Annotated in this window: 57 protein-coding genes (2 of these 57 only partly in view); 30 read left to right on the top strand and 27 right to left on the bottom strand. The window is 42.4% G+C overall.

What is annotated here, in order from left to right; all coding sequences use genetic code 11:
* The 4 genes from FD716_RS11955 to moaC all read right to left on the bottom strand — a co-directional run.
* Nucleotides 1-624, bottom strand: partial view of an MFS transporter gene (locus tag FD716_RS11955; RefSeq protein WP_125298094.1) — the 5' portion only. 618 nt of this gene lie to the left of the window's left edge; 624 of the gene's 1,242 nt are visible here — the first part of the coding sequence; its start codon is at nt 622-624; its stop codon lies beyond the left edge, outside the window.
* A 294-nt stretch (nt 625-918) separates the two neighbouring features.
* Nucleotides 919-1,569, bottom strand: a complete 651-nt coding sequence (locus FD716_RS11950) for a response regulator (RefSeq protein ID WP_139852546.1) — start codon at nt 1,567-1,569, stop codon at nt 919-921.
* A 9-nt stretch (nt 1,570-1,578) separates the two neighbouring features.
* Complete coding sequence (locus tag FD716_RS11945) at nt 1,579-3,441, bottom strand: histidine kinase (protein WP_139852545.1); 1,863 nt, start codon at nt 3,439-3,441, stop codon at nt 1,579-1,581.
* A gap of 84 nt (nt 3,442-3,525) precedes the next feature.
* Complete coding sequence (gene moaC, locus FD716_RS11940) at nt 3,526-3,999, bottom strand: cyclic pyranopterin monophosphate synthase MoaC (protein ID WP_125298099.1); 474 nt, start codon at nt 3,997-3,999, stop codon at nt 3,526-3,528.
* Between the two features lie 130 nt (nt 4,000-4,129).
* Between moaC and FD716_RS11935 the strand changes: the two genes are divergently transcribed.
* The 8 genes from FD716_RS11935 (at nt 4,130) to FD716_RS11900 (ending at nt 9,512) form a co-directional block, all read left to right on the top strand.
* Nucleotides 4,130-4,381 carry a MoaD/ThiS family protein gene (locus FD716_RS11935; RefSeq protein ID WP_139852544.1) on the top strand — a complete coding sequence of 84 codons (252 nt, stop codon included), beginning with the start codon at nt 4,130-4,132 and terminating at the stop codon, nt 4,379-4,381.
* A 2-nt stretch (nt 4,382-4,383) separates the two neighbouring features.
* The gene (locus FD716_RS11930; protein WP_139852543.1) at nt 4,384-4,851 is read left to right on the top strand and encodes a molybdenum cofactor biosynthesis protein MoaE; all 468 of its coding nucleotides are present in this window, start codon (nt 4,384-4,386) and stop codon (nt 4,849-4,851) included.
* Complete coding sequence (locus tag FD716_RS11925; protein ID WP_171425412.1) at nt 4,848-5,450, top strand: molybdenum cofactor guanylyltransferase; 603 nt, start codon at nt 4,848-4,850, stop codon at nt 5,448-5,450. The genes FD716_RS11930 and FD716_RS11925 overlap by 4 nt, the downstream gene beginning before the upstream one ends.
* A complete protein-coding gene (locus tag FD716_RS11920) occupies nt 5,447-6,649 on the top strand; it encodes a molybdopterin molybdotransferase MoeA (RefSeq protein WP_139852542.1) in 1,203 nt (400 codons plus the stop codon). The genes FD716_RS11925 and FD716_RS11920 overlap by 4 nt, the downstream gene beginning before the upstream one ends.
* 9 nt (nt 6,650-6,658) lie before the next feature.
* Nucleotides 6,659-7,231, top strand: coding sequence for a molybdopterin adenylyltransferase (gene mog / locus FD716_RS11915; protein ID WP_125298107.1), 573 nt, complete (start codon nt 6,659-6,661; stop codon nt 7,229-7,231).
* Between the two features lie 68 nt (nt 7,232-7,299).
* Entirely contained in the window at nt 7,300-8,043 is a 744-nt protein-coding gene (modA, locus tag FD716_RS11910) for a molybdate ABC transporter substrate-binding protein (protein ID WP_139852541.1), read from the top strand.
* Between the two features lie 109 nt (nt 8,044-8,152).
* The gene (modB, locus tag FD716_RS11905; protein ID WP_125298111.1) at nt 8,153-8,824 is read left to right on the top strand and encodes a molybdate ABC transporter permease subunit; all 672 of its coding nucleotides are present in this window, start codon (nt 8,153-8,155) and stop codon (nt 8,822-8,824) included.
* Nucleotide 8,825: 1 nt separating this feature from the next.
* Nucleotides 8,826-9,512 carry a sulfate/molybdate ABC transporter ATP-binding protein gene (locus FD716_RS11900; protein ID WP_139852540.1) on the top strand — a complete coding sequence of 229 codons (687 nt, stop codon included), beginning with the start codon at nt 8,826-8,828 and terminating at the stop codon, nt 9,510-9,512.
* Nucleotides 9,513-9,565: 53 nt separating this feature from the next.
* Here the strand turns inward: FD716_RS11900 and moaA are convergent, their stop codons facing one another.
* From moaA to dapD, 7 genes are all read right to left on the bottom strand, one after another.
* Nucleotides 9,566-10,540 (bottom strand): GTP 3',8-cyclase MoaA, encoded by a 975-nt coding sequence (gene moaA / locus FD716_RS11895; protein ID WP_139852539.1) that lies wholly within the window; start codon nt 10,538-10,540, stop codon nt 9,566-9,568.
* A gap of 114 nt (nt 10,541-10,654) precedes the next feature.
* A complete protein-coding gene (locus FD716_RS11890) occupies nt 10,655-11,833 on the bottom strand; it encodes an MFS transporter (RefSeq protein WP_228714946.1) in 1,179 nt (392 codons plus the stop codon).
* 273 nt (nt 11,834-12,106) lie between these two features.
* Nucleotides 12,107-12,574 (bottom strand): peroxiredoxin, encoded by a 468-nt coding sequence (locus FD716_RS11885; protein WP_139852538.1) that lies wholly within the window; start codon nt 12,572-12,574, stop codon nt 12,107-12,109.
* Between the two features lie 109 nt (nt 12,575-12,683).
* On the bottom strand, nt 12,684-13,088 hold the full coding sequence (locus tag FD716_RS11880; RefSeq protein ID WP_139852537.1) for a hypothetical protein: 405 nt from the start codon (nt 13,086-13,088) through the stop codon (nt 12,684-12,686).
* A 13-nt stretch (nt 13,089-13,101) separates the two neighbouring features.
* On the bottom strand, nt 13,102-13,773 hold the full coding sequence (gene queC / locus FD716_RS11875; RefSeq protein ID WP_139852536.1) for a 7-cyano-7-deazaguanine synthase QueC: 672 nt from the start codon (nt 13,771-13,773) through the stop codon (nt 13,102-13,104).
* Nucleotides 13,774-13,878: 105 nt separating this feature from the next.
* Nucleotides 13,879-14,589, bottom strand: coding sequence for a 7-carboxy-7-deazaguanine synthase QueE (gene queE / locus FD716_RS11870; protein WP_139852535.1), 711 nt, complete (start codon nt 14,587-14,589; stop codon nt 13,879-13,881).
* Between the two features lie 149 nt (nt 14,590-14,738).
* Nucleotides 14,739-15,560: a 2,3,4,5-tetrahydropyridine-2,6-dicarboxylate N-succinyltransferase gene (gene dapD / locus FD716_RS11865; protein ID WP_139852534.1), complete on the bottom strand. Its 822-nt coding sequence runs from the start codon at nt 15,558-15,560 to the stop codon at nt 14,739-14,741.
* Nucleotides 15,561-15,863: 303 nt separating this feature from the next.
* On the opposite strand from dapD, the gene carO reads away from it, so the two are divergent.
* The gene (gene carO / locus FD716_RS11860) at nt 15,864-16,616 is read left to right on the top strand and encodes an ornithine uptake porin CarO (protein ID WP_139852533.1); all 753 of its coding nucleotides are present in this window, start codon (nt 15,864-15,866) and stop codon (nt 16,614-16,616) included.
* Nucleotides 16,617-16,727: 111 nt separating this feature from the next.
* Here the strand turns inward: carO and FD716_RS11855 are convergent, their stop codons facing one another.
* The 6 genes from FD716_RS11855 to FD716_RS11830 all read right to left on the bottom strand — a co-directional run bounded on the left by FD716_RS11855 (nt 16,728) and on the right by FD716_RS11830 (nt 22,270).
* Nucleotides 16,728-17,657, bottom strand: a complete 930-nt coding sequence (locus FD716_RS11855; protein ID WP_139852532.1) for a CysB family HTH-type transcriptional regulator — start codon at nt 17,655-17,657, stop codon at nt 16,728-16,730.
* Between the two features lie 52 nt (nt 17,658-17,709).
* The gene (locus tag FD716_RS11850; RefSeq protein ID WP_139852531.1) at nt 17,710-18,771 is read right to left on the bottom strand and encodes a sulfate/molybdate ABC transporter ATP-binding protein; all 1,062 of its coding nucleotides are present in this window, start codon (nt 18,769-18,771) and stop codon (nt 17,710-17,712) included.
* A 14-nt stretch (nt 18,772-18,785) separates the two neighbouring features.
* Complete coding sequence (gene cysW / locus FD716_RS11845) at nt 18,786-19,685, bottom strand: sulfate ABC transporter permease subunit CysW (RefSeq protein WP_139852530.1); 900 nt, start codon at nt 19,683-19,685, stop codon at nt 18,786-18,788.
* A complete protein-coding gene (cysT, locus tag FD716_RS11840; protein ID WP_139852529.1) occupies nt 19,682-20,515 on the bottom strand; it encodes a sulfate ABC transporter permease subunit CysT in 834 nt (277 codons plus the stop codon). The genes cysW and cysT overlap by 4 nt, the downstream gene beginning before the upstream one ends.
* A gap of 80 nt (nt 20,516-20,595) precedes the next feature.
* Nucleotides 20,596-21,201 (bottom strand): alpha/beta hydrolase, encoded by a 606-nt coding sequence (locus FD716_RS11835; RefSeq protein WP_139852528.1) that lies wholly within the window; start codon nt 21,199-21,201, stop codon nt 20,596-20,598.
* Nucleotides 21,202-21,262: 61 nt separating this feature from the next.
* Nucleotides 21,263-22,270 (bottom strand): sulfate ABC transporter substrate-binding protein, encoded by a 1,008-nt coding sequence (locus FD716_RS11830; protein WP_139852527.1) that lies wholly within the window; start codon nt 22,268-22,270, stop codon nt 21,263-21,265.
* Nucleotides 22,271-22,437: 167 nt separating this feature from the next.
* On the opposite strand from FD716_RS11830, the gene pabC reads away from it, so the two are divergent.
* From pabC to FD716_RS11800, 6 genes are all read left to right on the top strand, one after another.
* Nucleotides 22,438-23,262, top strand: a complete 825-nt coding sequence (gene pabC / locus FD716_RS11825; protein WP_139853677.1) for an aminodeoxychorismate lyase — start codon at nt 22,438-22,440, stop codon at nt 23,260-23,262.
* Nucleotides 23,263-23,267: 5 nt separating this feature from the next.
* On the top strand, nt 23,268-24,329 hold the full coding sequence (gene mltG, locus FD716_RS11820; protein ID WP_139852526.1) for an endolytic transglycosylase MltG: 1,062 nt from the start codon (nt 23,268-23,270) through the stop codon (nt 24,327-24,329).
* A 2-nt stretch (nt 24,330-24,331) separates the two neighbouring features.
* Nucleotides 24,332-24,928 (top strand): dTMP kinase, encoded by a 597-nt coding sequence (gene tmk / locus FD716_RS11815; RefSeq protein WP_139852525.1) that lies wholly within the window; start codon nt 24,332-24,334, stop codon nt 24,926-24,928.
* Between the two features lie 133 nt (nt 24,929-25,061).
* Nucleotides 25,062-25,487, top strand: a complete 426-nt coding sequence (locus tag FD716_RS11810; protein ID WP_139852524.1) for a PaaI family thioesterase — start codon at nt 25,062-25,064, stop codon at nt 25,485-25,487.
* Between the two features lie 128 nt (nt 25,488-25,615).
* Nucleotides 25,616-25,999, top strand: coding sequence for a hypothetical protein (locus FD716_RS11805; protein WP_139852523.1), 384 nt, complete (start codon nt 25,616-25,618; stop codon nt 25,997-25,999).
* An 18-nt stretch (nt 26,000-26,017) separates the two neighbouring features.
* Complete coding sequence (locus FD716_RS11800; RefSeq protein ID WP_139852522.1) at nt 26,018-26,896, top strand: AraC family transcriptional regulator; 879 nt, start codon at nt 26,018-26,020, stop codon at nt 26,894-26,896.
* A gap of 10 nt (nt 26,897-26,906) precedes the next feature.
* Here FD716_RS11800 and nadB read toward each other — a convergent pair whose 3' ends face one another.
* On the bottom strand, nt 26,907-28,562 hold the full coding sequence (gene nadB / locus FD716_RS11795; protein ID WP_139852521.1) for an L-aspartate oxidase: 1,656 nt from the start codon (nt 28,560-28,562) through the stop codon (nt 26,907-26,909).
* A gap of 241 nt (nt 28,563-28,803) precedes the next feature.
* Between nadB and FD716_RS11790 the strand changes: the two genes are divergently transcribed.
* Together FD716_RS11790 and FD716_RS11785 are read left to right on the top strand one after the other, a co-directional pair.
* Nucleotides 28,804-30,195: a Do family serine endopeptidase gene (locus FD716_RS11790; protein WP_139852520.1), complete on the top strand. Its 1,392-nt coding sequence runs from the start codon at nt 28,804-28,806 to the stop codon at nt 30,193-30,195.
* 255 nt (nt 30,196-30,450) lie between these two features.
* Nucleotides 30,451-31,458: a L,D-transpeptidase family protein gene (locus FD716_RS11785; RefSeq protein ID WP_139852519.1), complete on the top strand. Its 1,008-nt coding sequence runs from the start codon at nt 30,451-30,453 to the stop codon at nt 31,456-31,458.
* Nucleotides 31,459-31,561: 103 nt separating this feature from the next.
* Here the strand turns inward: FD716_RS11785 and argG are convergent, their stop codons facing one another.
* Nucleotides 31,562-32,920: an argininosuccinate synthase gene (gene argG, locus FD716_RS11780; RefSeq protein ID WP_171477037.1), complete on the bottom strand. Its 1,359-nt coding sequence runs from the start codon at nt 32,918-32,920 to the stop codon at nt 31,562-31,564.
* 329 nt (nt 32,921-33,249) lie between these two features.
* Between argG and FD716_RS11775 the strand changes: the two genes are divergently transcribed.
* Nucleotides 33,250-34,317 carry a 4-phosphoerythronate dehydrogenase gene (locus FD716_RS11775; protein ID WP_139852517.1) on the top strand — a complete coding sequence of 356 codons (1,068 nt, stop codon included), beginning with the start codon at nt 33,250-33,252 and terminating at the stop codon, nt 34,315-34,317.
* A complete protein-coding gene (epmA, locus tag FD716_RS11770) occupies nt 34,314-35,318 on the top strand; it encodes an EF-P lysine aminoacylase EpmA (RefSeq protein WP_139852516.1) in 1,005 nt (334 codons plus the stop codon). The genes FD716_RS11775 and epmA overlap by 4 nt, the downstream gene beginning before the upstream one ends.
* A gap of 82 nt (nt 35,319-35,400) precedes the next feature.
* Here the strand turns inward: epmA and FD716_RS11765 are convergent, their stop codons facing one another.
* The 6 genes from FD716_RS11765 to ahcY all read right to left on the bottom strand — a co-directional run bounded on the left by FD716_RS11765 (nt 35,401) and on the right by ahcY (nt 45,245).
* On the bottom strand, nt 35,401-36,636 hold the full coding sequence (locus FD716_RS11765) for a multifunctional CCA addition/repair protein (protein WP_139852515.1): 1,236 nt from the start codon (nt 36,634-36,636) through the stop codon (nt 35,401-35,403).
* An 88-nt stretch (nt 36,637-36,724) separates the two neighbouring features.
* Nucleotides 36,725-38,995 (bottom strand): NADP-dependent malic enzyme, encoded by a 2,271-nt coding sequence (locus tag FD716_RS11760; protein ID WP_139852514.1) that lies wholly within the window; start codon nt 38,993-38,995, stop codon nt 36,725-36,727.
* A gap of 128 nt (nt 38,996-39,123) precedes the next feature.
* On the bottom strand, nt 39,124-41,985 hold the full coding sequence (locus tag FD716_RS11755) for an EAL domain-containing protein (RefSeq protein ID WP_139852513.1): 2,862 nt from the start codon (nt 41,983-41,985) through the stop codon (nt 39,124-39,126).
* Between the two features lie 149 nt (nt 41,986-42,134).
* Nucleotides 42,135-42,851, bottom strand: a complete 717-nt coding sequence (locus tag FD716_RS11750; protein ID WP_139852512.1) for a 16S rRNA (uracil(1498)-N(3))-methyltransferase — start codon at nt 42,849-42,851, stop codon at nt 42,135-42,137.
* 28 nt (nt 42,852-42,879) lie between these two features.
* The gene (gene metF / locus FD716_RS11745; protein WP_139852511.1) at nt 42,880-43,716 is read right to left on the bottom strand and encodes a methylenetetrahydrofolate reductase [NAD(P)H]; all 837 of its coding nucleotides are present in this window, start codon (nt 43,714-43,716) and stop codon (nt 42,880-42,882) included.
* 146 nt (nt 43,717-43,862) lie between these two features.
* Nucleotides 43,863-45,245 carry an adenosylhomocysteinase gene (gene ahcY / locus FD716_RS11740; protein ID WP_139852510.1) on the bottom strand — a complete coding sequence of 461 codons (1,383 nt, stop codon included), beginning with the start codon at nt 45,243-45,245 and terminating at the stop codon, nt 43,863-43,865.
* A 266-nt stretch (nt 45,246-45,511) separates the two neighbouring features.
* Between ahcY and FD716_RS11735 the strand changes: the two genes are divergently transcribed.
* Nucleotides 45,512-45,964, top strand: a complete 453-nt coding sequence (locus tag FD716_RS11735; RefSeq protein WP_139852509.1) for an acyl-CoA thioesterase — start codon at nt 45,512-45,514, stop codon at nt 45,962-45,964.
* Here FD716_RS11735 and FD716_RS11730 read toward each other — a convergent pair.
* Nucleotides 45,924-46,574, bottom strand: a complete 651-nt coding sequence (locus FD716_RS11730; protein ID WP_139852508.1) for a class I SAM-dependent methyltransferase — start codon at nt 46,572-46,574, stop codon at nt 45,924-45,926. The two genes, FD716_RS11735 and FD716_RS11730, sit on opposite strands and share 41 nt — an antisense overlap.
* 152 nt (nt 46,575-46,726) lie before the next feature.
* Here FD716_RS11730 and FD716_RS11725 point away from each other — a divergent pair, with 152 nt between their 5' ends.
* From FD716_RS11725 to FD716_RS11685, 10 genes are all read left to right on the top strand, one after another.
* Nucleotides 46,727-47,485 carry a class I SAM-dependent methyltransferase gene (locus FD716_RS11725; protein ID WP_139852507.1) on the top strand — a complete coding sequence of 253 codons (759 nt, stop codon included), beginning with the start codon at nt 46,727-46,729 and terminating at the stop codon, nt 47,483-47,485.
* A gap of 366 nt (nt 47,486-47,851) precedes the next feature.
* Entirely contained in the window at nt 47,852-49,672 is a 1,821-nt protein-coding gene (lepA, locus tag FD716_RS11720; RefSeq protein ID WP_139852506.1) for a translation elongation factor 4, read from the top strand.
* Nucleotides 49,673-49,687: 15 nt separating this feature from the next.
* On the top strand, nt 49,688-50,542 hold the full coding sequence (lepB, locus tag FD716_RS11715; RefSeq protein ID WP_139852505.1) for a signal peptidase I: 855 nt from the start codon (nt 49,688-49,690) through the stop codon (nt 50,540-50,542).
* Nucleotides 50,543-51,050: 508 nt separating this feature from the next.
* Nucleotides 51,051-51,743 carry a ribonuclease III gene (gene rnc / locus FD716_RS11710; protein ID WP_139852504.1) on the top strand — a complete coding sequence of 231 codons (693 nt, stop codon included), beginning with the start codon at nt 51,051-51,053 and terminating at the stop codon, nt 51,741-51,743.
* Nucleotides 51,744-51,748: 5 nt separating this feature from the next.
* Nucleotides 51,749-52,774 (top strand): GTPase Era, encoded by a 1,026-nt coding sequence (era, locus tag FD716_RS11705; RefSeq protein ID WP_139852503.1) that lies wholly within the window; start codon nt 51,749-51,751, stop codon nt 52,772-52,774.
* 19 nt (nt 52,775-52,793) lie between these two features.
* Entirely contained in the window at nt 52,794-52,961 is a 168-nt protein-coding gene (locus FD716_RS18910; RefSeq protein WP_171477035.1) for an NF038104 family lipoprotein, read from the top strand.
* A gap of 29 nt (nt 52,962-52,990) precedes the next feature.
* Nucleotides 52,991-53,704, top strand: coding sequence for a DNA repair protein RecO (recO, locus tag FD716_RS11700; protein ID WP_139852502.1), 714 nt, complete (start codon nt 52,991-52,993; stop codon nt 53,702-53,704).
* Nucleotides 53,705-53,714: 10 nt separating this feature from the next.
* Entirely contained in the window at nt 53,715-54,443 is a 729-nt protein-coding gene (gene pdxJ, locus FD716_RS11695; protein ID WP_139852501.1) for a pyridoxine 5'-phosphate synthase, read from the top strand.
* Between the two features lie 10 nt (nt 54,444-54,453).
* Complete coding sequence (gene miaE / locus FD716_RS11690; RefSeq protein ID WP_139852500.1) at nt 54,454-55,089, top strand: tRNA-(ms[2]io[6]A)-hydroxylase; 636 nt, start codon at nt 54,454-54,456, stop codon at nt 55,087-55,089.
* A gap of 557 nt (nt 55,090-55,646) precedes the next feature.
* Nucleotides 55,647-57,020, top strand: coding sequence for an MFS transporter (locus FD716_RS11685; protein WP_139852499.1), 1,374 nt, complete (start codon nt 55,647-55,649; stop codon nt 57,018-57,020).
* Between the two features lie 56 nt (nt 57,021-57,076).
* Here the strand turns inward: FD716_RS11685 and FD716_RS11680 are convergent.
* The gene (locus FD716_RS11680) for an IS3 family transposase (protein ID WP_139852498.1) occupies nt 57,077-57,671 on the bottom strand (it continues 667 nt past the right edge of the window). Within the gene, nt 57,077-57,671 belong to an annotated coding region that runs on past the window's edge; the region does not span the whole gene.

The following is a 57,671-nucleotide window of genomic DNA, read 5'->3' as shown; positions in this document are numbered from 1 at the left end:
CGCAGGTTGCTTGATCAAGCGAAGTTGATCGGAAAGCTTGACCTTTTTCGCAGTCAAATGTTTGGGATCAGCATAGGTGGTGAACCAAAAGATCAGCGCAGTCACCAGTAAAACCGCTGAATAGACCGTTGGGACGAATGTCCAACCAAAGGCCACGATGAGGGTAGGTGCAATAAACTTATTGACGGCGGTGCCCGCATTTCCGGCACCAAAAATACCCATGGCCAGTCCTTGACGGTGCTGGTCAAACCATTTGGCAACATAGGGCGTGCCGACAGAAAAAGATCCACCAATCAAGCCCATCCATAAGCCTAGCGCTAAAAAATGCCAGTACTGTGTCGCGTACTGCAACAGGAAAACCGCAGGTATACAGGCAATCATCAGGATAAAAAATACAATACGACCACCATAACGGTCGGTCAAAATACCCAGTGGCACACGAATTAATGAGCCAGAGAGTACTGGCATTGCCGTTAAAACCCCAAATTGAGTTTGGCTTAAACCAAGCTGCGCTTTAATGGGGATTCCCAATACGGCAAACACCATCCAGATCATAAAGCAGACGGTGAAAGATAAAGTACTGGAGGCCAAGATACTGTTCGCTTTAAAGCGTTGAGATTTCATTTTTGCTCCACTGACGATTTGTCAGACCACATCTCATCAGCCTACGGGGATGTGGCCTGAAAAAAAATTAGGCATAGGAGCAACATGCATAAGGTGTTTGGCTAAGGAGGGACTACTTACTTTGACTGAGTACTTGGGGGAATATGCTAATCAATCATATTCTTAGCGTTGGATATCGAGATGAGATTGAAAGCCGTGCTTAAACTTGAATCATCTGATAAAACTTAAGTCATCTGGTAAAAACTTAAGTTACGAGGTAAAACTTAAATGAACATGTGAGGGGCGCAGCAGACCCTAATCTTTGTCTATCTCATGTTCAACTGCAAAAATCGCCGCTTGAACACGGCTGTGTAATTCGAGTTTTCTTAAAATATTTTGTACATGGACTTTGACGGTTGATTCAGCAATATTCATCGCCCGGGCGATGCCTTTATTGCTTGCGCCTTTTGCGAGGAACTGTAAGGTCTCTTTTTCACGTTGGGTCAGGGTTGACAGGCCAAGGTCGTCAGCGGGTTGCGTGGGACTGCGTAACTGTGAAATCAGTTTACTGGTCATTTCTGGTGAGAGGACGCTATCGCCATCAATGGCTTTGTAAATGCTAGAGACCAGAAAGTCAGCATCAATATTTTTTAATAAAAAGCCACGGGCACCGAGACGCATACATTCCATCAAGTCATCGGAGCTTTCGGACACCGTTAAAATTAAAATGGCAAGATTGGGCTGGCTGATTAAGAGCTGTGGCAAGGCCTCACGGCCACTCATGGTTGGCATATCAAGATCGAGCAGCACCACATCTGGGCGAAGTTGTTCGGCCAATTTAATGCCCATTAAGCCATCTGTCGCTTCGCCAATCACATTAAAATTTTCGATTTGACTGAGTAAAAAGCGCAGTCCTGTTCTAAATAAAGTGTGATCATCAATTAATAAAATATTGATCGTGGACATAATATTCCTTTAGCGTTGTTGCTGTTTGATGGTCGCCGAAATGGTTGTACCTTGCTGTAATGAAGAGCTAATCAAAAGCATCCCATTCACTTGAGTAATACGTTCCTGCATGATGGATAAACCAATATGATGCCCACTTTTTTCTCCAGTTTGCACTGGGTCAAAGCCAATCCCATTATCTTGAACAGATAAGGTAATATCCTGAATATTCTTAAAATCAATATCGACGACAGTTGCATTTGCATGCTTTCGAATATTAGAGAGTGCTTCTTGGGCAATAAAAATAAGCTGTAATTGCTGTTGTGGGCTTAAATCCGTACCTGTTGAAATAAAGTTAAGGTTGACTTGTGTATTGGTTTGCGCCTTAAAACGATCAATCACCGATTGTAAAAGGTCCTGAAAGGACTCTAAATTTAGTTTAAATCGAAAATTATTGAGTAATTCTCGGACATCATCGTAGCACTGCTGTACGCCTTGTTTTAGAAAATCCAAATGCTGATGAATATTTTCTTTTAGATCCTTATGGATGGATTGCTCCAGCATTTGCAATTGTAAATTTAGAAATGAAAGTGATTGGGCAATGCTGTCATGCAGACCTTGCGCCATAATATTTCGCTCTTCTAAAACCGCATATTGCTTATCTTTTAAAATGAGTCGGTTGTTTTTGAGTGCAATTGCAAGTTGGGTACATAATAAATGGATCAGGCGTAGCTCTGTGTTGATGGTGTTTTTATCTTCAAAATAGAGGGTTAATAATCCCAACGTTTGCTCACGCAGTTGAATCTTATAGACCGATAAGTGATCAATATTATATTTATGACAATGTAAATCTGGGGATATTTTTTCGAGTGGAAAAAATACAGCATTCGATTTATGTATACTCTGTCCGCAGAAGCATCCATTCACGTCCAAACAGCTTTTATTTTGCAAAAGCGCATCTGGTAAATTAATATTTGCTGAAATATCCATCTGTTGACCTTGCTGATTCAGTAATCGAATACTTGCACCACTGGCTTTGCTTAACTGTAAGATCGTTTCTAAAAATGTATGTACAGTGTCAGGGTTAATTGGCTCTTTATGCAAAAAAGAAGTGATTTCATATAAAGTCGAAAGCTCCTGATTATTGGTTTCTAAATCGATGGTTTTCTTTTTGACTAATTCTTCTAAGTTTTGATATAAATTTTCTAAATGTAATGCCATTTGATTAAAGCCTTCAGAGACCAAATGAAACTCATCATTGGTGTCTATATTTAATCGAGTGGTTAAATCTCCTTCAGTAATTTTTTGTAATCCAAGATTAATGGTCGAAAGTGGTTTAATAACTAATTTATTTAACAGCAGTAAAGAGAGTATTGCTGAAAGTAATGCCATCAACATGAGCATGATTTGCGCGATACGCATGATATGAATATTAAAGGTGTTTTCTAGTTCAATGCTTTTGACCAGCGCATCCAATTCTTTCACAAATAAATCGGTCGATGCTAAAAGTTGCGCATCGAAAGTATTATTTTTCTCGGCAGCATCAATATTTTTTTTAAATTGTACGAAGCTCTGATTCACTTGATTTAATGCCAATACATTATGATTATTGTGTTGCCAGTAGAGGGTTGCGGTTTTTAAGTTGCTTAAGCCTTGGAGTTTATTTTCAAAATGATTGAGCTCTGCTGTCAATTTTTCAGTTTGATCGGTTTGTAAGAGCAGCAGGATATAATAGGTTTGTTTGCGCAAACTACCAGCTGTATTAATTGCAACACCACGATCTTCTAGCCGCCAACTGATATTTAGGGTGAGGCCGACGAAAAATACAGCACCGATAAGCCAAATAACAATCGCAAAAATAAGTTTGCGTGGGAGATTATTTAATAAAGTCATAAGCTTTCTTTTTCAATATTTTTGCTGTTATGCGTTGAGTTGCGATTTTCACAATAGACCACTTTCATCATGGTTGTTCAGCGCTTAACGATTCCACTCACCGCTGCGTCCCCCTTGTTTATGAATGAGTTGAATATCGGAGATGGTCATCATTTTATCGACGGCTTTAAGCATATCGTAAATCGTCATGAGCCCGACATTTACGGCACAAAGTGCTTCCATTTCCACACCAGTTGGACCTGTGGTCTCGGTGGTGACCCGAATCAGTACCGCATATTGTTGTTCAAGCAGTTCAAAAGCCACCGCAACATGTGTCAGTGCCAATGGATGGCATAAAGGAATCAGGTTGGCGGTCTGTTTGCTGGCTTGAATCGCTGCAATTCGAGCGATCCCTAGTACATCTCCCTTGTGGGCTGTACCCATTTTTATACATTCAAATGCTTGAGATGAAAGGAAAATTTTACCTTGGGCGATGGCAATCCGTTGACTTGGATGTTTGTCTCCAACATTGACCATGTGTGCTTGACCATCTGCGTCAAAATGTGTGAGATTTTTCATTTTAGCTCCTCATTTTTCTAAATTTTACTACACCAAAGACTAAGCTTAATATAGGTCGGAGTAACTATTGCCATGCGATTATAGAATTTACTAAGATGATAATTCAGCTAATTTGTTAGAGTATGGCACAATGATTTATGTCAAATATTTTGGCGCAATGGCGGCAGAATTGGGAACTCGGATTGAAACGCTGCCATGGTCAGAAGGTGGCGATACGGTAACACTGGTGCGCTTATTAAGAAGTCGCAATGATCGTTGGAATAACGCATTAGCTGAAAATAAAATTTATAAAATTGTTGTTCAAAATGAAATTTGTCATCAAGTCACCATGATTCCAGATGGTGCAGAAGTGGCTATTTTACCGCCTGTTACAGGAGGCTAAGCATGACGGTCATTGTCAAAATTCAATCTGAAGCAATCGATATTGCAGCATGTATGCTTGAAGCAGATGGATTCACTGATGATTTTGGTGCACAACTCAGCTTTACGGGGTATGTCCGTCGTGATGATTATTGTGATCCTATTTCACATTTATTCATTGATCACTATCCTGTCGTGACTGAAAAGCAAATTACTAAAATTATTGATATTGCGTTGCAGCAGTGGTCGGTTAGCAATGTGATTGTGGTACATCGCGTGGAAAAAGTGAATGTCGGTGAAGCCATTGTCTGGGTGATGACCCAAGCAAAAAGCCGGGTGGATGCCTATGCTGCCAATGAATTTATTATGGATTATCTAAAGGTTTCTGCACCGTTTTGGAAAAAGGAATGCTTTGAAAATCTTGAAGAAAAATGGGTTGAAGCCAAAGTAAGCGATCAAGCAAAATTCCAAACATGGTGTGCAGCAAGGTGAATCGTTTCGGTGGATTAATCTTGGCTGGTGGCGAAGGTCGGCGCATGGGCTATCAAAATAAAGGCTTGCTGCAATTCGGTGAACAAAAGTTGATTGATCCGGCACTGCAATTGCTGCAGCACAACTGCCAATATGTAGCGATTAGCGCCAATCAAGATTTAGCTTGCTATCAAAAATTCGGGGTTGATGTCTTTACCGATATTGATCCATGGATTGGGTGTGGTCCACTGGCTGGGGTATGCAGTAGTGTTGTTAAATTTCCAGACACCATCGATTTTATTCAGGTTGTTCCTTGTGATTCTCCCTTTTTAAATCGAAGTGTGCTTGAAAAACTATATCAACAATTGATCGATTGCCAAGATGCGGCTGTTTATGCCGCTACTGCATCGCAGCAGCATCCGGTCATTTTTCAGTTTAGACGCTCTGCTTTGGCGCAGTTGCAGGATTTTTTAAAACAGAATCAAAAACACAGTATTCGGATGTGGCTCGCTCAGGTTGAAGCCAAAGCGGTATATTTTTCTGATGAGACATTATTTGCAAATATTAATGATGCGGCATCACTCCAACACTACACGCCATCTCCAGCGAGGCCAAAATGAGTTTAATGTCGTATGCGCTTGCTTTAAAAAATTTAATGGATGGTATTACTGCCATCAATACAACTGAAAATGTGGCCTTGCAGCAAGCACATGGCCGAATCTTATCGCAGGATCTTATTGCACAAGCAGATGCACCGCGCTTTGATAATAGTGCCATGGATGGCTATGCCATCTGTGGCTTAGCACGACAAACATGGCAATTAACCGATTATGTCGCAGCAGGCGAGGCGACTCAGCATATTCGATTACAGCCCGGGCAGGCGGTCAGAATTCTAACGGGTGCAGCCGTTCCACAGGGCACCGAAGCGGTGATCGCACAAGAAGACATCCAGCTTGAAGCCAATCAGATTTGCCATGCAGGGCCAGTGAAAGCCAGACAACATATCCGTTTTCAAGCAGAAGAATATGCCCAAGGCCATGTTTTGTATAAGGCCGATCAAGCCATCAATGCCGCTGTGGTTGGCGTTGCTGCAAGCCAAGGGATGACCCATTTAAGCTGTTATAAAAAAATTAAAATTACGGTTTTTTCCAGTGGAAATGAATTACAACCGATTGGTGCAGTATTAACTGAAAACCAAATCTATGACAGTAATTTGTATATGCTTTTAAGCTGCCTAGAGCAAAAATATTATACGGTGATTGATGGCGGGATTTTATTAGATCAAGTTGAATTTATTACTGAAAAACTCAAAGTAGCGGCAAGTGAAAGTGATGTGGTGATCATTTCCGGTGGCGCTTCTGTCGGCGATAAAGACTTGACCAAAGTTTGCTTAGCACAATTGGGTGAAATGCAACATTGGAAGCTTGCCATTAAACCCGGAAAACCATTTGCTTGGGGCAAAATTCAGCAAGCTAAAATCTTTTTATTGCCGGGCAATCCGGTGGCCAGTTGGGTGACTTTTCATATTTTGGTTGCACCTGCATTAAATAAATTGGCAGGGATCAACATCAATCAGGCCTTGCCTCAGCAGGTACAGGCACAAGCTCGATTTACACTCCATGCCAAACAAGGCCGCCAACAATTTTTACGCGGCACAATCAGCAGTGAAAATGGTCAATTGTATGCCGATATTCATGCTCATCAAGGCAGTGCGATGCTGGCAAACTGCGCTTTAAGCAATGCATTTATTATTGTTCCCGCCCAAGCAACAGTACAACAAGGGCAATCTATTCAAGCAATCTATTTACCTTTGGTGTAGGAGATAACGATGGAAAAGGTGAAAATTGGGCTGGTTTCAGTCAGTGATCGTGCCTATAACGGTGTTTATGTTGATCAAGGGTTGCCGGCATTAAAATTATGGCTGACCTCGGCATTAAAAAATCCATTCGAATGTATCGAAGTCTTGATTCCAGATGAACAAGATTTAATTGAGCAAAAACTCATTGAGCTTGTTGATCAGCAGGGCTGTGATTTGATTCTAACCACGGGCGGTACTGGGCCATATCCACGCGATGTCACCCCAGATGCGACATTAAATATTGCAGATCGTGTGATGCCCGGATTTGGCGAGCAAATGCGTCAGGTAAGCTTACACTTTGTGCCAACCGCGATTTTGTCGCGTCAATTGGGGGTGATTCGAAGAAATTGTTTGATTCTCAATTTACCGGGGCGTCCAAAGGCCATTGCAGAAACCTTAGCTGGGGTAAAAGACCATGCTGGGAACGTGGTGGTACATGGTATTTTTGCCGCCGTGCCGCTGTGTATTGATGCGATTGGTGGGCCATATATTGAAACCCATCATCAAATTTCAGAAACGTTTAGGCCTAAAAACTTTGCATAAATGAAAATATGAAGTTGTAGCCGCAAGGTAATTTAAAAACGTTATTCGCTATGAGAAAGAGTAATTGAATGAAAAGAAAAATAGTATTGGCGATGGCATTACTGGGCGTTCAATCTTTGGCCTGGTCTGCTGAAATTACCGTTGCGGCAGCATCGAGTCTGAGCGATGCGTTTAAAGTGATTGCAGCGCAATTTGAAAAACAACATCCAGCGGTTAAAGTCAATTTAACTTTTGGTTCTTCAGGCACGTTATTACAGCAATTGCGCTATGGTGCGCCAATTGATGTGTTTGCTTCTGCTGATCAGAAGACCATGAATGATGCTCAAAATTTCTTTCTAATTCAAAATGCGACACGGACAGATTTTACCTCCAATCGCTTAGTATTGATTACTTCAACACGTAACCCAATCATGATCAAAGATTTAAATGAACTAAAACATGCAAACATTAAGCATATTGCGATTGGTAATCCGGCTTATACCCCAGCGGGACGATATGCGCAGGATGTATTAGAACAAAAACAATTGTGGATCCCACTGCAACCCAAACTGATTAAAACTCAGAACGTGCGTCATGCATTGGCGTATGTGGTCAGTGGGGAAACAGAATTAGGTTTTGTGTTTGCTTCGGATGCACAAAGTCAGGCCAACAAAGTACGTGTCGTGATGAATCTTGTGAGCACCACCCCGATTCGTTATCCAATCGCAGCCGCAGCGAAAAGCAGTCAGCCTGCTGAAGCTAAAGCCTTTATACAGTATGTGAAAAGCAATGCAGCGCAACAGGTACTCAAACAGCATGGTTTTGCTTTATAAATGAATTGTGATTTGGCTTTTAAAATGACTTTTAAATGGTTTTTAAATGAGGTTAAAAGAAATGATTTATTTTAAGGGCTGATCAAATCAATAGGGTGGCTTGATTGATATGCAGGAAATTTGGATTGCTTTATGGCTTTCACTGAAAGTTGCAATATGTGCGACAGGTATTAACTTGGTGTTGTGTATTGTCGTTGCTGCGGTATTACATCGTTATAAAAATAAATTTACCGATCTGATTGATACGATTTTAACTTTACCGATGGTGCTGCCACCCACCGTACTTGGCTATTATCTTTTGGTGTGTTTTGGTCAAGAGAGTTCTTTGGGTCGATTATTAGAATCACTTGGGATTCAACTGATATTTACCATTAAAGGGGCGATTTTAGCCGCTGCATTTGTCACTTTTCCCTTGGTGCTTAAACCCATTCAAGCCGCTTTTGATCAGATTCCGCAAGTATTAAAGGATGCATCAAAAGTGATTGGATTAAAATCTTGGCAAACTCTTTTGGTGGTGATTATTCCATTATCTTGGGAATCCGTGCTGGCTGGATTACTCCTTGGATTTGCACGTGGCCTGGGTGAGTTTGGTGCAACTTTAATGATTGCAGGTAGTATTCCCGGAAAGACCCAAACCATTTCCATTAGTATTTGGGAAGCTGTGCAAGCGGGGAATGATCAATTGGCAAATGTGTTGGTTGGAATTATATCCGTGGTCTGTATCATTATTTTGTTTGCTGTCAAACGGATGAATAAGCAAACTTGGAAACAGCGGTGCTAAGATGAATGCATTTTATAACATCAATATTTTCAAACAAAGCCAAGCAAAAGAACCGAAAGTATTACTTGATTGCCGCTTTATATCGAATGCCGCTTCGGTGGTGATTATGGGCGAGTCTGGCGCTGGGAAATCACTGTTCTTAAATAGTATTGCAGGATTGGTGAGGCCTGATCGTGGTGAGATTAAGATTCAAGATCACACCCTTTTTGATCATGCACAGCAGATTAATATTGCGACACGTGATCGACAAATTGCATATTTATTTCAAGATCTGGCGTTATTTCCACATTTAACTGTTGCACAGAATATTGCTTTGGCCAGTTCCAAATCAATTCGAAGTTTAATCAAATCCAATGCACAACAACTGTCAAAACCTTGGTTGGAAGAGATCGGCTTAGCTGAATATGCGCAGGCCTATCCCAATCAACTTTCTGGGGGACAAAAACAACGTGTGGCACTGGCCCGTGCGCTCGCAACTCAACCGCAAATTTTATTATTAGATGAGCCATTTTCAGCGTTAAATCATACGTTATGTATTGAAATGCGGCACTTTGTAAAAGAGATGCTGCAGCACCAGAATATTCCCATGATTCTAGTGACCCATGATCATGCTGATGCCGATTTCTTTGCCGATGAATTATGGTATATGCAACAAGGACAGCTCAGTCAAGGCCATCTTTTTGATTGAAAAATCGTATTTTTTCTGAATAAACCAAGCCTTTTAAAGCCCAAAAATAACAGCTATCCACCTGTGCTCGACATGATTCGAATCAGTTTTAAGGGCTGTTCAACAAAGTCATGTTGCAGCGGTTTTAAATTAATCGCATTACGAATCGCTTGTTGCAACGTATGATCATCAACCTCTGCTTTTAATAATGGCGCTAAAGGGTATTTTTGCTCTTGGCCTAAGCACATATATAAGGTGCCATCTACGGTTAGGCGGACACGATTACAGCTTTGACAAAAATGCTGCGACATCGGGGTAATATACCCCATCGAAAAAGTACCTTCAGCATTTTCCCAGTATTGGGCAGGGCCCTTACCATATTGGCGTGCGGAAGGAATCAGGTCGAGTTCCTGACTGAGGCGTGTAATGATGGGTTGAAGATTAATATACTGATGATTTTGTGCAGTTGCTCCCATTGGCATCAGTTCAATTAGTCTTAAAATAAAATGGTTCTGCATGCAAAACTTAACCACTGCATCAATTTCATTTTCATTAATGCCTTGCATTGGCACCATATTAATTTTGATGTGTTTGAAACCAGCATCTTTCGCTGCCGCTAAACCGGCAAGAACTTTGTCTTTTGCATCAAAGCCAGTAATTTTAGCCACACCCTGACGCGTCAGTGAATCAAGACTGACATTAATTCGATCTAAGCCAGCTCGTTTTAAATCGTGCGCATAATGTTCTAATTGGGTGGCATTGGTGCTGAGTGAAAGTTCATGCACACCTTCGATTGATTTTAACCGCTCGACCAATTCAACAATATTTTTACGTAATAACGGTTCACCACCGGTTAAGCGAAAGTGATGTGTCCCCATGGCTGCAAATTGACGTACAACACGCTCGATTTCTGTAAAACTCAACCAATGCTTTGGCTTTTCAAATTCAGTAAACCCTTTAGGCATACAGTAGGTACAACGTAAATCACATCGATCCGTAACTGAAATGCGTAGGTAGTCGATAGTTCTGCTATAACGATCTATGAGCATGGCCGTGGCTTATTTGAATTGGTTAAACTTTAATTTACATCAAAGTGCAGCGTGGGTCTTTTAGTCAAAAGGACAGATGTACTAGTTCAAAAGTGGTAGATGCTCGCGCAGACGTCACTGAGCAGATGCTGCTTTAAAGAGATACTGAGTAACCACAATTCCAATCGCTGAAAGGCTTGCCATTAAGATACCGACCCAGAACCATGAGGCTGTCATTGAAACGATGCCAGCAACAGCAGGCGGCAAGAGAAACTGAGAAATAGCAGAAACTTGCAAGATCAGTCCAACAGTTGCACTAATCGCAATCGGTTTTACCGCGAAATGCAGTGATTGCGAGAGGATGGTCGCTGCGACTAATCCGCCAAACATGGAAAAGCTAAACACCAAGGCATATTGCAGCATAAAGGGCAGTTGATTCTGCATGGTATAGAAGGCAAATGCACAGACCAATAAGACTGAAAAGCCAAATTGAACCAAGGTCTTGGAACTGAATCCACGTTGTAATAATAAACCACATACGGAGGTGCCAATGGCATTACTCAACGCCACCATGGCAGTGAGTAGCCCAGCGACTTTCAACGAGATCATATTATGTTGATAAATGGTGGGTAAAAAGCCGATCAGGGTAAACCACTGTCCGGTATACATGGCAAAAATAAAGGCCAAACACCATGCTGGCGGATGTTTTAGGGTCGAGGTCACGAGTTCCGTAATTGCAATATTTTTTGCAACGGGACTGGCCTTAGGCACCCATTTCCATATAACGAGACAAAGCAATAAACTCAGCAAGGCCAGCAGCAACCACAGACTTTGCCAGCCAAGTGATTCAATCAAAAATGGTGCAAGCAGTAAACTAAGCCCGACCCCAGTTCCCATATAAGACGACCACAATCCAATTTTGGCATGTAACTGTTCAATCGGTACCAATTGGCGAATATAGGCTGGTGCACTTAAGGTCACCAGTAAGAAGCCAAAGCCTTCAACGATCCGAGAAATAAATAATGCCTGCATCGAATGTGAAAATGCACCAACTGCACTGGCAACGCTGAGTAATAGCAAGCCAATTAATACACAGCGTTTTAGCCCAATCTTCTCGACATAACTTCCAAGTGCTAAAGCACTGACCATTCCAGCGCCTTGGATTAATGACAGCAGTAATCCAGCTTGTACCAAGCTAATGCTCAATTCTATTTGTAAGGCAGAGACCGCAGGAGGGAGTTTACCAACATGCATTGCCGCAATAAATCCGGCGCCAATAATCCATAAATCCGCGCTTAACCATCCTTTGGTCACGTTACTATTCTCATAATATGATATATCCCCCTCACTGTAACAAGAGTTAGGCGTTGTTTTTATTCAAAGTTCAGTTTTTATAATTGTTTTTAACTATCAAATTATAAACTTAAGTGTAATTTTCATTTTTAATGGCTAAGTTTTGTGCAGCCGAATAAAAAATCCGACGGATTAATCGGTCGGATTTTGTTTTTTTAAGCGGGGGCTATTTAACGTATTTCACTGCAAACGCTTACGGACTTAAATTGATTTGAGTACGCTGCGTTGGGTGACTTATTCAGCACTTTGCAAGGCTTTTAAATCAAGCAACAGTTGTTCAGCATGACCCGCTGCTTTGACTTTACGGTATTCTTTGACTAACTGTGACTGATGGAAAATAAAGCTAGAGCGCTCAATGCCCATCACTGTTTTGCCATACATATTTTTTTCTTTGATCACATCAAAGAGCTGACACAGGACTTCTTCTTTATCACTGATTAAGTTAATCGTCAGTGCCTGTTTTTCTGTGAAGTTTTGATGTGCTTTGACTGAATCACGAGAGATCCCAATCACTGTGGTATTGAGCGCTTGGAACTGATCTTTGAGGCTTGAAAAATCAGTGGCTTGAGTGGTACAGCCCGGTGTTGAATCTTTCGGGTAAAAATATACAACCAGCCATTCAGTCGGCATTTGGCTGAGATTAACTTCACCGGTTGTTGCAGGGAAGTTTTGATTTGGCAGTTGAATTTGTTCGAATGACATTAGCACTACTCCATAAAAAACGAGCCATTCCGTAGATATGGCTCGTTTATTCTTAATTTATAGTCACAACAAACTTCGATCTTGGACTATGAACGTTAAGGTCAATCGATTACTTGGCTTGAGCTGCTTTCATTGCTGCTTCAGTTAAGCTTTTCAACTTTCCAGTCAGTTCTGGACCAAAACAAGCTTGTAACTCTTGGTTTTGTTTTTGCACAAAAGCGAGGGTTGCAGGACTTTTCTTTTGGTTAATCGCGCTTTGGATTTCCCATTTTTGGCCATTGGTCAATTTTGCATCAGACTCAATCGCACAGCCGCAATACTTCGCGACTTCAGCAGCGGTTAGTTTTCCACTTTTGGCTGTTTCAGTTTTACAAACGCCGATCAGTGCAGATTTAATATTGGTGCTTTTATACGCTTGCTGTAACTCTGCTTCAGCTGCAAAGCTTGTGCTTGCGAACAATGCAGAAGCAGAGAATAACGTTGAGAGTACAATGCGTGATTTAAGAATTTTCATAAATTTGACCTGATTATAACGGTGTATAGCGTGTTGGGTCTGCAATGCTTGCATCGATAAAACCTTGTTTGCGTAATCGACAGCTATCACATTTTCCACAAGCACGCCCTTGATCATCGGCTTGGTAGCATGACACAGTCTGACTGTAGTCGACACCATGTTCAATCCCCAAGCGGATAATATTCGCCTTGGACAAATGTAGCAAAGGCGTTTCAATTTTTAAAGGTTTTCCTTCAATACCGACTTTGGTTGCCAGTCGCGCCATATTGGCAAACGCATCAATAAACTCAGGACGGCAATCTGGATAGCCAGAATAATCGACTGCATTGATGCCAATTACAATCGCTTCGGCACCATAAACTTCTGCTGCTGCAAGCGCATATGAAAGAAAAATAGTATTGCGGGCAGGCACATAAGTAATTGGAATACCTGCTTGTTCTTCTTCGGGAATTTCAATGGAGGTATCTGTTAATGCTGAGCCACCTAAGCTGCCAAGATCAATGTTAATCACACGATGCTCAACACCTGCTTGCGTCGTAAGGGTACGCGCAGCATCAAGCTCTGTGGTTGAACGTTGACCATACATAAAGCTTAACGCAATACACTCATAACGCGCTTGCGCCCAGGCTAAACACGTCGTTGAGTCTAAACCACCAGATAACAACACTATGGCACGAGGGCGCATTTCATAATCTCCACGTTATACATACAAAACTTTTCAAAAAAATGGGTATTTATTTAAAACGACTGCATTTTAAAACAGTTACATTTTAAAGGATGGTTTTAAAAATTAACGACCCGTTTCATCATTCCAAAGCAGTTTATGTAATTGCAATTGGAAACGAACAGGGAGGTGATCTTCTAAAATCCACTGAGCTAAATCGCGTGCCAATGCAGGTAATGCCACTGCACCTTTTTCAACCGCAAATGCAGGAGAGAACCAAACGGTACTGACCAATTGATCAAGTGCATATTGGCTCACTTGTGCTTTCGACCATTCATAGTCTTCACGGTTGCAGATCACGAATTTAATTTGATCATGCTGAGTTAAGTAATCGAGGTTACTCATTAAATTACGCTTTTGTTCACCTGAACTTGGCGTTTTTAAGTCTAAAACTTTTGAAACACGTGGGTCAACCTTAGAAACATCTAAAGCACCGCTGGTCTCTAAAGAAATTTGACAACCCAAGTCCGCAAGACGGGTCATTAGGGGAAGGGCATTGGGCTGTGCCAATGGTTCACCACCCGTTACACAAATATAGGGGGTTTTATAATCTAATGCTGTTTGGACAATTTGCGCTAAGGATTGGCGTTCACCACCTTCAAAAGAATAGGTGGTATCACAATAATGGCAACGTAAAGGACAGCCTGTGAGTCGAATAAAGACAGTCGCTAAACCGGCCGCATTCGCCTCTCCTTGCAGAGAATAGAAAATCTCCGTGATGCGTAAACCCGCAGACGGATCAGAAACTGGAATAGCAGCGGAGCGCAAGGCAGACATAACAATAGGACCACTTAGATAGAGAAACTTAGAAAAACAGACTTTAAAACGAAAGCTTAGGATTGAAGCTTAAAACTGAAAACAGCACAGACTAAAATGCAAAAATCTCTACGACCAGATCTGATCGTAGAGACTTGAAACTAAAGAAATTAGTCTTCGCGCAATAAATCATTCAAACTGGTTTTAGCACGTGTTTGTGCATCAACTTTTTTCACAATAATCGCAGCATACAGGCTGTGTGTACCATCTTTAGACGGTAAGCTGCCTGAAACCACCACCGAGCCAGCAGGTACGCGACCGTAATGGATTTCGCCAGTTTCACGGTCATAAATACGGGTCGATTGACCAATATAAACACCCATTGAAATCACTGAACCTTCTTCTACGATTACGCCTTCAACAATTTCAGAACGTGCACCGATAAAGCAGTTGTCTTCGATAATGGTTGGGTTGGCTTGTAATGGCTCAAGTACGCCACCGATGCCTACGCCACCAGACAAATGCACATTTTTACCAATTTGTGCACATGAACCAACTGTTGCCCATGCGTCAACCATGGTGCCTTCATCGACATAAGCACCGATATTGACATAAGATGGCATCAACACAACATTCTTGGCTTGGAAGCTACCTTTGCGCGCAACGGCAGGCGGTACAACACGTACGCCAGCTTCTTTGAACTGTTGCTCAGTCCAATTTGCAAATTTAGTCTCTACTTTGTCGTAAAAACTTAAGTCACCAGAACCCATCGGTTTGTTGTCATTCAATTTAAATGACAGTAAAACCGCTTTTTTTAACCACTGATGTACAACCCACGCACCATCGATTTTTTCTGCGACGCGTAAGCTACCATTGTCTAAGCCAGCAATGGCTTGTTCAACGGCTTGACGGATTTCAGCTGGGCAATCCGTTGCTGAAAAATTTGCACGATCATCAAAAGCTTTTTCAATAATATTAGAAAGCTGAGTCATGTTCTTCCTTCCCAAAAAATTTTAAAGATTTTACACTATATTACGCAGATAAAGGCTAAATTTCAGCAAAGCCAAGACTTATCTTTTATAAACTGTATTTTAAATATGCGAATTTACATTTTGAGGTGTAGGTTAATTTGACCTATACCATGTAAAATATGATCTGTTTAGCGGTTTTATTTAAAATAATACAATCGATCATGATGAGCGCGCATTGGTTATTTTTGCCTGAATTTAAGGGCGCCAACGCAAAATTTAAAGATTAAAACATGAGCGATACCGCGTGCATGTGGGGAGAGTTTTTTGAAGGTATTTAAAACAGCTGTTGTGGCTGCTGTATTGTGGGTTCCTACAACGGTGATGGCCGATCTGCAAATTGTAGATGTCGAAAAAGTTTTTGATGCTACAAAATTAATTCCCACAGGTGTGCGTGCTGATATTGGCACAACAGGGTATGGCGGCAGTTTACTTTGGGGTGTCAATCCGCATGTCAGTCTAGCCTTGGGCTATCATGGGGGGGATTTGTCTTGGCGTGGGCATCGTCATCTCAGTATTCATGGTAATAAGTACTCGACCGACAGCCATAACAATAATCTTTATTTGAACCTTGAGCTGCATCCTTGGGGAACCAATAGCAATCGCTATATCAAAGGACTGTATTTGGCAACGGGTGTGGCCTATCTTGATCAGGCCAATGACCTTAAGCGCCACATAGATTCAGGCCAAGGTTTTCAGGTCAATCATCAAGCCTTTACTGCGGGTGAAAATGGGGCTGAGATTCGTGGGAAGATGCAATATCAAGATGATTTTGCACCCTATATTGGTCTAGGTATCGCACCGATGGTTAATCGAGAGTGGGGCATGTTTGCTGAAGTTGGCGCGTATTATACTGGTCAGCCAAGGTTGAGCTTAAGCCGCGTTGCAGGGGGGACGACATCTTCTGGAGAAGATCAAGCACTGGATCAGGCAATTCAACACGAAGCGAGCGCATTGGCCAATCATCAACGTTATCAGTGGTTGGCTGTGGCAAAAGTCGGTTTCAACTATTATTGGTAAAAATGGCTAAAGACGATTACTAAAGAAAATGAATAAACAAGAAAAGTAAATAAATTAAATTGCCCATCTGCAGATGACCTCAATTGCTGAAGTCATCTGCATCAAACTGATTTAGTCTTCTGGGTACGCGACTTTTTTTAAGGCTTTTACATCGGCGGCTGGAGAGCAGAGGGAAATAAATTCGTAGCCATAGCCACGTAATAAATGCCCTTTACGCACGGCAATCCAAGTGGTGTTAATGCCAAAGATATCGATATCAATTTGTTTTAAACGATGATCGCGCTCATGGTCATAGGCCACATTGTTGACAATCCCGATGCCCATGCCAAGTTCAACATAGGTTTTAATCACGTCAGCATCCAGCGCAGACATAACAATATTGGGGGTAAGATTCGCCTGATCAAAGGCTTGGTCTATTTTTGAACGCCCAGTAAAACCACCGTGATAAGTGATCAGTGGGTATTCAGCCAATTTCTCTAAGCTTAATTCTGCTGTAGAAAGCTGACTCAATGGATGCCCTTGCGGGACTAAAATACAATGCTTCCAGTCATAAAATGAGATGCTGACCAAGTTGTCTTCATTGGTGAGCGATTCAGTTGCAATCCCAATATCGGCCAAACCAAGTGAGAGTAATTCTGCAATTTCGACAGGACTGGCCTGTTGTAAAATTAAATGAACTTTGGGAAATAGTTTTTTAAAAGCATTGACGATCGGTGGTAACACATAACGCGCTTGAGTATGTGTGGTCGCAATGGTTAGGGTGCCTTCATCAACTTTGTTGAAGTCATCTGCCAGACGTTTAATATTGTCTGAATCAATCAGCATTCTTTCAACAATGCTGAGCAGCGCTTGGCCAGGTTCGGTTAGGCCGAGCAGGCGTTTGCCTTTACGGATAAACAACTGTACCCCAAGTTCATCTTCTAAGTCTTTAATATGCTTACTTACCCCAGATTGAGAGGTATAAAGCGCTGCAGATGCTTCAGTTAAATTAAAATTTTGCCTAACCGTTTCTCTGATTATTCTAAGCTGTTGAAAATTCATGTACTGCTTACCTTAAATATTGATAAATCAATTAAGATCGATCTAAAAGTGTTTATGCCGCATCATCTGCAAATAAATGTAGGGTAGATGGGCGAATCCATACTGTTTGATTGGGTCTAAATTGATGCATTCGGGCTTGCTCTGGACTGAGTTCTATTTCAATGAGTTGTCCATTACGGCCTGCAAGCTCTGTCATGACTTTTCCTGCGATCCAGAGTTCACGCAAGAAGGTCGCTTGAATGGCGTTTTCGGTCGGCTGTGCATAAATCTTTAATTCATCTGGACGTGCAAAAGCAATAACTTTACCTAACGGTCCATGTTGCAGTTCTGTTAACGCTATACGATCTTCACCAATATGAATGACACCTTGATGGTTTTCTGCTTCAAAACGATTGGCTTGACCGAGGAAATCAAATACAAATGGCGTTGCTGGTGTTTCATAAACTTCACGCGGCGAACCGATTTGCTCGATATTGCCTTTGTTCATAACCACGATTTGATCGGCAACCTCGAGTGCTTCCTCTTGGTCATGGGTTACAAAAATAGAAGTAATATGCAGCTCATCATGCAAGGTGCGCAACCAACGACGCAGTTCTTTACGCACTTTTGCGTCTAAAGCACCAAAGGGCTCATCAAGTAGCAGCACACGTGGTTCAACGGCCAAAGCGCGCGCCAAGGCAACCCGCTGACGTTGACCGCCAGAAAGCTGAGCAGGGTAACGATCGGCAAGAAAGCCCAGTTGGACGAGGTCGAGTAAACGCATAACCTTCTTTTTGATCTCATTTTCGGATGGGCGAGTTGCGCGCGGACGCACACGTAGACCAAAGGCAATATTTTCAAAAACACTCATATGGCGGAACAAGGCATAGTGTTGGAACACAAAACCTACTTCGCGTTCCCGCACATGGGTATTGGTGGCATCTTCGCCTTCTAATAAGATTTGGCCACCATCTGCCGATTCTAAGCCTGCAATAATACGCAACAGTGTGGTTTTACCGCAGCCTGATGGGCCAAGCAGTGCCACCAATTGACCTTCAGGAAAGTCGAGCGAGATGTTTTTGAGTGCATGAAAGGCACCAAAATTCTTTTCGATATTTTTAACTTGAATACTCATGAATTCATTCCTGATCAAACACTTGAATCTTGTTGGGCACGGTCTTGTTTTTCCTGACGGTACTCCACCCAAGTTTTTAAAATTAAAGTAAATATGGCCAATAAAGCCAGCATTGAAGACACAGCAAATGCAGCGGTATACGAGTATTCATTAATATCGTTATACAAAATTTCGACATGCAGCGGTAAGGTATTGGTTTCGCCTCGAATATGTCCTGAGACTACAGAAACGGCACCAAACTCACCCATGGCACGTGCATTACATAGAATCACGCCGTAGATCAGGCCCCATTTAATATTGGGTAAGGTCACTTTCCAAAACGTCTGCCAACCAGAAGCACCCAAGACAATGGCAGCCTCTTCTTCTTCAATGCCTTGTGCTTCCATGAGCGGAATCAGTTCACGGGCTACAAAAGGTACAGTGATGAACACCGTTGCAATCACAATCGCTGGGGTTGCATAGAGGATTTTAATATCATGTTCAATCAGCCATTGCCCGATCCAACCTTGTGATCCAAAGATCAACACCAACATCAGACCTGCGATGACGGGCGAAACGGAAAAAGGCATATCGATGATGGTGGTTAAAATGGTTTTGCCCCGAAACTCAAATTTGGCGACACACCAAGCGGCGGTTACCCCAAAAATCACGTTCAATGGCACTGCAATTGCGGCAGTGAACAGGGTTAATCTAAGTGCTGACATGGTGTCTGGGCTAATCAGCGCCTCTTTATAAACTTCAAAACCTTGTCGAAAAGCTTCAGCAAAAACCAAAATCAAAGGCAGAACCAAGCAGCTGACAAAGAACAGCAGTGCAATCGTGATCAGGAGATAGCGGACCCAAGTCGGTTCGCGCGTTGCATCGCGGGATTGGAGTTTTTTAGATAAGGCATTGCTTGAAATATTTAAGCTCATCGTGCTGCTCTCCCTGTACGGCGACTGACCCATGCTTGAATTAAGTTAATAAAAAAGAGAATCAGGAAGGAAATCACCAACATCACCACTGCAATGGTGGTTGCCGCGGCATAATCATTTTCTTCTAACCGATAAATAATCATCAACGGTGCAATTTCGGTGTGAAAGGCTTTATTCCCTGCAATAAAAATGACTGAACCATATTCACCCACACCACGTGCAAAGGCGAGAGCAAAGCCGGTGAGCAATGCGGGGAATAGAATCGGCAGTAAAATTTTAGTGATAACTTGGAAACGATTGGCACCTAAGGCCGATGCGGCTTCTTCTAGCTCCGTTTCTAAGTCACTGAGTACTGGTTGCACTGTCCGCACCACAAACGGAATGCCAATAAAAATAAGCGCCAAAGTAATTCCGAGTGGGGTATAGGCGACCTGAATGCCTAAAGGTTCTAAATACTGTCCAATCCAACCGGTCGGGGCATAGAGTGCGGTTAAGGCAATCCCTGCAACTGCAGTCGGTAAAGCAAAGGGGAGGTCAATTAAAGCATCAACAATACGCTTGCCCGGAAAGCTATAACGCACTAAGCACCAAGCCAACAGTAAACCAAAGACCACATTGATTAATGCTGCAATTAAAGCCGTGCTAAAGCTGAGTTGTAAGGATTTTAAGATACGCTCAGAACGGATGATATCTAAAAAGCCATCCCATCCGATTCCAAGCGACTTGATAAACACAGCCGATAACGGAATAAGGACAATTAACGATAAATACGCAAGGGTAAAGCCTAGAGAAAGACCAAACCCTGGCAGTACTCGGGATCGCTGCGACATGTTGACTCCCCAAAATGAGAAAGCGCTTATTGAAAGCAATAAGCGAATAAAAAAAGTGAACCTAGAATAAAGAGCAGGATTTAGATTGCAAATTTGAAAAATAACTTCCCGTCATCAGTATTACTGATAAAGCGAGGTTTTTTCTCAGCAATCAAGTGTGGAAAAATTTCAGGGAATGGGCCAAAACCAGAAGCCACATTAATATGTCCGACTTGACCTAAATTACGGGTGGGCACTTGCCAAGCATGTGCTAACTGCTTGGCATCGTCAAATGCCAGCCAAGGATCATTCTCACTGATGATCATTTCACTCTGCACTTGAGGGCGCAATTGTTGAAAATAAGCGGCATAACTCTCTGGGCTTTCATGCGCAAATCCATTTTCCCCAAAACGTGATGGATTTGCTGGCGCCACCAAAAGCAATTTTTTAACTTTCGATGCAAGTGTGGGATATTGTGCCAAAGCAGCAAGACTGGTGAGACAACCAAAACTATGTGCGACAATTTGCACTTGATCCGGTGCAGTATTCAGCGCAGCAACCCAATTGGCTATCCAATTTTTTAAGATAGGGCGATTCCAGTCGGCTTGCGAAACACGTGAGCAAGACATGAGCTGACGTTGTAACCAAGATTGCCAGTGATCGGAACCACTTCCCCCTACGCCTGGGACAATTATGGTATGAATCATGTCGTTACTCCTGCTTGTATAACAATGCTGCCTGTTTATTAAATTGCTTTATTTGATCAAGCTATTTTGCTGAATTGCTTTGTACGATTTGATCGAAAATGCCGTTGTTGTCAAAATGCAGTTTTTGCACTTTAGCCCAGCCACCAAAGGCTTGATCAATTGTCACCAGTTTCAAGGGTTTAAAAATTTGGCTGTATTGCTTCAAGGTTTTTTCATTGCGTGGACGATAGTAGTGTTTGGCTGCAATATCTTGACCCGCTGGCGAGTACATATAATTGAGATAACCGCGTGCCAGATGAGTATTGCCATGTTTCTCCGCATTTTTATCAACAATAGCAACGGGTGGTTCAGCCAAAATTGACAAAGAAGGCGTGACGATTTCAAACTTTTCAGGTTGTTCACGTGCCGCTAAATAGGCTTCATTTTCCCAAGCCAGCAACACATCACCAATACCGCGCTCAACAAAGGTTGTGGTTGAACCACGTGCGCCAGAATCGAGTACTTTGGTGTGCTTATAGATTTGGGCGACAAAATCTTGCGCCTTGGCATCGCTACCATATTTATTTTTGGCCCATGCCCATGCTGCTAGATAATTCCAGCGCGCGCCCCCTGAGGTTTTTGGGTTGGGCGTAACGATCTCAACGCCTGGCTGGATTAAATCACCCCAATCTTTAATTTGTTTGGGATTATTTTTGCGCACCAAGAATACGATGGTCGAGGTGTAAGGGGTTGAATTATGCGGGAACTTTTTCTGCCAGTCTTTGGGCAGCAAATTGGTTTTATCTGCAATGGCATCAATATCGGCAGCCAAGGCCAGTGTCACCACGTCAGCACTTAAACCATCGATTACAGCACGTGCTTGTTTGCCAGATCCACCATGTGATTGTTTAAAGTTAATCTCTTGCCCAGTCCCTTTTTTCCAATAAGCACTGAAATGCTTGTTAAAGTCATCGTAAAGCTCACGCGTTGGATCATAAGACACGTTTAAAAAGTCTTTGGCGGCATAAGAAAAAGATGAAACAGAAACTAAAGCGGCAAGGAGTCCGAGTTTTATTTTTGAAATACGCATATAATATTCCCTGTTATTTTAAGTCGTTGACTGTGATGGGTGGAGAATATCCCTAGACGCTATCCATAAAAAATAATTAAAAACGAATTTTATATGACAAAAAACGATATAGCAGGTTTTTGGCTTTAACTTTAATTTTTGGGCAATCAATTGGATCGGCACTTATGTTGCAATGTTTTAAAAATGCTCAAGTTGTTGAGTCATGTTCAATCACAGATCGGGCCTTACATTATGGCGATGGCTGTTTTAGCACTGCGCGGTTGTATCAGGGGAAATTGCTGCTCAAAGATCGGCACTGGACACGGCTGAAACGGGCAGCGACGCAATTAAGTCTGCACTTTGATTTTGATTTAATTGAGAGCAGCTTAGCGCGGTTGGCACAACATGCGGCATTACACGATCAAGCACCTTTAAACGGGACTTTAAAAATATTAGTCAGCCGTGGTGAAAGTGGTCGTGGTTATAGCCTGCCACAGCAAGCGGCAGACGTGTATGTCTATTATTATCCGCATCAGCAAGCATTGCCCAGTATCGAACAATTCGACAGTGGTGTGCTTGATTTACAGATGGGACTATCTATGCCGAGCCTGGTTGGGGTTAAAAGCTTAAATCGTTTAGAACAGGTGATGCTCAAACAACAGGCAGATCAATGTGGATGGCCAGAGGCTTTGGTCTGTGATGTACAAGGCCATGTGGTCGAAGGCGTGAGCAGTAATTGCTTTTTTCAAATAAACGGGCAGTGGATTACGCCAGAACTTCGCTATAATGGCGTGCATGGCGTGATGCGTGCTGAAATTTTAGCGCGTATGCAGCAACAACAGTTAGAATGCACACAACGTTTGGTGATGGTCGATGAAATCGAACAGATTCAAAGTTTATTTTTCTGTAATGCCTTGGCACCGATGAAAGTTGTGCATCATTTAAATTTAAGAACTTTGGCGACTCAACCTTGTGTTGATTTATTTAAAACCTTGCAACTCGATATATTTTAAGACTTATGTCCAAACCCAATCCAAGTAAAAAACGCAAAGCAGCAAACTCATCGAGCAAAAACAAATTACGTTTTGTGTTGATGTTTTTTGCACTGCTGCTTTTGATCTGTGCAGTCGGACTTAAGCTCAGTTTGTTTAAAACCTATCCGATGCAAGGCAAGGAACAAAAGCTATCGATCAATTATGGCGAAACTTACAGCAGTTATATTGATCAGTTGGCGGTCGATAAAAAAGTTCCGTTCCCTATTATTCTGAAGTTATATCAACGCTTTTTTATTCATGACAGCATGAAAGCCGGGATTTACTCAGTGAAACAAGGTATGAGTATTCGTCAAGTTCTCGACATGATTGCCAATGCTGAAAACGCACAGATGAATCGTGTCTTGGTAATTGAAGGCACCACAGCCAAACAACTCATTGCGGCGTTGAAAAAAGATCCGTTGGTGAGCAAGGTGGTGACGCAACAGAGCCATGCGCAACTCTTAAAACAACTGAATATTCCATATGATCATGTTGAAGGGTTATTTGCACCAGATACTTATTTCTTTGATAAGGGCACCAGCGATCAACAGATCTTGAGTGATCTTTATCAGCGTCAAATGAAAATCCTTGATGCTGCTTGGGAAAAGCGCGATGCCAACTTACCCTATGAAAATAAGTATCAAGCGTTAATCATGGCCTCCATTATTGAAAAAGAAACCAGTGTTGATCGCGAACTGCGTCAAGTGTCTGGGGTTTTTGTGCGCCGCTTAAAACTGGGAATGCGCTTACAAACCGATCCAACTGTAATTTATGGGATGGGTGAGCAATACAAAGGCAAAATTACCCGCGAAGACCTGCGCACCACAACAGCCTATAATACTTATCGAATTAATGGCTTACCGCCAACGCCAATTGCATTGCCAAGTAAAAAAGCGATTGAAGCTGCCATGCATCCAGATCAATCTGATGCGATTTATTTTGTTGCCACCGGCAATGGTGGGCATAAATTTACCAGTAATTTGCAAGACCATAACCGTGCAGTGCAAGACTATCTGGCGGTCATACGCGCTAAAAAGAAGGAATGAAAATGTTTATTAGTTTTGAAGGTACCGAAGGTGTGGGCAAGACCACACTGATCAATAAACTCTACGAACATTTCTTACAGCAGAATAAGCAAGTGGTGTTAACCCGTGAGCCTGGTGGAACCCCATTGGCAGAACAGATTCGCCAGTTTTTACTGTCAACGACGCATACCGAAAAGATGAGCAATGACACCGAGTTACTGCTGATGTATGCGGCACGTGCCCAGCATATCCAAAATGTGATTAAACCTGCTTTAGAAGCAGGGCAAGTGGTGCTTTGTGATCGCTTTTGTGATGCCAGTTATGCCTATCAATGCGCTGGACGAGGTTTGAGCCCAGAGAAATTACAGCTGCTCAATCAACACTTTGTTAGTCGCATGCCCGATATTACCTTTTGGTTGGATGCGCCAATTGAACTCGGCATGGCCCGTGCCCGCGCACGTGGTGAATTGGACCGCTTTGAACAAGAGAAAATGGAATTCTTTGCCAAAGTTCGCTCAGGCTATGCTGAAATTTATCAGCAGCAACCCGAGCGTATGAAACGTCTTGATGCCAGTCTTGGCCCTGATCTGGTTTTTGCTCAAGCTTTGGATTATCTCTAAGCGTTTTGTGCTGCGTGATGGTTTTGTGAGGGGACGTTGAAATAACTGAGCGCTTGGGTTTTCATTTAAGCCTTTATCTTATTTGCATTTTTCAATATGGTTGAGGCAATAGGATCAATCAACAAGGAATGTAATGAAAACGACTCAGGCAGAAATCCAACAGTTTTTACAACGTGAATTCCCGCAAAGCTTAGAACATTGTGTCATTGAAGACGTGGTCAGTATGGGGGCGACGCTTAGACATAAAATTTCACTTGATCAGCTTAGACCCGGTGGCACCGTGTCTGGCCCCACCATGATGACATTGGCAGATTTTGCTTTATATGTCGCAATCTTGGGTGAAATTGGTTTGGTTGCACTGGCAGTGACCACCAATATGAATATTAACTTTTTGCGTAAACCAGCAGGTGGCCAAGATATTCGAGGTGTTTGCAAGTTAATGAAAGTTGGCAAAACTTTGATTGTCGGTGAGGTTTGGATTTACTCCGTAGATTCTCCAGACCCAGTTGCGCATGTCACTGCAAGTTATTCGATTCCGCCACGCCGTGAACTGCGTTAGTACGAATAGGCGAACGGGGGCCATGCAAAGTAAAATGGCTGAATAGCACTATTTTTTGGCTGATTGAGCAGATGCGGCAAAAGACCACACGGGTAAAATAAGAATCATTCTTAAATAGGAGAGTGATCATGTATATCAAAGAAACTCAAAACTTCCCTGTGGTCAAAATCAGTTATCAGCTTGAAGATGCGCTAAGCTTTGAAGCCAATATTGCAGCGTATGAAGCCTTACTGGCTCATGAAAAAACGTTTGTGTTTATCAGTGAAGGGCCATTTCCGCAGCAGCAGGCCAGTCACGATGAACGCAAAAAAGTGGCAGCTTGGGTAAAACAAAAACGTCAGACCTTGACCACCTTTGTTAAAGCCTTAATACATGTTGAGCCTGATGAACAGATTCGCTTAAGTGCTCAGAAATTTGCCAATAATTTCATTAAGTTTTCAGGCTATCCCATGTTTGTCGTGGCCAATCAAGCACAAGCACAACAGCTGATTCAGGCGGTACTTAAAATTTGAGAGAGCAGTTTACTGGATATGGATACACCGCTAAATAATCGTTTTGCCGATACGCTCAACCGTCCTGTGGTCATCATTAAAATGCAAGAACAGGTTCCTGATTGGGAGCTTGAGTTACATCAACATCCTAAAAATCAGTTTGTGGTTACTTTGAATGGCCTAATGACCTTAGAGACAGAGCAGGGGATTTGGATTGTACCGCCCAATAGCGCGCTTTGGATTCCCGCCTTCACGCCACATGTTGGAAAAAGTTACGGTTATTCTTCAGGTTATGTTGTATTTATTGATCGTGAGTTGGGAATTGATATTCCCAACGACTTTCAAATGTATCAGATCAGCGATTTTCTCAAAGCCTTATTACTACGCGCAGAACAGATTCCCTTTGAATATGAAACGGCACAAGATCAGCGCCTAATGCAATGTTTAATTGATGAAATTATTAGCGCCCCTCAACAATTTTTCTATTTACCGATGCCGCAAGATTTACGCCTGAAAAAGATTTCTCAAACGGTATTACAACATCCAGAGCAAAATTTAAGTTTAGCGGCATGGGCGGAACGCTGTTGTATGAGCGAACGCAGTATGACGCGGGCATTCCAAGCCGCAACGGGTATGAGCATCAACCAATGGCGGAAGAAGCTGCATATTTTACTGGCATTACAATGGTTAAGTGAGGGCAGTGCGGTACAACGTATTGCTGATCGCCTTGGTTATGACAGCGATACCTCATTTATTTTAATGTTTAAGAAAATTATGCAAGTTTCACCGAAACGTTATTTTAAAACGCATCTGCAACACGCGCGTAGCGCTGATACAGATGCGGAAATCGCTGCTGAGATTGCTGAATGCCCAATGCTTTTGCATGATTCGATAGGCAGCCATAGCAGCCAATGTTGAGCCGCCCGACCTAGCAAAGATCGGGGCTGTCTACATTGACCAAGGGCTGTTCAACTTGAAAATTGGGTGGATTCAATACCGTTTTGCGTAGTTCCGTGGCAAGTTCAGGATAATCGAGCGTGTAGTGCAAGCCACGGGACTCTTTACGTTGCATGGCGCAGCGTACAATCATTTCGGAGACTAAAACCAAATTACGCAGTTCAATCAAATTCTTACTGACATAGTAATCTTGATAATATTCGGTAATTTCTTTTTTGAGCATCTCGATACGGTGTAGCGCGCGTTGTAGCCGCTTGGTGGTGCGCACAATGCCGACATAGTTCCACATGGTGGCACGCAGTTCATCCCAATTTTGTAGAATCACCACATCTTCATCGGCATCGGTGACTTGAGAGGTATCCCACGCTGGAATGCTTGGATAATCAAAGCTTGGGTCAAAGTGCTGTTCAATATGCTGTGCAGCACTCATGCCATAGACAAAACACTCCAGCAGCGAGTTGCTGGCCATCCGGTTGGAACCATGCAAACCAGTATATGCCGTTTCACCAATGGCATATAAGCCGGGCAAGTCGGTTTGGCTATGTTCATCGACCATTACGCCACCACAGGTGTAATGTGCGGCTGGCACCACGGGGATCATCTCAGTGGTGATATCAATGCCGAGTTCAAGCAAGCGTGCATAGAGGGTTGGAAAATGTTCTTTTACAAAATCTGCAGGCTGATGGGTAATGTCTAACCAGACATGACGTATGCCTAAGCGTTTGATTTCAAAATCGATGGCACGTGCGACAATATCACGTGGTGCCAATTCAGCACGCTCATCAAAGCGCAGCATAAAGCGCTCACCGCTCGGTAAGCGTAAATAGGCACCTTCACCGCGCATCGCTTCAGTAATCAGAAAGGAGCGTGCTTGAGGGTGGTAAAGACAAGTCGGATGGAATTGGTTGAACTCCATATTGGCGACGCGACAACCAGCACGATAGGCCATGGCAATCCCATCACCTGTGGCAATATCTGGATTTGAAGTGTACAAGTACGCTTTCATGGCACCACCACAAGCGAGGGCGGTAAAGGGTGCTAAAAAGGTATGTACGGTTTGATGTTGTTCATCAAGTGCATAGAGCCCCAGTGCACGGTTTGGCTGGGTATCACAGCCAAGTTTGGCGTGACTGATCACATCAATTGCAATAAAGTTTTCGAAAATCTGAATGTTGGCTTTTTCTTGCGCGCGCTGCACCAAGGTGGTGGAGATCGCTTTGCCCGTGGCATCTGCAGCATGGATAATACGACGCTGAGAATGGCCTCCTTCACGGGTTAAATGCAGTTGCTGATCTTGATCAAGAGTAAAAGCAACGCCTTGTTGCAGCAAGAAATCGACAGAAGGCTTACCACCATTCACGGTTTGCTGAACGGCATCTAATTCACACAGATCCACACCGGCAATCATGGTGTCATCTATATGTTGCTGAATAGAGTCGGATTGATCCAAGACTGCAGCAACACCGCCTTGCGCATAATAGGTACTGGCATCGGTTAAATGAGATTTTGCAAGAATGGCAATTTTAAAATGTTCAGGCAGAGATAACGCTAAACTTAACCCTGCACCGCCACTTCCTACAATGATCACATCAAAATGATGTGTGCTGTTCAAATTAGACATGTCCATCAGCTAACTGGAAAATAGTCCGTTTATCACACTCTTTTTTTATCTATAATTCAAGCCTTATCCACTAAAGAATAGGGCGAATGAGATAAAAAAATACGGAAAAAGTAGAAGATAGCTGATTTTGAGTGTTTTTGACTAAGATATTGTTTTATAAAAATATAGAAACATATTTTTACGTAAAGGCAGAATTTAATATGCTACAACCTTTTGTTGTAAAAATATCATTTGTGAGTTGTGGTTCATGAAGCGTCAATATTTAAAAAATGGAATGTTTGCTGCTGTATTTACTTTTGCAGCCCAAGCCCAAGCAGCGGCCCCTGTTGATTTTTCCAACCTCGTTGAGCAAGTGAGCCCTGGCGTGGTGAGTGTCAATGTGGTCAAGAAAATGTCTGAGGATGAGTTGCTACAGCAACAAGTACCAGAAATTTTAAAACGCTTTTTTGGTAATCGCATCATTATTCCAGAACAACGCGCACCACAAGAAAAAACCGCTTATGGCAGTGCATTTTTTATTAGCCAAGATGGTTATTTATTGACGAATCATCATGTGGTTGCAGATGCTTCTAAAGTCACAATTTTATTAAATGATCGCCGTGAAATTGATGCCACTGTGGTGGGAAGTGATGCCCGTACGGATGTGGCTTTACTGAAAGTTGATGGCAAAAATTTTCCAGCACTGGGTGTCGGCAATGTTGATCAGCTCAAAGTGGGACAGCCTGTATTAGCGATTGGTTCACCGTTTGGATTTGATTATTCAGCTTCAGCGGGGATTGTCAGTGCCAAGTCTAGAAATATGAATGCAGAAACCGCAGTGCCATTTATTCAAACCGATGCAGCCTTAAATCCGGGCAACTCTGGCGGGCCTTTGTTTAACCAACAAGGTCAAGTGATTGGGGTGAACTCGCGGATCTTTAGTGGGACGGGCGGTTATATGGGACTGTCTTTCTCGATTCCGATTGACGTTGCAATGGACATTGCGGATCAGTTGAAAAAGAACGGTAAAGTAACCCGTGCGTATTTGGGCGTTGCCTTACAAGATATTGATCGTAATTTAGCCGAAGCTTATAAATTACCAAAACCAGAAGGCTCACTGGTCACCAGCGTTGCACCGAATTCACCAGCCGAAAAAGCGGGTTTGAAAGCGGGTGATGTGATTATGAAATACAACAATTCATCTATTTCTAGAACTTCTGATTTAATGAATTTCCTAAATCGTACCACGCCAAACCAAAGCATTCAGCTTGAAATATTACGTGATGATAAACCACGCGTGATTACCGCAGTTTTGGCAACCTCTCCAGATGATACGCCGGCCAAAGGTGGTGACGGTACTGGGAATGTCACTGTTAAAAAAGGTCCAGTGCTTGGCGTTGCAATTCGGGCTTTAAGTGAAACAGAAAAAGCAGGTTTAGGACTTGCAGGCGGGGTGCTGATTAAAGATGTAACACGTGGTGGCTTGGCAGCACAATCAAAAATTATGGCTGGCGATGTGATTACTGAAATCAACGGTAAAAAAATCTTAAGCCCAGAAGATTTTATTGGGGTTGTCGAAGACTTACGGAAGAAAACGGTGGCACGCGTGGCAATCGTACGTGGAGGTCAACCGGGGATGATTGGATTGCGTATCGAATAAGAATACTATTTGATCAATCACTCAAATAACTCACGGTTTGAATTAAGCAAAGCCCCGAAATCGGGGCTTTTTTTATGCAATATCTCGATCATGCGCTTTCGATTTGAACAGTTAATATTATAAATAGACTATTGTTTATCATAAATAAATTATAACAAGTAGAATACTACACTTTAATGCATTGAAAGCTTTGTAAGTCACAATCATGGATGTGCTGCTTTCAAAAAATACCGTTTTAATTTCTTGAGATTTTTTATGAGTTGGGATCAACGAAGAATAATTTTTTTATTGAGCTTTATGCTGTGCAATGTACCTGCTTATGCAAAGCCACAGCCGAATGCCGTTGCTCAAGTAAATACGACAGAGTGGAGCTTAGAGCAAATTAATAGTGCCAGTTGGTATGAAAACATTGGTCGTGGGCAGTTTCCAGTGTATGCCAAAGCACAGGTGATGTTGAACAATGCGCATGCTTCGCCAGGTGCCATTGATGCCACCAGTGGTAAAAACTTTTTAAAAGCCATTTCAGCCTATCAGCAAATGCACGGGTTTGCGGCAACGGGTGAGTTGACTCAGCAGACCTGGAATCATTTACTTTCCAAACAAAGCAAACCTGCATTTGGCTATTATCAAATTACGGCTGAAGATCTGAAGGGGCCTTATGCCAATAGCATTCCACGGAACTATGCAGAACAAGCCAAAATGAAAGGCCTGTATTACACCCGTGTCAGTGAAATGTTGGGAGAAAAGTTTCATATTGATGAAGCATTTTTACGTCAGCTCAATCCAAAAGCCAAGTTTAATCAGGTAGGAGAGCGTTTATTGGTACCCAATGTGCGCAATGATTTACCCAACGATGTCACACTGATTGTGGCGCATAAAAGCGCCAGACAGCTTTACTTGTTTAACTCAAACAATCAATTGATCGGTTCTTTTCCTGCAACCATTGGGGGATCTGATACGCCTTCGCCTAGTGGCACGCATAGTGTGGTGAAAGTGGCACATAATCCAGTCTATGGCTATTCACCCAAGAACTTTGTACAGGGCAATAATAAAAAGCCGTTGAGCTTGCCACCCGGTCCGAATGGTCCTGTAGGAAATATCTGGATTGCCTTGAGTAAGCCTACTTTTGGCATTCATGGCACACCAAATCCGTCGTTGATTTCGAAAACAGCTTCACATGGCTGTATTCGCTTAACCAATTGGGATGCCAATGACTTAGGCCGTAAAGTACAGTCAGGCGTCGTGGTTAAGTTTTTAGAATAACGCTTTAGAGTTAAAGCTTTGCGCTATTTTAGAAGCGAGAAGCTGCATCAAACAAAAAACCGCCATCAGGCGGTTTTTTGTTTGATTAGCAGGTGCTAGATCATTATTTTTTCTTGCTGTCTAACTGTGGAATTGCAGAACCTTGACCTACTGAAAGTAAGCCAGTGTTGGTGTAGATTGCAAGTTTGGCACGGGTATCAGTAATGTCCAAGTTACGCATGGTTAACTGGCCGATACGATCCATCGGTGTAAAGTCAGAATCACCTTTCTCCATGGTCAAACGCTCTGCTTCATAAGTGAGGTTCGGAGATTCAGTGTTCATGATGGTGTAGTCATTACCACGACGCAATTCAAGTGTAACCACACCAGTAATCGCTTTGGCAACCCAACGTTGTGCAGTTTCACGCAACATCAGCGCTTGTGAATCAAACCAACGACCTTGATACAGTAGGCGACCCAAACGTAGACCATTGATACGATATTGCTCAATGGTGTCTTCGTTATGAATACCAGTGACTAAGCGCTCATAAGCAATGTGCAATAACGCCATGCCTGGTGCTTCGTAGATGCCGCGAGATTTCGCTTCAATGATACGGTTTTCAATTTGATCTGACATACCAAGACCATGACGACCACCAATGCGGTTGGCTTCAAGGATCAATTCGACAGGGTTTTCAAATGTCTGACCATTTAAAGCAACCGGTACGCCTTCTTCAAAACGAATCGTAACTTCTTCGGCAGCAATTTTTACGTCATCTTTCCAGAACGCTACGCCCATGATTGGATCAACAATTTTGATGCCTGCATCGAGGTATTCAAGATCTTTGGCTTCATGGGTTGCACCCAACATATTTGAATCTGTTGAGTAAGCTTTTTCTTTTGACATTTTGTAGTCAAAGCCATTGTCGATCAGGAACTGTGACATTTCTGCACGGCCGCCCAATTCATCGATAAAGGTTTGATCTAACCAAGGTTTATAAATTTTTAGCGCAGGATTGGTGAGCAAACCATAGCGATAGAAACGTTCAATATCATTGCCTTTATAGGTCGAGCCATCGCCCCAGATATTGACATCATCTTCTTTCATTGCGGTAACAAGCATGGTGCCTGTAACAGCACGACCCAACGGTGTGGTATTGAAATACGGCACGCCACCGGTATGAATATGAAATGCACCACATTGAATCGCAGCAATACCTTCAAGCGCCAATTGTAAACGGCAGTCAATCAGACGTGCTTTTACTGCGCCATATTCAGTCGCTTTTTTAGGAATCGCGTCGTAGTCGTCTTCATCCGGTTGGCCTAAGTTTGCGGTATAGGCATAAGGCTCAGCCCCTTTTTGTTTCATCCACAATAAAGCAGCTGAAGTATCTAGACCACCAGAGAAGGCAATCCCGACTTTTTTGCCCACTGGTACATGCTGCAAGATGGTTGCATTATCAGTCATTACAGTTCCTAACATGATGATTTAGGCATCAACCATGCGATGCCTTGGAAATTTTTTATGGGGCAGATTGTAGCACTTTTCATAAAGGTTGTTTTCGATAAACCTAAAATCCCTGAAAAAATGCATAAAAGTGCTAAACCAAGATTAATTTTATGCGTCAAAGTAGGTAATAACAAATTAAAAAATGACTTAAGCAAGCATGTCGCATACTCCAAGTATCATGTATTCCCTTTTGCAAGATTTATTACTTTTACATTGATAAACAAGGTTCAAAGATCTGACATCACATAGTCATCTGCGAGACAACAGGTTATGATATTGCGATCCAAATTTAGAGATGGTTTATGAATATTGTCGCTGATGAAAACCTGGCATTGACGGAATACTTCTTTGCAGATTTTGGCCCGATTCATCATATGGCAGGTCGCCATCTCGGTCATGCAGATATTCAGGATGCCGAAGTGCTGCTGGTGCGTTCTGTCACCCAAGTCAATGCTGCATTATTAGAGAACAGTCAACTTAAGTTTGTGGGCAGTGCCACCATCGGTACTGATCACCTTGATCAAACTGCTTTGGCACAACAGCAGATTGCGTGGTCAAATGCTCCCGGTTGTAATGCACAAGCGGTTGCTGAATATGTCATCACTGCAATTTTATCTGTACATCCCACGGCTTTAGCACAAAAAGATTTTTGCTTGGGTATTGTTGGCTTAGGCAATGTGGGGACGCGTCTAGCCAAGCTTGCTCAGCGTTTGGGTTGGAAGGTATTGGCCTATGATCCACACGTACAGTTGGCTGATGTTGAACAGGTAGAACTCAATCAATTACTGAGCACGGCAGATGCGGTGTCTTTACATGTGCCGTTGATTAAAGTGGGGGATTATCCGACGCAGCATTTAATCAATACAGCTGCATTGGCATTACTGAAGCCACAGGCAATTTTGATTAATTCTTCACGTGGTCCAGTGGTTGAAGAGGCTGCACTGATTGCAGATATTCAGCAGACAGGTCGTGCCGTGGTACTCGATGTGTTTGAACATGAGCCACAGATTTCAGCGCAATTGCTCAATTTACTACGTTTGGCAACCCCACATATTGCAGGCTACAGCTTAGAAGGCAAAGCACGTGGCACACAAATGATTTATGAAGCATTTTGCCAAAGCATTGCCGTCCCTGCGAATAAAAAAATTGAAGATCAATTGCCTGCTGCAACACCATATTTCACAGCAGAACAAAGCTTAGAACAGGTATTGAAACAGCACTTGGTCGAGATCTATGATATTGCGCGAGACGATGCGCAATTACGTGCCTGCTTAAAAGATGGTGTTGTCGATCAGGCGGCCTTTGACCGTTTGCGTAAAGACTATCCCTTACGCCGCGAATGGTCAGCACATGGCGGAGCAAATGTATGAGTCTAGATCAACAGTATGCAAATAGTACAGAACATGGCTTTCAACCGACCTGTGATCTGGCGGCGTTAAAAGCCCGCGCAAAGCTCTATACCCAAATTCGTCAGTTCTTTGCTGCACGTGAGGTACTTGAAGTAGAAACACCTGTTGTTTCACAAGCAGCAGTCACCGATGTGCATTTGGCTTCAATTACAGTCAAACGGCATCTGGGCGGACAGGCATATACGCATTATTTACAGACCTCCCCCGAATTCCCAATGAAGCGTTTATTGGCCAGTGGCAGTGGGCCAATCTATCAGATTTGTAAGGTATTTCGAGATGATGAGCACGGCCGTAAACACAATAGTGAATTTACCATGTTGGAATGGTATCGCCCCGGTCTGAGCTTACAAGGCTTGATGCATGAAGTGGCTGATTTACTCAACCTGGTCTTGGCTGAGCGACTTGGTGAAGTCCGCCCGATGATTTTGAGCTATAAAGAAGCCTTTATTCAACGACTAGATATCAATCCCTTACAGGCGAGTCTGGCTGAGCTCAAGCAGAGTGCGTGCCGTGTTGGTCTCGATCTGGACTTGGGGGATGATCGTTTGGGCTATATCGATTTACTGTTTTCACATATGGTTGAGCCAAGTTTAGGTTTTGATACCCCAGTTTTCCTCACCGATTTTCCACCAGAGATGGCATCTTTGGCCAAGGTTAAATTGGATGAAGATGGTGAACAGGTCGCTGCACGTTTTGAGTTGTATATTGAAGGCTTAGAATTGGCAAATGCCTATGATGAACTCATCGATGCTGATGTTTTAGCAGGTCGCTTTGCCGCAGACAATGCTGAACGCGCTGCACGTGGCTTAACGGAAATGCCAGTTGATCATTATCTGTTGGCAGCCTTGCCACATATGAGCGAATGCAGCGGAATCGCATTGGGTATTGATCGTTTATTGATGGTGATCCAAAAGCAAATGCAACTGGCAAAAGTAATTAGCTTTCCCGCAGATATCGCTTAGTAGTCGTTGCATCGCGAAGCAGTGGAACGAAATTAGTGATTACCCTCTCTTTTTAGGAGAGGGCTCGGGAGAGGTAACGTCGTTAAGGCGATGGATACTCAGCTTGCTTGCGCAATGCTGCAATCGCTTCAATACGTTTACTAATCAAGAGTTCACCAATATCTGGCCCTTTGACATGCACGGCTAAGCTACTGGCTTTAATTTCTCGAACAGTATGCATGGCTGCACGCAAGAAATCGGCTTGTGGATATTCTCGATTTTCCAAGCCAAGTCTGCCTTTGGCATCACATTCGCAGGCTTGAATAAAGGCCTCAACTCGCTCAGGACGACGCAATACATCGAGGCGTTGTAATAAGCGCCAAATTGTTCCTGCTTTGAGATGAAAAATTTGATGTGTTTTCAAATGCTCTTTGCATACCGCAATCGCCAATTGCTTGGTATTGGTCGGTACTTTTAAGCGCTCACTCAGCAGTGTAACTGGTGCGACACCACGTTCTTCATGCATGATGTGCCGTGGTAATTCAGCTTTGGGGGTGAGGGCTTTGCCAAGATCATGCAACAGTACCGCAAAACGCACATCTAGACTGTAGTTGGCGCGGCAGGCTTGTTGTAATGACATGAGGGTGTGGATACCACAGTCAACTTCAGGATGATATTCAGGGCGTTGTGGAATGCCAAACAGTGCATCAATTTCAGGGAACAGCACCTTTAAGGCACCGCATTGACGCAAGGTTTCAAAATAAATCTCAGCATGTGGTTCCATCAAGGCACGTGAAGTCTCTTTCCACACACGTTCAGAGGTGAGAGCATTCAATTCACCCGATGCCGCGAGTTGTTGCATCAGCAGAATGGTTTCATCAGCGACTTTAAAACCATAGCTGTGATAACGTGCAGCAAAGCGCGCGATGCGCAGTACACGCAATGGATCTTCAACAAAAGCATGTGAAACATGCCTTAATATTTTATTGTCTAAATCGGCTTGCCCATGATAGGGGTCATAAATTTTCCCCTGTTCATCCATCGCAATGGCATTAATGGTGAGATCACGACGGATCAGGTCTTGTTCTAGACTCACATCAATATCGGTGAAAAACTCAAAGCCATGGTAGCCTTGGCCCGATTTACGCTCTGTACGTGCAAGCGCATATTCTTCTTTACTGATCGGGTGTAAAAACACAGGGAAATCTTTCCCAACGGGTTGGTAGCCAAGTGCAATAAGTTGCGCTGGCGTCGCACCAACCACGACATAATCTTTTTCGTGATAGGGGTGTCCGAGCAAATGATCGCGGACGGCACCACCGACTAAATAAACTTGCATGAAAAAACCTCTATTCTTCGAGCCATAATGCAACAGAATAGAGGTTTTCTCAAGTTTGAAACTTCAGCGTGAAGCTAGACCAAGGGGTTTAGGCTTCTGATTGCTGAATTTCTGCAACGGTTAACGCTGTCATATTGACCAAACGGCGTGTTGTTGCGGTTGGTGTCAAGATGTGTACTGGTTTGGCAGCACCCAATAAAATTGGGCCAATGGTCACGTTATTGCCTGAGGTTGCTTTCAGCAAGTTAAACGAAATATTCGCTGCATCAAGGTTTGGCATAATCAAGAGATTTGCTGAACCTTTGTAACGTGAATTCGGGAAAGCAAATTGACGGATACTTTCGTCCAGTGCTGCATCCCCATGCATTTCACCTTCGACTTCAAGTTCAGGTGCAATGTTGCTTAAGATTTCATAAACCTTACGCATTTTTTGTGCACTTTGATCTGTTGAATCTGAACCAAAACTTGAGTGTGAAAGTAAGGCAATACGTGGGGTCATCCCAAAGCGACGCACTTCTTCAGCAGCCAAAATAGTCATTTCAGCCAATTGTTCAGCCGTTGGATTGACGTTGACGTAGGTATCGGCAATAAACAGATTACGATCTTCAAGCATCAAGGCATTTAAGGTAAAGAAGTTGGTCATACCTTCTTTTAAGCCAATGATGTTACGAACAAAGTCTAAATGAATATTGTAGCTTGAGTAGGTACCACACAGCATACCGTCAGCTTGACCAAACTTCACCAGCATCGCAGCAATTAGGGTAGAGCGACGACGTGACTCACGTTGTGCGTATTCAACCGTAACGCCTTTGCGTTGCATGATTTGGTAATAGTCTTCCCAGAATTTTTCGTATTGTGGATTTTTCTCTTGATCCACAATCTCAATATTCACCCCATTTTCCAAGCGCAAACCAAGTTTTTTGATGTTGGCTTCAATGACTGCAGTACGACCGACCAAGACTGGCATAGCCAAGCCTTCATCAGCTGCAATTTGCGCAGCACGAAGTACACGCTGATCTTCACCTTCAGCATAAGCAATACGTTTCGGTGCTGTTTTTGCTTGAGCAAAGATTGGTTTCATCATAAATGCTGAGTTATAGACAAACTCAGACAAACGTTGATGATAGATTGCAAAGTCTTGGATTGGACGTGTTGCAACGCCAGATTCCATTGCTGCTTTAGCAATTGCAGGCGCAATTTCTAAGATTAAGCGTTGATCCAATGGGCGCGGAATAATGTAGTCACGACCAAAAGATGCTGATTTCTCACCATAAGTTGCTGCATCTGCTTCAATGTGTGCCATACGTGCAATGGCATGTACGCATGCAATTTTCATTTCTTCGTTAATGGTTGTTGCACCAACATCAAGTGCACCACGGAAGATATATGGGAAACATAAAGCATTGTTGACTTGGTTTGGATAATCAGAGCGGCCAGTTGCCATGATCACGTCTGGACGTACTTCATGTGCATGTTCAGGGAGAATCTCTGGATCTGGGTTCGCAAGCGCAAAGATGATTGGATCAGCTGCCATTACTTTAACCATTTCTTTGGTTAAAATGCCTGCCGCAGAAAGTCCTAAGAACATATCTGCACCCGCCATCACTTCATGCAATTGGGTTGCGCTAATATCTTGAACATAACGTTTTTTCGACTCATCCAAGCCTTCACGCTGGGTGGTGATTAAGCCACGTGAGTCAGCAACGATAATATTTTCTTTTTGTACGCCTAAAGCGCAAAGTAAGTTAAGACAAGACAGGGCGGCTGCACCTGCACCTGAAGCAACAACTTTAATATCTTCGATTTTTTTACCATTGAGTTGCAAAGCATTGAGTAATGCAGAACCCACGATAATTGATGTTCCATGTTGGTCATCATGGAACACCGGAATGTTCATACGTTCACGTAATTTACTTTCAATGTAGAAACATTCAGGCGCTTTAATATCTTCGAGGTTAATACCACCAAAGGTTGGTTCGAGTGCAGCAATGATATCGACAATTTTGTCTGGATCATTTTCAGCAATCTCAATGTCAAAAACATCAACACCGGCAAACTTTTTAAAGAGTACGCCTTTACCTTCCATAACGGGTTTAGACGCGAGCGGTCCGATATTTCCCAATCCTAAAACGGCTGTACCATTGGTGATAACCGCTACCAAGTTTCCTCGTGCAGTGTAGAGCGCTGCTTTAGAAGGATCTTTTTCAATTTCTAAGCAAGGTGCTGCAACACCAGGTGAATAAGCAAGTGCTAAGTCATGTTGGTTGACCAGTTGCTTGCTTGGGGTGACGCTAATTTTACCTGGCGTAGGAAATTCGTGGTAGTACAAAGCTTGCTGTTTTAATGATTGATCGTCCATTTAAATCTCGATTGTTACATGGGCCAGCGAGGCTGGTCGGTTTGGCTGAATTTGATCAAATATAGCACTTGTTAGGCAATACTGACAGTGCAATATCCGCTTTTCAATATGCTTCAACATATTCAAAATTAGGAAGAAGCCGAGAGCGAAGAACTATACTGATTTAAGTAAGCTGTACTTTCAAGTGCTGAAAGCGGTTTAGAGAAATAATATCCTTGCAGTAAGTTACATTCTTGGGATTTTAAATAATCCACCTGCTCTTGTGTTTCGACACCTTCTGCAATAAGCACCATGCCCATGGCCTTACCCATCGCAATAATGGCATCGACAATCGCGGCATCTCGAGCTGTTCCAATTCGAGAGATAAAGGCGCGATCTATTTTTAAGGTATTGATTGGATATTGACTTAAATAGGCAAGGGAGGAGTAGCCTGTACCAAAATCATCAAGTGAAATGAGAATGTTACGCTGCTTAATCTGATCCATTAAGGCAAGTACATCTTCTGTGCGATCTAATAGCGATGATTCAGTCAGTTCGAGCTCGAGCTGTTCACCCTTAATTTTATACATTGACATCGCTGTATCTAAATCAATTAAGAGTTGTCCACGTTGGATTTGCTGTGCCACAACATTGACAGAAACCCTAATATTATCAAAACCTTGCTCACGCCAGATTTGCAGTTGTTTGCAACTTTCAAAAATCACAAATTGACCAATTTCTGAAATTAAACTGGTGGCTTCAGCAAGTGGGATAAACAGTTCTGGAGAAATCAATCCACGTTGTGGGTGCTGCCAGCGAACCAAGGCTTCAAAGCCGAGTATCTTACTGGTTTTTGCACAAACTTGCGGTTGATAGTGAACTGTCAGTTGTTGCTTTTTAATCGCATGCTGTAAATCATGTTTTAGCATGATACTGTCATCAAGCAGAGCTGTTGTTTCTTTATTATAAAAACAAATAGTGTTACCACCTAAGCGTTTGGCATCGGCCAAAGCCAGCTCTGCATGACTCATAACGTTATCGAGTTGCCGATCATGTTCAAGATAAGTTGCGACCCCAATAGAGATTGAAACATTTTGTTCTTGTCCTAAAATCTGAAAAGGCTGCTGAAACTCTTGCAAGATTGTTTGTGCCAATTGATGAATAGAGATCGTTTGATTGGGCATATTATAAATAATCGCAAAATCATCGTTATTGAGATAAGCAATAAGTTGTGCACTTGAACAGCAGCTTTCTAGACGACGCGCGACCATTTTAAGTAAGACATCACCTGCATTATTGTTGAGTATTTCATTAAACAATCTAAAACGATCGATATTGACTCGAATAATCGAGAAATTTTTTAAAGAAATATTACTATGCGCGAAATGATGCAGTTTTAAATTAAAATAAAAACGATTAGGCAGTGCGGTTAATAAGTCATAATTTTCTAAGTATAAGACACGCTGCTCTTGTTTTTTACGATAGGTTAAGTCAGTTGAAATTCCGATATAGTTAATGATTTTATTTTGATCGTCCATGATGGCATTGATTTTTACCAAAAGGCTTAATTTTTTCCCATTCACCAAATCGAGCTGAACTTCAGATTCGTAATAACCTGTTAAAAGAATCTGTTGCTGAATAGTATTGTGCAGTCTGATTATCTCAGCACGATGAGAAATGGTCAGGTCAAATAAATATCTGCCAAATAACTCTTGATGAGTAGAGCCAACCAGTTCTTCAAAAAAAGGATTCACATTGACATAGCAAAATCTTTGGTCGAGGACAAAAATACCTTCAACCACATGGTCGAATACTTTTGCTGCAAGTCGAAGTTGTTCTTGTGCTTTTTTCTCATGATGAATATCACGGAAAATGCCAACCATTTTTAAGGGGTGATTTGTGAGTGCATCACGGGAGACAATTTTGCCAATGTCCTGAATCCAAAACCATTCCTGATTACGCTTGATACGGTAGTTGGCTTCAAAGCGTTCGCTTTTTCCACGGAGATGCTGGCGTAAACGGTATTTATAAACATCTAAATCGTCAGGATGAACAATGAGTTCTATATCCGCTTTCTGATTATTAAAAAAATCAAATTCTGATTCAAGCATTGCGGTTGAAACTTCGATTTCTCTTTTTTTGATGTCCCAGCTCCAAGAGCTGATCCCTGCCGTTTCATGCGCAAGGCTTAGATTAATTTGTTGACTGCCCAAGCGCTCATTAATACGTTTAATTTCATAACTTCGTTGTTTGGCCTTTTCCTCTAAGAGCTCATTATTATATTGAAGCTTTTTACGAATCTCATTGGATTGTTCTATTTGCGCTCTTAGTTTTATTTGCAACTCATCCGTGTATTGAGAGAGGATTTGACTTTGATGCGCCAGTCTGAGGTTGTTATTATCTAATAAGCTTAAACGCTGATAAAGTTTAGAAGATAAAATCGCAGCAATAAAAATAATCAGCAGCCAAGCATTAATAATAATATTAATGAAGAGTGGATACCTGTCAGGGTAGAAAACATTTGCCAATATAAAAGGCAAGGTCGATGGAATAAAAATGAGCAGGAAGTAGCGTAAGCGTTGGCTCAAATAGCTCAGTGCAATAATATAAATAATGCTAACGGGCACAATAGATAGCATGATTAAACGGAAGGGGCCAACTGCACTATTTTCAATGGGTAAAAAAGCATAAACGAAATAGGTGTTTATGCCTAAACCAATCCCTAAAGCCAAGCAAAGTGATTGGCACCAGACATTGAGGGTACGATGACTGATAACTGCCGGGTTGGATAGACGCCTGCTTATAACAAATCCAACCACGAGGATCGCAATAATAAAGAGATTGGAAATGCTGAGATAGTAGGAGAATTTTTTAAAAAGAGCGTAATAAATAACAATATTATAGGCGCAGAAAAACAAGATCCAAATAAGGAGGGTTCGCATATTTCTAGAAACACGTTTAACTTGTGTTGCATCTACATGCGGAGAGAGCGATTCAGTTTGTTGGTCCATAACTTGTTATTGCACCTATTCCGTTGCCACGAGTGGAATAAATTTTCGAGACTACAATGTAGCATAGAAGAAAAAAAACTTGCGATAACTTCAAAATACGTATGTTCATTAAAAAAATCAATACGTGATTTGTATCACACTATTATCGATTATATTGATGAGTTATACATGATTATGGAGAGCGCAACAACAGGAGCAGTTTCAGTTCTAAGGACGCGCTCACCAATACACCAGTTTTTAAAACCAGAGGCATTGGCTGCTTGTATCTCGATATCACTTAGTCCACCTTCAGGGCCAACTAAAATTGCAATGTCATCACCGATATTTTCTAGCACATTATTTTGTTCAACATTGGGAGCTAAAACCAGCTTGTTTGCGGGAAGTTTGCTTAAAAACCATTCGTTTAAACTTAACGGTGGCAAGACGACAGGAACAATATTCATACCGCATTGCTCACATGCGGCAACGGCAATGGCTTGCCAATGATCAATTTTCTTTTGATCACGATCATATTTTAAGCGCATTTCACAGCGTTCTGAGGTAAGTAATTGGATTTTAGAAACACCCAGCTCGGTGGCTTTCTGAATGGCATAATCCATTCGATCACCTTTGCTCATGACCTGACCGAGTAAACATTGAAAACTGGGAGTACGGTTATCTGGATGATGTGCATCAATTGCGATACGGGCTGTTTTTTTATTCACTTCGATTAAGCGGGCTTGATATTCACCACCTTGCCCATTGAACAAGGTGGCAATATCACCGACTTGCGCTCGTAGTACTTTGACCCAATGATGAAAAACCTGATCTGTCAGTTCAAGTTGTGCATTTAATGCCAAATCAGCTTCAATAAAAAAACGGGCCATAACAATACTCAGACGCAAGGTGGAACAATTAGATTAAACCCAAATCAGATACCAATTGGCGCGTTGGATCGGTCTGGTTCATGGTATAGAAGTGTAAACTTGGTGCGCCACCAGCCAAGAGACGTTCACATAGTTTGTAAACAACCTCATGGCCAAAGGCTTTAATGCTCTGCGCATCATCACCATAGGCTTGTAATTGTTTACGAATCCAACGCGGAACTTCGGCACCCGTACCATCAGCAAAACGAATTAAATTGTTGGCATTGGTGATTGGCATGATGCCTGGTGCCACAGGAATTTCAATCCCCAATTTTTGTATTCGCTCGATAAAATAAAAATAAGCATCTGGATTAAAAAAGAATTGGGTGATTGCCGCATTGGCACCAGCTTGAACTTTTTCTGCAAAATGGCGAATGTCCGCATCAAAATATTCAGCTTGAGGGTGCATTTCAGGATAAGCAGCCACTTCAATTCTGAAATGATCACCTGAATGTTCACGAATAAAGCGAACCAGATCTTGGGCATAAGGCAGCTCGCCTAAGCCAACTTGACCAGAAGGCAAGTCACCACGTAAGGCAACAATACGATCAATCCCTTGTGCTTTATAAATATCTAAAAGTTCGGCAATACGCGTTTTATCATCGCCAATGCATGAAAGGTGTGGTGCAACGGGGGTGCCTTGACCATTAAAATCACGAATAGCAGCCAAAGTGCGTTCGCGCGTCGAACCGCCAGCACCATACGTAATTGAGAAAAACTCAGGGCCTAAAGGCTGTAGCTCTTGATGTACTTGACGTAACTTTTCAGCACCGACATCTGTTTTTGTTGGAAAAAACTCAAATGAAAACGGAATATTTTTTTTCATATTGAAATCCTGTAATGTTCAATTTTGAACAAAGTACCAAGCGAAGGGCAGTGGTTTTCATGTTATGCATTTCGCATGAATAAAATCCACTGCATCCCGCTTGCGTATGGATAACTTAAGTCTAAATCACTGAAGTTATTTGGTACTTAGTATTTATATGTGTCTGCTTTAAATGGACCTTCAACAGCGACACCGAGATAATCGGCTTGGGTTGTGGTCAACTGCGTGAGCACACCACCAAAACCAGAAACCATTGCAGCAGCAACTTCTTCATCCAGTTTTTTCGGTAAAAGTTCAACACGAATCTGAGCTGTTTTTTCTGCTTCTGGAAGATCGGCAAATTTCTCAGCGAACAAATGCATTTGACCTAAAACTTGGTTGGCAAATGAACCATCCATGATGCGAGAAGGGTGACCTGTTGCATTACCTAGGTTCACTAAACGACCTTCTGAAAGTAGAATCAAATAGTCATTTTCATTTTCACTGCGATACACCTGATGTACTTGTGGCTTAACTTCAACCCACTTATAACCACGTAAATAGTTGGTATCAATTTCAGTATCGAAGTGACCGATGTTACATACCACTGCGCCAGCTTTAAGCGTGTCTAGCATTGCAGCATCGCACACGTGGTAGTTGCCCGTTGTCGTGACGATCAAGTCTGTGTTTTCAAGTAAAGCAAGATTAATGTCTTCTTTTTTACCTGTTTGCACGCCATTGTTGTATGGAGAAACGACTTCATAGCCATCCATACACGCTTGCATTGCACAAATTGGATCGATTTCAGTAACGCGTACAATCATGCCTTCTTGGCGTAATGATTGAGCAGAACCTTTACCCACATCGCCATAACCGATGACTAGCGCACGACGGCCAGAAAGTAACATGTCTGTACCACGTTTAATCGCATCATTGAGCGAGTGACGGCAGCCATACTTGTTGTCATTTTTAGATTTAGTGACGGAGTCATTCACGTTAATCGCTGGAACTTTTAGTGAACCATCTTTCCACATTTCAAGAAGACGTTGTACACCAGTGGTGGTTTCTTCTGTGATGCCGTGAATTTCGTTGAGCAATGCAGGATATTTATTGTGAACGAGAGCGGTTAAGTCACCGCCATCATCCAAAATCATGTTGGCATCCCACGGTTTGCCATTGACATTAATTTGTTGCTCTAAGCACCATTCATATTCTGCCTCAGTTTCGCCTTTCCACGCAAAAACTGGAACACCGCTCGCTGCAATTGCCGCAGCTGCATGGTCTTGAGTTGAGAAAATATTACATGAGGTCCAACGTACTTCAGCGCCAAGCTCAACCAAGGTTTCGATCAGTACAGCAGTTTGGATGGTCATGTGGATACAGCCAAGAATTTTTGCACCCGCAAGTGGTTTCTCAGCCGCATAACGATGACGTAAGCCCATCAAGGCTGGCATTTCTGCTTCAGCAAGTTTGATTTCTTTACGGCCGTAATCAGCAAGGTTGATATCGGCAACTTTATAATCTGTAAATGCAGTGTTTACCGCGTTCATCAGGATCTCCTAGAGAAGTAATAGTGTTGATCATTCTGTTCGCGGATGCCGTTGTTGACCAATTGGAACAATTGATCGATCGTCGAGCCTGGCAGTTTCATTTTGCTTAAGCCTTTATATATCGGCTTTAAGCAGATTGAAGCGTCGCAGCACCCCTCGACTAGTGCGCTATTGTACTTGGAAATTGACGCTGTTGAAATGCTATTTCGCGCTTTAAAGCGTGATATGCTCAGGCGCAGTACGGAAATAGCATAGAAGGTCAGTGAGTGAGTGACATTTTTGATTTGCCACTTCAAGTTGAAGCGGCGCATATCGATCAATTGGGACATGTGAATAATGTGGTTTATGTGCAGTGGATGCAGGATGTGGCAAGTGCGCATGTTGCCGCATTGGGACTGGGTATCGAACAGTATTTAGCACTGAAACATGCCATGGTTGCGGTCGAGCATACGGTGCAATATCGAAAAGCCGCAATGTTAGATGATGCGCTGATTCTGCGGACATGGTTGTACGATATCAATGCTTTATATTCTTTCCGCCAATATGCGTTCTATCGTCCAAGTGATCAAAGTGTGTTGTTCACAGGGCAAACCAAGTGGGCATGTATCGAAATTGACACAGGTCGCCCAAAACGGATGTCACCAACGTTTAGTCAAGCTTATCAGCCTGTGGGGGATGCTAGTCAGCCCTTTGATTTTTCAATGTATGCGGTGAGTTGATCCAAATACTATTTAAAAAGCGCTGCGATGTTCCCCAAGGCGTTATATGCAGTTCATGATCATGTTCGAGCAAACTAAAGGTGTTGCCTAATCGCATTTTAAGCTTGTCTATATTGTATTGCTCAACGTCTAGTCCACTGCATTGGGTGGGCCCATCTTCTGCAAAGGTCGACAATATTAAAATGCCTCCCTTCTTTAATGCCTTTTGCATAGTGTGAATATATTGCTGTTGCTGATTATCTGTAATCAAAAAATGAAATACTGCCCGATCATGCCATAGATCAAAATACTGCTGTGGCAAATTGACCGTACAGACATCATCGACTAACCAAGTCGTTTTTGTGCTATCTAAACCTTTTTTAGCAAGACGAGCTTGGGTTTTATTGAGGGCAGTTTGCGATAAATCTAGAACATGCAGGTTTTTATATTCTGCTTCGAGCAGTTGGTTAATTAAGATGGATGCTCCACTGCCAACATCGATAATATTTTGATCTTGTTTTAAGTCTAGGGCTTCAATCTGCTTTAAAGTCTTTTGATCTTTGACTTGGTACCAACTGACTTGATCTTCTTCTTTCGTTTGATAGACATTTTCCCAGTAATCTTTGCTCATGTTGTTTAGCTCCACTTTTCAATGCATTATAGACAAATGAGTCGCCTATTCGAAGGCTAAACAAGATTGTATACGCTGAAGAAAAGCAGCGCACTTCATGCTTAATTGGTTATTGTATTTAAGGCTTAGATTAAGTCGTCAGAAGGAAATATATGCAGAGTTATCATTCATTATCCGCTGAGGTTTACCAATTGGATAAACCTATTGGTTCGAGTTTTGGTGATGTTGAATATTATGCCGCGCGTTTGCAGGGGGTTCAGGGACGTATTTTGGAACCTGCTGTAGGCACGGGACGTATTTTAATTCCGTTATTGCAGCAAGGGTTTGCGGTACAGGGTTTTGATCCATCTGCGGCTATGCTGGATATTTGTCAGCAAAATTTAAAGACATCTGGCTTTGAGTCATCCGTCGTCTTTAACGGGCAGTTAGAAAATTTTCATGCACAGCAACCTTATCAGGCGATTATTATTCCGACAGGTTCTTTTCTGTTACTTGATCAGGATGATAAGGCTGTGTTGGCTTTGCAAAACTGCTATCAAGCTTTGGAAGTCGGTGGGCGTTTGATTTTTGATGTGTTCTTTCAGCATCAATTTAAGCAAGGTGAATCAAAGGTTAAAACTTATAAGACACCGCAAAATGAATTGATTTCATTGACGATGACCTCATCGGAGATTGATTATGTTGAGCAGGTGACAACAACGCATCATCGTTATGATAAATGGAATATCGCAGGTGAGTGCATTGAAAGTGAGCTTGAAGTTTTTAAACTTAAATGGTTTGGCCTTGCTGAGTTAAAACGTTTGTTGCAACAAGTTGGTTTTTCAGAGATTAGTATGTCTTCAGATTATCAATATTTAGCCGCACCGCATAATCATAGTGAAATTATAAGTATTGAGGCATGTAAGCGCTAATATGCGCCTATTACTTTGCTCAGCGCAAGACGATTGAAAATGTTGCGCCTCATGCCAACATAAAATTTAAGTGAAGCAGAGGGAGAGGACAAGTTCTAAACCGTCATCGCCAACTTAACCCAACATATTAAGATCCTGTTGCAGAAACAGCAGCAACTTTGATCTGCTTGGGGAATATGTCAACGAATCGCATCAGTTCTACTGGCTAAAGCCGGTGGAACTGATGCGAACTATATGTGGTCAGTTACTATATTTTTAACGGTTATCTGCTTATACTGTGCGACAAATTGGATATTTATTTTTTTACACGTCATGAGTACTTTTGATCTTGAGTACATGATTGTGTACATATTTTTAGAGTAATTTATGGCAGTGGCTAAAAAATCTGTAGATATCAGGAACATACGTAACTTTTCTATTATTGCGCATATTGACCACGGTAAGTCGACTTTGGCTGACCGCTTTATTCAAATGTGTGGTGGTCTGCAAGCACGTGAAATGCAAGCACAAGTCCTTGACTCAATGGAGCTTGAACGCGAACGTGGTATTACCATTAAAGCCACATCAGTCACCTTGTACTATACCCATCCCAATGGCGAAGAATATCAACTGAACTTCATTGATACGCCAGGGCACGTTGACTTTTCTTATGAAGTATCACGTTCACTTGCAGCTTGTGAAGGCGCATTGTTGGTGGTTGATGCTGCACAAGGTGTTGAAGCACAGTCTGTTGCGAACTGCTATACCGCGATTGAGCAAGGTCTTGAAGTACTTCCGATCCTCAATAAAATTGATTTACCGCAAGCAGAACCTGAGCGCGTGATTCATGAAATTGAAGAAATTATTGGCATTGAAGCGACGGATGCACCGACATGTTCGGCGAAAACAGGCTTAGGTGTTGAGGGTGTTCTTGAAACCCTGGTCAATGTGATTCCAGCACCTGAAGGTGATCGTGACGCACCATTACAAGCGTTGATTGTTGACTCTTGGTTTGATAACTATTTAGGCGTGGTTTCTTTGGTTCGGATCAAACAAGGTCGTGTCCGTAAGGGCGACAAAATGTTGATCAAGTCGACTGGCCAAACCCATATTATTACTTCAGTTGGTATTTTTAATCCAAAACACACTGAAACCGGCATGCTTGAAGCGGGTGAAGTTGGTTTTGTGATTGCAGGGATTAAAGATATTTTTGGTGCGCCAGTGGGCGATACCATTACGTTATCTTCTACGCCTGATGTGGAGATTTTACCTGGTTTTAAAAAGGTGAAACCGCAGGTTTATGCAGGTTTATTCCCAATTGATGCCAGTGACTTTGAGCCATTCCGCGAAGCCTTGCACAAACTCCAAATTAATGACTCAGCACTCTTCTTTGAGCCTGAAAGTTCAGATGCGCTTGGCTTTGGTTTCCGTTGTGGCTTCTTGGGCATGTTACACATGGAAATCGTACAAGAGCGTCTTGAGCGCGAGTACGATTTAGACATCATCACTTCAGCACCAACGGTGATTTATGAAGCCGTGATGAAGTCAGGTGTGACCAAGTACATCGACAGTCCGTCAAAAATGCCTGAAGGTTCAACGGTTGAAGATTTGCGTGAACCAATTGCAGAATGTCATATTCTGGTACCACAAGAGTATTTGGGTAATGTCATGACCTTGTGTATTGAGCGTCGTGGTACACAAAAAGAGATGAAATTCTTGGGTAACCAAGTATCACTCAGCTTTGAAATTCCAATGGCTGAAGTGGTGATGGATTTCTTTGACCGTCTTAAGTCATGTTCACGCGGTTTTGCATCACTCGATTATAACTTTGTGCGTTTTGAAAGCTCATCTTTAGTGAAAGTGGATGTGTTAATTAACAGTGAAAAAGTGGATGCTTTGGCGATGATCTGTCACCAGAATGATGCACGTCATCGTGGTATTGCGCTGGTTGAGAAAATGAAAGAATTGATTCCACGTCAAATGTTTGATGTGGCAATTCAAGCCGCGATTGGTGCACAAATCATTGCACGTTCAACCGTAAAAGCAATGCGTAAAAACGTCCTTGCCAAGTGTTATGGTGGTGACGTGTCACGTAAGAAGAAATTACTTTCTAAACAAAAAGAAGGTAAAAAACGCATGAAGCAAGTGGGCAGTGTAGAAATTCCACAAGAGGCGTTTTTAGCCGTTTTACAAGTTGATAAAAAATAAGAGAGCATATGACTTATGGATTTTGATTTTAATTTAATTCTCGTTCCACTGACTTTAGTCTTTTTCTTAATTTGGTTGCTGGATAAGTTGGTCTTTAAGCAACGCAGGACCAAAGGCAAGGGACAAGAAAATGTCATAATCACATGGGCATATGATTTCTGGCCAGTGCTGGCGGTGGTATTGGTGTTGCGTTCATTTTTATTTGAACCCTTCAATATTCCGTCAGATTCGATGGTACCGACCTTAGAAACTGGCGATTATATTTTAGTGAACAAATATCAGTATGGTGTGCGCCTGCCAATTATCAATAAGAAAATTATTGATGTAGGTGAACCACAACGTGGTGAAGTGGCTGTGTTCCGCTATCCAAACAATCCAAAGATTAGTTATATCAAACGGGTGATTGGTGTGCCGGGTGATCATGTGGTTTATGATCAAGGTCAGCTCAGCATTAATGGTGAAAAAGTTAAGCAAGTAGCGGTCACAGATTTCAGTCGTGAAAAAGATATTTTAGATACACCGAAATCGATTTATCACAATGAAACCATCGGCACGCATACGCATTTAACCCGTACCCTTGAAAGTGTCAACCCATTAATTGGGGCTTATCAAAATGCGCGTACCCGAGAAGAATTGCCAGCGGTTGCTAAACTGAATGATCGCTTTGAGCGTTCCCAAGGACAATCGTGGGAAGTGACTGTTCCTGCCGGGCATTACTTTGCCATGGGGGATAACCGTGATCAAAGTTCAGACAGCCGTTTTTGGGGATTTGTACCTGAGCAAAACTTGATTGGTCATGCTGTTTATATTTGGATGCACAAAGAACCAGGCTTCCATTTACCAAGTTTTAGTCGTAATGGGCCGCTCTAGTTTAACTTCACACCAGTAAGTTGTTCGTCCGATTGAGTATGTGGAAAATGCTTTCCCATACTCAATCTTTGTTTGCGCGATACAAAGAGTTTGATTTGGGGCAAGAGCTGTGAGAATGCGGTTTGGGTTTGCAGGATAATGCAGCTTTCGCAACGAAAATCAGTGGGCGTATTGCCAAGTGATTGAAATGAGCATCTCAATTTCCTCCAAATTGAAGTACAATAGGAACCGTTGTAAATAGATCAGGTTTTTTACGTCAGTATCTTGATGCTGAAGCGGTTTATCCTGATTTAAATTGAACAAGTACGCTGTTAAATAGCAATGACTTCAGTGATGAGGGCGCAGATATTTTTAGGCGTGCTGTGCAATTAAATGGTTTTAAAGCACAATCATCTGGTGCACCTTTGCTTGGTTAGAAGTTGCACCAGATGGTTGAAATTTTAATGGTATTTTCTAGCGTAACGATGCTTAGAAGGTGCCGATTTCGTATTTATATTCGAGAAGAGTTTTGATCAAAGGCCAGTTCAAAGTAAGTGACCCACGCCTTGTCAGTCGTATTGGTTATCAGTTTAAACAACCGGAATTACTGCAACTCGCGTTGACCCACCGATCCGTCAGCCATAAATATAATTATGAGCGTCTTGAGTTTTTAGGTGATGCATTGCTGGGGATGATTATTGCTAATTATCTTTACGATGCTTATCCGCATGAAAATGAAGGGCGTTTGACCCGTATGCGTGCAACTTTGGTGCGACAAGAAGCCCTTGGTAAAATCGCAAATGATTTGAAACTGAGTCAGAGTTTGATCCTAAGTTCAGGTGAGCTTAAATCGGGTGGACATCATCGTGAATCGATTCTTGCCGATACCGTTGAGTCTATTATCGGTGCTATTTATGTCGATTGTCATGATCTAACGGTGTTAGAGCCGATCGTATTAAAATGGTACATCCCGTATTTAGAGCATATTGAACCAACAGATCAACTCAAAGACCCGAAATCCAGATTACAAGAGTATCTGCAAGCACGTAAACAACCTCTCCCTGTTTATGATGTGGTCGATATTCAAGGTGACGCACCAAACCAGCATTTTAAAGTGGAATGCGCGGTGCGTGGCTTACCGTTATTAAAGGGTGAGGGATCAAGTCGTCGTTTTGCAGAACAAGCTGTTGCGGCGGAAATTTTAAAGTTATTGGAGCAATGACCCTCATGTCGACCGAAAATGATCAAAAAAACAATGATCAAGATGTAGCTGCTGAGCAGAATCTCGTTGATCAATTTTTTAGTTCACAAGAAATGACGATTCCTGCTGATTATAAAAGTGGTTTTGTTGCCATCGTTGGCCGTCCAAACGTTGGTAAATCAACTTTGATGAATCACATCTTGGGCCAGAAGCTTTCGATCACCTCGCGTAAACCACAAACCACACGACATAAAATCGTGGGCATTGATAGCCGAGAAAAATCTCAGGCCGTCTTTGTGGATACCCCAGGAATGCACAAGAAAGAAGTCAAAGCCATCAATAAAATGATGAACCGTGCAGCTCATTCGGCTTTGCGTGACGTCAACTTGGTGTTATTCGTTATTGATGCGCACAAATGGACGCAGAATGATGATTTAGTTTTAGAAAAACTCAAAAATGCACAAATGCCAGTGGTTTTGGTGATCAACAAGATTGATACTTTTGAAGATAAAAAAAGCTTATTGCCGCTTCTTCAAGAGCGCGTCAAGTTGATGAATTTTGCTGAGGTTATTCCAGTTTCAGCATTACGTGGTTCAAACTTAGACCATCTACGTGACGCGATTGAAAAATATTTACCTTTCCAGCCACCGTTATACGCTTTGGATCAGTTGACTGACCGTTCTGAGCGCTTCTTGGCCAGTGAAATCATTCGTGAAAAAATCATGCGTCAACTTGGTGAAGAGCTTCCATATGATTTAACGGTTCAGATTGAGTCCTTTAAAACAGAACCTGCGACAGTGAATGAAAAAACAGGTCGTCCTAAGCCAGCATGTACCTATATTGATGCCACGATTTTTGTTGAGCGTGATGGTCAAAAAGCCATTGTGATTGGTGACAAAGGCAGCAAGCTGAAAAGTATTGGTATGGATGCCCGAGTCGATATGGAAAAAATGTTTGAGCAAAAGATCATGCTAACGCTTTGGGTTAAAGTCAAAGGTGGTTGGTCTGATGATGAACGTGCATTGAAAAGCTTAGGTTATAGCGATATCTAAACACAGGAAACGACCCACCATGTTTAAAGTATGGCTGTTGCTTGGCAGTATGTTGATGCTGCAAGGCTGTATTCATAAAGTTGTAACCGTTCCAGTCAAGGTGGCCTATAAAACCACCAAAGGCGTGGTGAAGGGCACGGCGATGGTGGTGGGTGCTGTGATTCCTGATGGTGATACCGAGGATTAAGGGGGCAGCATTGATCGAGTGTCGCAAGTATGCGTAATGAAGTGTTGCATGGTTATTTAATCCATCACCGTAAATATCGTGAACGCAGTCATATCGTCCATCTTTTTACTCAAGAGTATGGACGTGTTGATGGCATTTTAAGACAAGCACCCCCTCCGCAATATCAGCCCATTACCTTACAGGCCACGGGCAAATCTGATTTAAAAAACTTCACAAAACTAGAAATTATTAATCAACCGGTATTCTTTTTTGGCGATGCCTTTTTTGCCGGTTTTTATCTGAATGAAGTTCTGTTACGCCTTTGCCCACTTGAAGAGGCGATGCCAGCAAGTTTTCAGCAATATCATGAAACGTTGGGGCAATTACAACATCTTGCAAATCATGCTCAGCCCAATGTATTTTTAAAACAAATTCTGCGTCAATTTGAATATGTGCTACTAGAAGAACTCGGCTATGCTATCGAATATGACACAGACGCGCGTCAACAGCCGATTCAAGCGCAACAGTTTTATCAATTTCATTTGAATGAAGGGTTTCTGCCTGTTGCAGCGGGGGCTTCGGGGCAGTTGAGTGGTGCGCAGATTTTAGCAATGTATGATTATGAAAAGAGTGGGGATTTTACCCCAGAACAGCTACAATTATTAACCCGACTCTACCGTCAGATGATTAGTTCTTTATTGGGCGATCGTCCTTTAAAAAGTCGTCAATTGTGGATTCAAAATTTTCAAAAAAAAACTGAATGAGGAAAATGTAATGGCCGCATTACTTGGTGTGAACATTGATCATGTTGCGACGTTACGTCAAGCACGTGGTACAACTTATCCAGATCCAGTCAAAGCAGCATTAGTTTGCGAACAAGCCGGTGCCGAAGGGATTACCTTGCATCTGCGTGAAGATCGTCGCCATATCCAAGATGATGATGTGCGTCGTATGCGTCCTGTACTTGGCACACGTATGAATTTAGAGATTGCAGTTACCGATGAAATGGTGGCGTTTGCACAGGAAATTCGACCACAACATGTTTGTTTTGTACCAGAAAAACGTGAAGAGTTGACCACAGAAGGTGGCTTGGATGTTGTCACGCATTTTGAACATGTCAAGGCGGCAACCCAAGCACTGACTCAAATCGGTTGTGATGTATCATTATTCATTGATCCTGATTTTGCTCAAATTGATGCTGCGATAGCGTGTGGCGCACCGACTATTGAGTTACATACTGGTGCTTATGCTGAGGCAGGCAATAGCGCCGCACAACAGCATGAATTGGCGCGTATTGTTGCTGGTGTTGCCTATGCTGCGGAGAAGGGCTTAGTGGTGAATGCGGGGCATGGTCTAAACTTGGATAATGTTGGCGCGATTGCTGCTATTCCGCAGATTTATGAGTTGAACATTGGTCATGCGATTATTGCTGAAAGCGTCTTTGTTGGTTTAGAGCAAGCGGTAAAAGATATGAAAGCTGCGATTCAAGCCGCGACAGCCTAAGGTTATATGCATGAATTACGATGAGTTAATGCAGCCTGTACTGGCTTTTTTAGGATGTGAAACCCCAAAAGCTTGGCTTTCTGCTGCGCAACAAAATTTACCTTTGCTGATGCAAGACCATGCCAACTGCGAGAAAAAAGCAGCGGGCACTGCGATGAACCTGATGTTTCGCTATAGTTTCTTTACCGACTTACAGCTTAAATTAGCACAGTTGGTCCGTGAGGAAATGCTGCACTATGAACAAGTGCTGGAACTGATGACTAAACGTGGTCAAGCTTGGGAAGCACTCAGTGCAGGGCGCTATGCCGGTGTACTCAGAAAAGAAATCCGTACCTATGAACCTGAAGCGTTAATTGATGTATTGGTGATTGGTGCCTTTGTCGAGGCGCGCTCCTGTGAGCGTTTTTATGCATTGGCCCCCTTGGTCGACGAAGAGTTAGGCAAGTACTATCGTTATTTGCTTAAGTCGGAATCACGTCATTTTGAAGATTATTTGGCCTTGGCAGCAGATGTGGCAAAAACCGCAAAAATGAAAGACCCAGAAGAAGATATTCAAAGCCGCATTGAGCATATTCGTGAGGTTGAGAAAAATCTGATTTTAAGCCCAGATCCACTGTTCCGTTTTCATAGTGGGATACCGAGTTAGGTAGTTAAGTCCTGTTTAGCTTTGGGATTTAGGGCTGAATGCAAATTTCATTGAATTTTAGAAATACCCAATCTCCGCTCTTAAGCCATATATGGCTCATCTTTTCCAAAGAGACGGGCTTTTTTAAGGGATTCAAAGCCTAATACCTGCTCCACAACGCTCCTTGCTTAGAAAAAGCAAGGAGCGTTGTATGATCAACTCCACTCGAAATGCTTTCCTTCTAATTTAAGTATTTCAAAATCCTATAATTTAAAAAACTTAAAATTATTTTATTGTTTATTTATAGTTAATATGTTAAATAATTAATATTAATTGGTTTGTTAAAGATACAGATTCGCGAATAAATTAAGTCCAATGTGTAGCCTAAGGATAATGTGTAATTCAAGTTCCAAGTTTTAAGTCATTAGTTAATATATTCATTAGTTTCTTTTGACGATAGCGCTTATTTGTTTAGTGGCTACTTTAAAATTAAATTGTGCTTGAAAAAAAACCTGAGCTTTAAGAAAAACTCAGTGGGATAGCTAGAGAAAGGAATTTCTTGAAAAGAGGAAAAGGGAATGACGACACAAGCCGCTGTTTTAGTAACAAGCGATAAAATGACCAGAGAACAACGGAAAGTTGCCTATGCAACCATCATTGGGACCACGGTTGAATGGTATGACTTCTTTATTTATGCAGCCGCAGCTGGTTTGGTATTTAAAGACCTGTTTTTTGCACCAGCAGGCAACACACTTGGCACAATTTTAGCTTTTGCCACGGTCGGGATTAGCTTTTTATTTCGTCCATTGGGCGCTTTTCTTGCTGGTTATTTAGGCGATCGCTATGGTCGTCGGATTGTCTTGGTGATGACGCTGGTATTGATGGGCTTGGCGACTGTCTGTATTGGGTTATTACCGACCTATGCCAGTATTGGCGTGGCTGCGCCAATCATATTATTGATTTTACGGATATTGCAAGGCTTGGCCGCTGGGGGCGAGTGGGGCGGTGCTGTGTTACTTGCTGTCGAACATGCACCTAAACATAAGCGCGGGCGTTTTGGTGCGTTCCCACAAATGGGCGTACCCCTCGGGCTTATTCTGGCATCGGCCATGTTGGCATTGATGACTGGTGTGATTACACCAGGAGAGGCCTTTGTTGAGTGGGGGTGGCGCATTCCATTCTTGTTCAGTATTGTCCTTTTATTTGTTGGGCATTGGATTCGTCGTACCGTTGATGAAAGCCCTGTATTTGAAGAAATTAAACAGCGTAAAACGGCTTCTAAAACACCTATTCGCGCGCTATTTAAAAACCATTCACTTTTGGTGCTATTGGCCGCGTTGGTGTTTGCCGGCAACAGTGCATGTGGCTATATGACCACAGGTGGATTCATTCAAAGTTATGCCACCAACCCGAATGGCCCTTTAGCTATTCCACGAACCCCTGTTTTAATTTGTGTGACCATCGCTTCCTTTGTCTGGTTATTCAGTACCTTTGTTTCAGGAACAATTTCTGATTATATTGGACGTAAAAAGACCTATCTAATTGGTTGGGCAGTACAGCTCGGTGGTGTATTTGCTTTATTTCCATTGGTGAATACTGGCAGTATTCCGTTACTTGCCTTGGGTTTATGTTTATTGGCTTTGGGAATTGGCCTCACCTATGGCGTTCAATCGGCATTTTATTCTGAATTGTTTCCCGCATCGGTACGATTCTCTGGAATCTCTATTTCATATGCGCTTGGGGCGATTTTAGGGGGTGCATTTGCCCCAATGATTGGAACCTGGTTGGTGAGTGTGACCGGTACAACCTGGTCGGTTACGATTTATTTGGCAACGATGACCTGCATTGCTTTATTGGCGACACTGTCGCTGCGTGATCGCAGTGGTATTCCACTGGGACCTGATCATGAAGAAGAGCAGGCCAAATCGCCGATTCTTTGGAAAAGCCAATAGCACAGTCAATCAATATCAAATAATAATGTGTCTAGTCCTGAAATAGGTTGACAGTTTTATGCAACGAATTGCTCTCTATTTCTAAACTCGATTATAGACGCCTGATGCACTGCATCAGGCGTTTTATATCCTAAAGATAAATGTGGTCTCAAGCTATTATAGGCTTCAATTGATTCGGCAATTATTATTCGGGCTTGCTTTAAATCTCGTGGCTTCTCTAGCAGAAACTCCTGTTTCAAGATTCCATTTACTCGCTCCGCTAAAGCATTTTGATAACAATCATAACCGTCTGTCATTGAACAGGTAATACCTTCAACCACATGAATATTTTGATAATTATCAGAACAATACTGAATACCTCGATCCGAGTGATGCACTAGCTGCTGATCTGTCTGCCTTGATTTAATCGCTACCAATAATGCTTTTGCTACATGCTCTGTATGTAGGCTCTCATGCACATAATATCCAACGATTTTACGTGAGAAAGCATCTGTGATCAGGCTTAAATACACTGTTTGTTCATGTGTAGGAATATACGTTATATCAGCAACCCACAACTGCTCACTACCCGTTACAGCTACTTGGTTCTCACCTGCTTTAAGTACGTTAGGGTGTTTTCTAAAACGGTGATGACTATTCGTCGTTTTGTGA

This window comes from Acinetobacter pullicarnis, from assembly GCF_006352475.1.
Taxonomy (GTDB): domain Bacteria; phylum Pseudomonadota; class Gammaproteobacteria; order Pseudomonadales; family Moraxellaceae; genus Acinetobacter; species Acinetobacter pullicarnis.
This window is presented reverse-complemented; position numbering and strand designations above follow the sequence as displayed.

Coding starts and splice junctions, on each gene's coding strand:
- FD716_RS11950 (WP_139852546.1), bottom strand. CDS start 1,569: ATGTCCACGATCAATATTTTATTAATTGATGATCACACTTTATTTAGA.
- FD716_RS11945 (WP_139852545.1), bottom strand. CDS start 3,441: ATGACTTTATTAAATAATCTCCCACGCAAACTTATTTTTGCGATTGTT.
- moaC (WP_125298099.1), bottom strand. CDS start 3,999: ATGAAAAATCTCACACATTTTGACGCAGATGGTCAAGCACACATGGTC.
- FD716_RS11935 (WP_139852544.1), top strand. CDS start 4,130: ATGATTTATGTCAAATATTTTGGCGCAATGGCGGCAGAATTGGGAACT.
- FD716_RS11930 (WP_139852543.1), top strand. CDS start 4,384: ATGACGGTCATTGTCAAAATTCAATCTGAAGCAATCGATATTGCAGCA.
- FD716_RS11920 (WP_139852542.1), top strand. CDS start 5,447: ATGAGTTTAATGTCGTATGCGCTTGCTTTAAAAAATTTAATGGATGGT.
- mog (WP_125298107.1), top strand. CDS start 6,659: ATGGAAAAGGTGAAAATTGGGCTGGTTTCAGTCAGTGATCGTGCCTAT.
- modA (WP_139852541.1), top strand. CDS start 7,300: ATGAAAAGAAAAATAGTATTGGCGATGGCATTACTGGGCGTTCAATCT.
- modB (WP_125298111.1), top strand. CDS start 8,153: ATGCAGGAAATTTGGATTGCTTTATGGCTTTCACTGAAAGTTGCAATA.
- FD716_RS11900 (WP_139852540.1), top strand. CDS start 8,826: ATGAATGCATTTTATAACATCAATATTTTCAAACAAAGCCAAGCAAAA.
- moaA (WP_139852539.1), bottom strand. CDS start 10,540: ATGCTCATAGATCGTTATAGCAGAACTATCGACTACCTACGCATTTCA.
- FD716_RS11885 (WP_139852538.1), bottom strand. CDS start 12,574: ATGTCATTCGAACAAATTCAACTGCCAAATCAAAACTTCCCTGCAACA.
- FD716_RS11880 (WP_139852537.1), bottom strand. CDS start 13,088: ATGAAAATTCTTAAATCACGCATTGTACTCTCAACGTTATTCTCTGCT.
- queC (WP_139852536.1), bottom strand. CDS start 13,773: ATGCGCCCTCGTGCCATAGTGTTGTTATCTGGTGGTTTAGACTCAACG.
- queE (WP_139852535.1), bottom strand. CDS start 14,589: ATGTCTGCCTTGCGCTCCGCTGCTATTCCAGTTTCTGATCCGTCTGCG.
- dapD (WP_139852534.1), bottom strand. CDS start 15,560: ATGACTCAGCTTTCTAATATTATTGAAAAAGCTTTTGATGATCGTGCA.
- FD716_RS11855 (WP_139852532.1), bottom strand. CDS start 17,657: ATGAATTTTCAACAGCTTAGAATAATCAGAGAAACGGTTAGGCAAAAT.
- FD716_RS11850 (WP_139852531.1), bottom strand. CDS start 18,771: ATGAGTATTCAAGTTAAAAATATCGAAAAGAATTTTGGTGCCTTTCAT.
- cysW (WP_139852530.1), bottom strand. CDS start 19,685: ATGAGCTTAAATATTTCAAGCAATGCCTTATCTAAAAAACTCCAATCC.
- cysT (WP_139852529.1), bottom strand. CDS start 20,515: ATGTCGCAGCGATCCCGAGTACTGCCAGGGTTTGGTCTTTCTCTAGGC.
- FD716_RS11835 (WP_139852528.1), bottom strand. CDS start 21,201: ATGATTCATACCATAATTGTCCCAGGCGTAGGGGGAAGTGGTTCCGAT.
- FD716_RS11830 (WP_139852527.1), bottom strand. CDS start 22,270: ATGCGTATTTCAAAAATAAAACTCGGACTCCTTGCCGCTTTAGTTTCT.
- mltG (WP_139852526.1), top strand. CDS start 23,268: ATGTCCAAACCCAATCCAAGTAAAAAACGCAAAGCAGCAAACTCATCG.
- tmk (WP_139852525.1), top strand. CDS start 24,332: ATGTTTATTAGTTTTGAAGGTACCGAAGGTGTGGGCAAGACCACACTG.
- FD716_RS11810 (WP_139852524.1), top strand. CDS start 25,062: ATGAAAACGACTCAGGCAGAAATCCAACAGTTTTTACAACGTGAATTC.
- FD716_RS11805 (WP_139852523.1), top strand. CDS start 25,616: ATGTATATCAAAGAAACTCAAAACTTCCCTGTGGTCAAAATCAGTTAT.
- FD716_RS11800 (WP_139852522.1), top strand. CDS start 26,018: ATGGATACACCGCTAAATAATCGTTTTGCCGATACGCTCAACCGTCCT.
- nadB (WP_139852521.1), bottom strand. CDS start 28,562: ATGGACATGTCTAATTTGAACAGCACACATCATTTTGATGTGATCATT.
- FD716_RS11790 (WP_139852520.1), top strand. CDS start 28,804: ATGAAGCGTCAATATTTAAAAAATGGAATGTTTGCTGCTGTATTTACT.
- FD716_RS11785 (WP_139852519.1), top strand. CDS start 30,451: ATGAGTTGGGATCAACGAAGAATAATTTTTTTATTGAGCTTTATGCTG.
- argG (WP_171477037.1), bottom strand. CDS start 32,920: ATGTTAGGAACTGTAATGACTGATAATGCAACCATCTTGCAGCATGTA.
- FD716_RS11775 (WP_139852517.1), top strand. CDS start 33,250: ATGAATATTGTCGCTGATGAAAACCTGGCATTGACGGAATACTTCTTT.
- epmA (WP_139852516.1), top strand. CDS start 34,314: ATGAGTCTAGATCAACAGTATGCAAATAGTACAGAACATGGCTTTCAA.
- FD716_RS11765 (WP_139852515.1), bottom strand. CDS start 36,636: ATGCAAGTTTATTTAGTCGGTGGTGCCGTCCGCGATCATTTGCTCGGA.
- FD716_RS11760 (WP_139852514.1), bottom strand. CDS start 38,995: ATGGACGATCAATCATTAAAACAGCAAGCTTTGTACTACCACGAATTT.
- FD716_RS11755 (WP_139852513.1), bottom strand. CDS start 41,985: ATGGACCAACAAACTGAATCGCTCTCTCCGCATGTAGATGCAACACAA.
- FD716_RS11750 (WP_139852512.1), bottom strand. CDS start 42,851: ATGGCCCGTTTTTTTATTGAAGCTGATTTGGCATTAAATGCACAACTT.
- metF (WP_139852511.1), bottom strand. CDS start 43,716: ATGAAAAAAAATATTCCGTTTTCATTTGAGTTTTTTCCAACAAAAACA.
- ahcY (WP_139852510.1), bottom strand. CDS start 45,245: ATGAACGCGGTAAACACTGCATTTACAGATTATAAAGTTGCCGATATC.
- FD716_RS11730 (WP_139852508.1), bottom strand. CDS start 46,574: ATGAGCAAAGATTACTGGGAAAATGTCTATCAAACGAAAGAAGAAGAT.
- FD716_RS11725 (WP_139852507.1), top strand. CDS start 46,727: ATGCAGAGTTATCATTCATTATCCGCTGAGGTTTACCAATTGGATAAA.
- lepA (WP_139852506.1), top strand. CDS start 47,852: ATGGCAGTGGCTAAAAAATCTGTAGATATCAGGAACATACGTAACTTT.
- lepB (WP_139852505.1), top strand. CDS start 49,688: ATGGATTTTGATTTTAATTTAATTCTCGTTCCACTGACTTTAGTCTTT.
- era (WP_139852503.1), top strand. CDS start 51,749: ATGTCGACCGAAAATGATCAAAAAAACAATGATCAAGATGTAGCTGCT.
- FD716_RS18910 (WP_171477035.1), top strand. CDS start 52,794: ATGTTTAAAGTATGGCTGTTGCTTGGCAGTATGTTGATGCTGCAAGGC.
- recO (WP_139852502.1), top strand. CDS start 52,991: ATGCGTAATGAAGTGTTGCATGGTTATTTAATCCATCACCGTAAATAT.
- pdxJ (WP_139852501.1), top strand. CDS start 53,715: ATGGCCGCATTACTTGGTGTGAACATTGATCATGTTGCGACGTTACGT.
- miaE (WP_139852500.1), top strand. CDS start 54,454: ATGAATTACGATGAGTTAATGCAGCCTGTACTGGCTTTTTTAGGATGT.
- FD716_RS11685 (WP_139852499.1), top strand. CDS start 55,647: ATGACGACACAAGCCGCTGTTTTAGTAACAAGCGATAAAATGACCAGA.